We start from the raw sequence: 57,671 nt of genomic DNA, 5'->3' as shown, positions 1-57,671 counted from the left end.
AGTACTCGATGCGGAACTTCTCCGACTCCTCGATGGGGGAGTAGGTCGACACCGCTTCCGCGCCGCGCATGACGTTGATCGCGTTGACGTAGAACTCGCCCGCCACGCGGGCCGTTTGCTTGTCCTTGCCGTAGCTGAACATCCCGACCCCGGGGATCAGCACGATGGCAGGATCCGCGCCGCGCATGGGAGGGGAGTCGGGGGTGGCGTGGTTGTTGTAGTAGGCCGCGTAGTCGGTGCGGTAGGCGGTGTGGAGTTCCCTGAGGCGGGTGATCGTCACGTCGAGGGGGGTGTCGGGCGGGAGGTCCAGGACCAGGGGGCGGACCTTCGTACGGAGGAAGTGGTCCGGGCAGGAGGTGCCGAGGGCCGCCAGACGTGGGTGTTCGGCGCGGGAGACGAAGTCCAGGACGGTGTCGTTGTCCGTGAAGTGGCCCACCTGGGGGCGGTCCGTGGAGGCCAGGCCGCGGATCACGGGCGCCAGGGCGGCCGCGCGGGCGCGGCGCTCGGGGGTGGGAAGGGTGGGGTGGACGACGGGGCCGAACGGGTCCGCCGTGCCGCGTGCGGTGAGGAACTCCTCGGCGGTGCGGATGATGCGGAGCGAGTTGGCCTCGCACGCGGCGGAGGTGTCGCCCCAGGCGGTGATGCCGTGGCCACCGAGGATGCAGCCGATGGCCTGGGGGTTGGCCTTCTTGATGGCGGCGATGTCCAGGCCCAGTTGGAAGCCGGGTCGGCGCCAGGGCACCCACACCACCTGGTTGCCGAAACACTCCTTGGTCAGCGCCTCGCCATCGGCCGCGCAGGCGAGGGCGATGCCGGAGTCGGGGTGGAGGTGGTCGACGTGGGCGGCGTCGACCAGGCCGTGCATGGCGGTATCGATGGACGGCGCGGCCCCGCCCTTGCCGTGCAGGCAGTAGTCGAACGCCGCGACCATCTCGTCCTCGCGCTCCACTCCCGGATAGACCCCGGTGAGCGCACGAAGCCGGTCCAGACGGAGTGCGGCGAGCCCGGAGGAGGTGAGCGTGCCCAGATCGCCACCGGAGCCCTTGACCCACATCAGCTCGACGTCCTGGCCCGTGACCGGGTCGGTCGCGGTGCCCTTGGCGGAGGTGTTTCCGCCCGCGTAGTTGGTGTTGCGAGGGTCGGCACCGAGACGATGCGAGCGCTCCAGAAGCGCGGCCGCCTCGGGGTGGGGTTCTGCGGTCATGGCGTCCTCTTCGTGTGGACCGGGCCGGTCTCGGTGGGTGGGTCTCGGCGACGACGGCGGGAGGGGTGTCCCGCGGGGTGTGATTGGGGGTCAGTGGTGGTCGTGGGGGCGGCGCCAGGGCGCCGGGGCGAAGCCCCGCGTGTGCGGGGCGGCGAGCTGTGGTGTTCGGGCCGAGCCCCGCGGGTTCCGGGCAGCGCCCCGGGGGTGTGGGTCAAGCTCCGGGGCCGAGGTCGGAGCCCCGTGTGTTTGGGGCGGCGAGCTCGGGTGTTCGGGCGGAGCCCCTGGGGTTCGGGGCGGAGGTGGGTCGGGTCTGGGCGTTCGGGCGGAGCCTTGTCGGTTTCGGGTGGAGTCCGGTCGGGTTCGGGTCGGAGCCCCAGGGGTTTGGGGTAGTGCCTCGGGGTTCGGGGCGAAGCCCTGGGGGCTCGGTCCGAGCCCCGCGGGTTCGGGGCGGTTTCCCGGCAAGTTCGGGGGAGCCCCGGCCGGCTCGCTGCAGAGTCCCTGAGGTTCGGGTCGGAGCCCCAGAGGTCTGGGGTAGTGCCCCGGGGTTCGGGGCGGAGCCCCAGGGGGTGCGGGGCGCAGCCCCGCGGATCCGGGTTCCCGGGGGCCCGGGGGCTGGCCCCCGGGTTCGGGAAGGGGCGGGGTGGGGAAGGGCCCGCCGCAGGCGCTACGCGCCCCCGCCCTACGCCCCCCACCCCGCCTGCTGCCCACCCACCCGCTCCGAAACGATCCGCTCAGCCCACCCCGAGCCCCGGTACGCCCCCATCGGGTCGGCATCGATGCCCAGTTCCTCACGGACCTCGGCGAGCAGCGGCCGCACATCCGTGTTGTAGGCGTCCATCAGCACCGCATTCGCACCCAGCACGTCCCCCGTGCGCTGCGCGGCGCCCAGTGCGTCACCGTCGACCAGAAGGGCCTTGGCCGTGGCCTCCTGGACGTTCATGACGGAGCGGATGATCGCCGGGATCTTGGGCTCGATGTTGTGGCACTGGTCGAGCATGAAGGCGACCCCCGAGGTCAGTCCCCCGCCGCGGACCACCTCGTACATGATCCGGAAGAGCTGGAAGGGGTCGGCGGCACCCACCATCAGGTCGTCGTCCGCGTAGAAGCGGGAGTTGAAGTCGAAGGCGCCGAGCTTCTTCTCGCGCAGGAGGAGGGCGACGATGAACTCGATGTTGGTGCCGGGGGCGTGGTGGCCGGTGTCGACGCACACCTGCGCCTTGGGGCCGAGCTTGAGGCAGTGGGCGTAGGCGGTGCCCCAGTCCGGGACGTCCGTGGTGTAGAAGGCGGGCTCGAAGAACTTGTACTCCAGCAGCATGCGCTGGTCCTCGCCGAGACGGTCGTAGACGGCGGCCAGGGCCTCGCCGAGGCGGTCCTGGCGGGCCGCGATGTCGTCCTGGCCGGGATAGTTGGTGCCGTCGGAGAACCAGAGCTTGAGGTCACGGGAGCCCGTGGCGTCCATGATGTCGACGCACTCCAGGAGGTGGTCCAGCGCCTTGCGGCGGACCGCCGGGTCGGGGTGGGTGACCGAGCCCAGCTTGTAGTCGTCGTCCTGGAAGACGTTGGAGTTGATGGCGCCCAGTTTCAGGCCGCGTTCCTCCGCGTATTTGGCGAGCGCTCCGTAGTCCTCGACCCGGTCCCAGGGGATGTGGAGGGCGACGGTGGGCGCCACTCCGGTGAAGGCGTGCACCTGCGCGGCGTCGTCCAGCTTCTCCTGGGGGGAGCGCGGGACACCGGGCTGGGCGAAGACCTTGAACCGGGTTCCGGAGTTGCCGTACGCCCATGACGGCGTCTCGACCGCCTGGCTCTTGAGGGCCGCCTTCACGGCTGGAACGTCAGACATGAATCTCCTTCATGAAACGATTCAAGAAACCTAGCCGCGCGGTCCGCCACGCGTCAAGAAGTGGTGGGTCCCCGAGCCCACGGCGAACACCGCGCAGCCGTCCGCCATGCGCAGCAGGCGTCCGCCGTGACGGGGCACGTCCGAGGCGCGGCGCGCGGGGACCCAGATCTGTGCGGTGGTGTTGACGGGGATGGACACCGTGAGGCTGAAGTCCTCGTCGTTGTCCCCGCCCTGGGACCAGCGGGTGGTGACCGGGCCGTAGAGCGAGTCGTAGCGGCCCTCGGCGGAGCGCACCTCGCCGCCGGGGCGGGGCCGGATGAGGATGTCGCGGAAGCCGGGGGCGGCGGGGGCGATCCCGGTGATGTTCTGGTACATCCACTCGCCGACCGAGCCGTAGGCGTAGTGGTTGAACGAGTTCATCCCCACGTCCTGGAAGCTCCCGTCCGGCTTGATGGAGTCCCAGCGCTCCCACATCGTGGTCGCGCCCCGGTCGATCTGGTACCCCCAGGAGGGGAAGGTGCGCTGGTGGAGCAGGCGGTAGGCGACATCGGTGTGACCGGTCTCGGTGAGGGTCGGCAGCAGCCGGGGGGTGCCGAGGAAACCGGTGGACAGATGCCAGTCGCGGTCCTGGATCAGAGCCACGAGCCGGTCGGCGGCGGGCTTGCGGAGGGCGGCGGGGAGCAGGTCCATGGAGAGCGCCAGGACGTACGCGGTCTGGGTGTCGCCCTTGATCCTGCCGTCGGCGGAGACATAGGCGCGGTTGAAGGCCGCCTTGATACGGGTCAGGAGCTCTTCGTACGGGGCCGGGTCCTCGTCCAGGACGTGTGCGGCGCGGGCGACGAGGTCGGTGGCGTGGGCGAAGTAGGCGGTGGCGATGACGTCCTTGGGGGTGTCCGCCTCGACGCTGAGCCAGTCGCCGTAGCCCTCGGCGGGCCGCAGCAGGCCGGTGCTGTGCTGTTGCAGGTAGCTGATCCAGCGGCGCATGGCCGGCCAGTTGTCGCGCAGCACCTGGGTGTCGCCGTACGCCTGGTAGAGGTTCCAGGGCACGGTCACCCCGGCGTCGCCCCAGCCCGCTACGCCGTCGCCGACGTCGCCGAGGTTGGGTGCCACATTGGGGAAGGAGCCGTCGTCGGTCTGGCCGTCGCGCATGTCCTGGAGCCACTTGGTGAGGAAGCGGGCGGACTCCATGGCGTAGGCGGCGGTGCTGGAGAACACGTTGATGTCACCGGTCCAGCCGAGCCGTTCGTCCCGCGCCGGGGTGTCGGTGGGGATGGACAGGAAGTTGCCGCGCAGCCCCCAGGTGATGTTGGAGTGCAGCTGGTTGAGCATCGCCGAGTCGGTGTGGAAGGACATGGTGAACGGCGCGGCGGTGTGCATGACCCGCCCGGTGACCGCGTCGAGGGAGGGCTTTCCGGGGTAGCCCGTGACCTCGACGTAGCGGAAACCGTGGAAGGTGAAGCGCGGCTCGTAGGTTTCGGGGCCGCCGCCCTTGAGGGTGTACGTGTCGACGGGGCGGGCGGTGCGCAGATTGGCCGTGTAGGCCGTGCCGTCCGGGTTGAGTACCTCGGCGTGGCGGATCCGGACCTTCCGGCCGGCCGGGCCGGAGACCGTGAGGCGGACGCTGCCGACCATGTTCTGGCCCAGGTCGAAGAGGTGGACGCCGGGGGCGGGTTCGGTGACCTCGACGGGCTTGATCTCGCGTTCCACCCGGGTCGGGGCGTCGGTCTGGGCCACGACCTCGGCGGTGATGTCCGCGGCCGTGACGGCGGGCTGCCAGCCGGTGTCGTCGAAGCCCGGTGAGCTCCAGCCCGGGGTCTCCTTACGGGCGTCGTACTCCTCGCCCATCAGCACATCGGCGGTCAGCAGCGGGCCGGTGGCCGCGCGCCACTGCTGGTCGGTGGTGATGCGCTCGGTGCTGCCGTCGGCGTACACGACCTCCAACTGGGCGAGCAGGGCGGGGTGGCCGCCGTACTGGGCCTGGCCGAGCCAGGCGATGTTCCCGGCGTACCAGCCGGGGGCGAGGGTCACACCGAGGGCGTTGGCCCCGGGGCGGAGGGCGTCGGTGACGTCATAGGTCTGGTACGCCACCCGCTTGCGGTAATCCGTCCAGCCGGGCGCCAGTTGGTCGCGGCCGATGCGGACGCCGTTGAGGTGCGCTTCGTAGAGGCCCAGCGCCGTGGAGTGGAGCCGGGCGCGGGCGACGGGCTTGGTGAGCCGGAAGGTGCGGCGCAGCTGGGCGGGGGACTGGAGGGGGAACACCTTGCCCCAGGGCCCGCTGCCCCAGGCGGCCAGCTGCTTGGCGGTGGTCCAGCCGCTGTCGTCGAAGTCCGGGTCCGGCCAGGCGGCGGGGGGTTTCGCGTCGGTCGTGCGCCAGGTGGCGTCCGTGTGGTGGTGGGTGGTGGTGCCGTCGTCGGTGGTGAGCTCCAGGGTGGCCAGCAGCCCCGCCGGGCCCTTCTCGGCGTTGGTGGCCGAGATGGCGAGGGTGGCGGCGTTCCGGTCCAGGAATTCGGTGACGTCGACGGTGACCGGATGGCTCCATGCCTTGAGCACTCCCAGCGCCTCGCGGGCGGCCACCTCCGTGCCGTTCACATAGGCGGTGAAGCCGTCGTCGGCCGCCACCACCAGGCGGGCGCGGCGGACGGTGCCCGTGGCCCGGACCGAGGCGCGGAACCACCGGGTGGCCGCCGGGGCCTCGGTGGCCGGATCCCCTTCGGGGAACCAGATCCAGGAGGCGCCGTCCAGGGCCGGGGGCGCGGTCAGCGCGGCGGGCGCGGTGATCCAGCGCGCCTGCCACTGCCCGTCGCCCAGCAGCCCGGTCTCCCACCAGGCGGGGGCGGACCAGGGGGAGGGGCGGCCGTGGTCGTCCCAGACCCGCACCGACCAGTGGTACCGGGTGCGCGGACGCAGGGCCGGACCGTCGTAGGGCACCAGGACCGATTGGCGTGAGCTCTGCTTGCCGCTGTCCCAGACGTCGGGGTCGCCGAGCCGGTCGGGGGAGGTGGCGACCCGGATGTGGTACGCGCTCTGCAGCTGGTCGCGGGCGTCCGATGCGAGGATCCAGCTCAGCCGGGGGCGGGGGGTGTCGAGGCCGAGCGGATGGGGCGCGTACTCCACCGTCGTGCTCCGGACCCGCAGCCCGGCGGTGGGGCGGTCCTCGGCCGTGGCGGACGGGGTGAGAGCGGGCAGACCCGTGAGGGCCGTACCGGTGGCGGCGGTGGTGGCGAGCAGGTGGCGTCTGCTGATCATGGTCTTCCTCCAGGGATGGCTGGCAGGAACGACTGGCATGAGCCAGGGAATGAAAACGATTCAACCCAAGGCGCCTGGACCGTAGGGCCGGAGCTCGGGGTGCGTCAAGGGGGCTGGATCGATGTGGGTATATCCCGTGCACACCCCCTTGACGGCCGCAAAGTGCGGGGCTAGCTTCCCGGAATCCAGCATTGAAACATTTCATTTTCCGCCCTGGGTATGCGTCAGGAGACTCCGTGAGCCAGCCTGCTTCGACCGGTGTGCCGGTCCTCGCCCTCGAGGGGGTGAACAAATCCTTCGGCGCCGTACGGGCCCTTCGCGAGGTCTCGCTCGAACTCTTCGCCGGTGAGGCCCACGCCCTGGCCGGTGAGAACGGGGCGGGCAAGTCGACGCTGATCAAAGCCCTCGCCGGGGTGCACCGGCCCGACTCCGGCCGGGTGCTGCTGGACGGCGAGCCGGTGGTCTTCCACGGCCCCGCCGACGCGCGCGACGTCGGCATCGCCGTCATCTACCAGGAGCCCACGCTCTTCCCCGATCTGTCCATCGCCGAGAACATCTTCATGGGCCGTCAGCCCCGCCGGGCGCTCGGCCGGATCGACCACAGGGCCGTACGGAACTCCACCGCCGCCCTGATGGCGCGGCTCGGCGTCGAACTCGACCCGGACCGGCCCGCCCGGGGCCTGTCCATCGCCGATCAGCAGATCGTCGAGATCGCCAAGGCGCTCTCCTTCGACGCCCGGGTGCTGATCATGGACGAGCCGACGGCGGCGCTGACCGGAAGCGAGACCGCCCGGCTCTTCTCGGTCGTCGAGACGCTGCGCGCCGAGGGCGCCGCCGTGCTGTTCATCTCCCACCGCCTGGAGGAGATCTTCGAGCTGTGCCAGCGGGTCACCATCCTGCGGGACGGCCGGTGGGTGGCGTCCGAGCCGCTGACGGGGCTGACCCAGGACGATCTGGTCCGCCGCATGGTCGGCCGGGACCTGGCCGAGCTCTACCCCAAGCAGGCCAGCCGGGTGGGCGAAACCGCCCTGTCGGTGCGGCGGCTGACCCGTGAGGGCGTCTTCCGGGACGTCTCCTTCGAGGTCCGGCGCGGTGAGATCGTCGCGCTGGCCGGGCTGGTCGGCGCCGGGCGCACCGAGGTCGCCCAGGCCGTCTTCGGCGTGGACCGGGCGGACGCGGGCGAGGTGAGGGTCGACGGGACGGTGCTGCGGCCCGGTTCGCCGACCGCCGCCATGGACGCCGGGCTCGCGCTCGTCCCCGAGGACCGGCGTCAGCGGGGCCTGGTGATGGAGATGTCCATCGAGCGGAACATCGGGCTGACCGGCCTCGACCGGCTGGGCCGCGCGGGCCTGGTGCGACGGGCGCTGGAGCGCGGCCGGGCGGCCGACTGGGCGGTCCGCCTCCAGCTGAAGTACGGCAGCCTCGCCGACCACGTCGGGGTGCTCTCCGGCGGCAATCAGCAGAAGGTCGTGCTCGCCAAGTGGCTGGCGACCGAGCCCACGGTGCTCATCGTCGACGAGCCCACGCGCGGAATCGACGTCGGCACCAAGGCCGAGGTGCACCGGCTGCTGTCGTCGCTGGCCGCCGAAGGGCTCGCGGTGCTGATGATCTCCTCCGATCTGCCCGAGGTGCTGGGCATGGCCGACCGGGTCCTGGTGATGCACGAGGGCCGGCTGGTCGCCGAGATCCCGCGCGCCGAGGCCACCGAGGAGTCCGTGATGGCCGCCGCGACAGGGCTCACGGGTGGCGCCGAAGGCGCCGGTGTCGCCGGTGAGGCTGCCGCGACCGCAGTCCCCGGCGCCACCGCCGCGATCGGGCCCACCGATGCCCCCGGCGCGAGAGGGCGCACAGGCGCCACCGCCGCGACCGGGCGCACCGACGCCACCGGTGACACGGGCGCGAGCGGGCACCCCCACGCCACCGGGCCCACCGGCGCCGACGGGGCCACCGCAGAAGGGACCCGCACGTGAGCGTGACCGTCGAGAAACCCGGACCGGGGAAGCCCGCCGCCGCGCCCGAGACGACCCGCTCGGCGCGTTCCCTCGTCGACGCCGTCTTCCGCGCGCGGGAGATCAGCATCGCGGGCGCCCTCCTGCTGCTGGTGCTGTTCACCTGGATAGCCGAGCCGCGCTTCCTCAACGACCAGGGCATCAAGGACCTGTTGCTCAACGCCGCGATCCTGGTGCTGCTCGCGGTCGGGCAGTCGGTGGTGGTCATCACCCGCAACATCGATCTGTCGGTCGGCTCCGTGGTGGGCCTGTCCGCCTTCGCCTGCGGGAAGTTCGTCTCCGGCACCGACCACGGGGTGCTGACGGTCCTGCTGCTGGGCCTGCTCGTCGGCGCGGGCTGCGGCATCGTCAGCGGTGCGCTGGTGAGCTTCGGACGGGTGCCCGCGCTGGTGGTGACCCTCGGGATGCTCTACATCATCCAGGGCGTCGACTACTGGTGGGCGCAAGGGCAGCAGATCAACGCGGCCGATGTGCCGCAGCCCGTGCTGGACCTCGGCAGCGGCAGTGTGCTGGGCGTCCCGTATCTCCCGCTGATCGCCTTCGCGGTGCTCGCCGCGACCGCGTACGTCCTGCGCACCTACCGCGGCGGCCGCGAGTTGTACGCCATCGGCTCCAGCCCGGAGGCCGCCCGGCTGGCCGGGGTGCCGATCCGGCGGCGGGTGCTGGGCGCGTATCTGTTCTCCGGCGCCGTCTCGGGCTTCGCGGGCGCGCTGTGGCTGGCCCGCTTCGGCACCGTCGTCGCCGACAACGCCCACGGCTGGGAGCTGACCGTGGTCAGCGCGGTGGTGGTCGGTGGCGTCGCCATCGTCGGCGGCACCGGCACGGTGTGGGGCGCGGCGCTGGGCGCGCTGCTGCTCACCACCATCGGCAGCGCTCTGGCCGTGCTCAAGGTCGACTCCTTCTGGCAGGACGCCATCGCGGGTGCGCTGCTGCTGGCGGCCATCAGCGTGGACCGGATCGTGAGGGTGCGCATGACCCGTGCGCTGAGGAAGAGGAGCGCTCGATGAAGCTCAGGTGGGACACCGCCGTCGGGGTGCTGCTGGTGGCCGTCTTCCTCACCGGCCTCGGCACCACGGACGGCTTCGCGAGCCGCGACAACCTCGCCTTCGCCTTCAACGACATCGCCGAGGTGGCGCTGATGGCGCTGCCGATGACACTGCTGGTGGTGGCCGGGCAGGTGGATCTGTCGGTGGCCTCGATGCTCGGCCTGGGCAGCGCGCTCACCGGCCAACTGTGGGACGCGGGCTGGGCGTTCGAGACCATCGTGCCGGTCGTGCTGCTGGTCGGGGTGATCGGGGGGCTGCTCAACGGCTGGCTGGTCACCCGGGTCGGGCTGCCCTCGCTCGCCGTCACCATCGGCACGCTCGCCCTCTACCGGGGGCTGGCCTCGGTGGTGCTCGGCTCGGGCGCCATCACCGACTTCCCCGAGACGTACGCCAAGTGGGCCGTGGACACCACCACCGTGCCCGGCACCTTCCTCACCTACCCGGTGGTGTTGTTCATCGTGCTGGCCGCCATCGCCGCCGTGGTGCTGCACGCCACGGGCCTGGGCCGGTCGCTGTTCGCCATCGGCGCCCAGGAGGACGCCGCCTACTTCGCGGGCATCCGGGTCAAACGCGTCAAGCTGCTGCTGTTCGTCGTCAGCGGGCTGATCTCGGCCTTCGCGGGGGTCGTGTTCACCCTGCGGTACGGCAGCGCGCGGGCCGACAACGGCCAGGGCTTCGAAATGCTCGTCATCGCCTCCGTCCTGCTGGGCGGCGTCGACTTCGACGGCGGCAAGGGCACGCTGGTCGGCGCCGTCGCCGGGGTGCTGCTCATCGGCGTCCTGAAGAACCTGCTGACCCTCAACGACGTGGCCAACGAGGTCCAGGTGATCGTCACCGGGCTGCTGCTGGTGGCCTCCGTCCTCACCCCCCGCCTGATCACCACCGTGAGCGCCTGGCGTCACCGGCGCGCCGCCGCCTCGACCAGCTGATCCACCCACGCACCGCGAAAGGTCTCCCCATGAAGAGCTCTCCCGCGCGCCGCCGCGCCGCCGCCACCGCCGCCGCGGTCTGTGCCCTGGCCGTGGCCCTGGCCGGCTGCGGCGGCACCACCAAGAAGGACAACGACAACAGCGGCCCCGCCAAGACCGACGCCAAGGCCGACCCCGGCGCACCGCTGAAGAAGGGCCTCAAGCTGGCCTTTCTGCCCAAGCAGATCAACAACCCGTACGAGAAGCTCATCGACCGGGCGGGAATCACGGCCGCCGGGGAGTTCGGTGGCAAGGGCAAGGAGGTCGGCCCGTCCGACGCCAGCGCCTCCTCCCAGGTGTCGTACATCAACACCCTGGTCCAGCAGCGCCAGGACGCCATCCTGATCGCGGCCAACGACCCCAACGCGGTCTGCGGCCCGCTCAAGCAGGCCATGAAGAAGGACATCAAGGTGGTGGCGTACGACTCCGACACCGCCCCGGCCTGCCGTCAGCTCTTCATCAACCAGGCCGGATCCGAGGAGATCGGCCGCAGCCAGGTCCAGCACCTGGCCAAACAACTCGACTACAAGGGCGAGATCGCGATCCTGTCCGCCACCCAGAACGCCACCAACCAGAACACCTGGATCCGCTTCATGAAGGACGAGCTGAGCAAGCCCGCCTACAAGAACATGAAGCTGGTCAAGACGGTGTACGGGGACGACGACGACCAGAAGTCCTTCCAGGAGACCCAGGGCCTGCTCAAGGCGTATCCGGGGCTCAAGGGCATCATCGCGCCCACCACGGTCGGCATCGCCGCGGCCGCCCGCTACATCAGCGGCTCCTCGTACGAGGGCAAGGTCGTGCTGAACGGACTCGGCACGCCCAACCAGATGCGCAAGTACGTCAAGGACGGCACCGTCGAGCAGTTCTCGCTCTGGGACCCCAAGAAGCTCGGCTACCTCGGCTCGTACGCCGCGGCCGCGCTCGCCTCCGGGCAGATCACCGGGGCCGAGGGGGAGAAGTTCAAGGCCGGGAAGCTGGGCGAGTACACGGTCGGCAAGAACGGCGAGATCATCCTCGGCCCGCCCACCGTCTTCGACAAGGCCAACATCGACAAGTTCGACTTCTGAGGGCGGTCCGGCGATGCGGCGGGTGTGTTTTCTGCTGAAGGTCCGCCAGGACCGGATCGGCGAGTACCGCGAGCGGCACGAGGCCGTCTGGCCCGAGATGCGGGCGGCGCTCGAGGAGACCGGCTGGCACAACTACTCGCTCTTCCTGCGCGAGGACGGGCTGCTGGTGGGCTATCTGGAGACCGAGGACTTCGAGGCCGCCCAGGCCGCGATGGCCGCCACCGAGGTCAACGCCCGCTGGCAGGCCGAGATGGCGCCCTTCTTCGAAGAGCTCGACGGCGCGGCGCCGGATGAGGCGATGAAGCCGCTGACGGAGGTCTTCCACCTCGGGTAGGTCCCGGTCCGGGACCCCGTTCCTGCCGGGCGGACGGGCGGGCCTCGGCCGCCGGCCTGGCCGGCCCCGGGGGTGCCCCGGAATTCACGGGGTCCAGGGGCGGAGCCCCTCCACGCGGCGGAGCCGCATATCGATGCCGTGGGAAGGGGCGGGGTGGGGACGGAAGCCCGCTCCGCCGCCCACAAGCGCACCAGGAAAGGAACGGACATGAGACCACTGCCCATCGCCGTCCTGTCGTTCATGCATCAGCGGAGGTCCAGCGGCACCACACCCTCCGCGCTCCGCGTCATCGACTTCACGCTCCCCTCCTGACGGATGGCACCCGGGGTGGGCATCAAAGAGGTGGCGCGCGAGGCCGGGGTCTCGGTCGGCACGGTCTCCAACGTCATCAACCGCCCGGAGTCGGTGTCCGAGGAGACCCGGGCCCGGGTGCTGTCCACGATCGAGCGCCTGGGCTACGTACGCCAGGAGTCCGCGCGCCAGCTGCGGGCCGGTCACAGCCGCATCATCGCGCTGCTGGTGCTGGACATGGCGAACCCGTTCTTCGTGGACGTCGCGCGGGGCGCCGAGCGTGCGGCGCGGGAAGCGGGTCTTGGGGTGATGGTGTGCAACAGCGCCCAGAGCCCCGAGGAGGAGGCCGACTACCTCGGGCTCTTCGCCGAACAGCGGGTGCGCGGGGTGCTGATGACCCCGGCCGATATGACCGGGCGCAACCTCGCCTCCTTCCGGCGGCAGCCCATCCCGTTCGTCCTCGTCGACCGGGTGCTGCCCAGCGCCGAGGGATGTTCGGTGTCGGTCGACGATGTCACCGGCGGCGAACTCGCCGTCCGCCACCTGCTGGGCCTCGGCCATCGCACCCTCGCCTATGTGAGCGGGCCGATGCGGCTGGCCCAGTGCCGCGACCGCCGCGAGGGCGCGCTGCGCGCCCTGCGCGAACAGGGGCTCGGCGAGTCCGCGCTGCGCCATGTCGAGGTGGAGCGGCTGGACGTGACGTCCGGGCGGGACGCGGGGGCGCGGCTGCTGGGCATGTCACCGCGGCCGACGGCGGTGTTCTGCGCCAATGACCTGCTGGCGCTGGGGGTGCTGCAGTCGCTGTACGGGGCGGGGGTGTCGGTGCCGGGGGAGGTGGCGCTGGTGGGGTACGACGACATCGAGTTCGCGGCGGCGGCCGCGGTGCCGCTGACGTCGGTGCGCCAGCCGGCGTTCCGGATGGGGCGGATGGCGGCCGAGCTGCTGATCGAGGAGACGGGGGAGCGGGCGGCGGACCACCGCCACCAGCGGATCGTCCTCCAGCCCGAACTCGTCGTCCGCGGGTCGAGCCTGGTCCGCTCCCGCGGCCGAGCCGGGGGCCCGCGGTAGCCGGGAGCGGTGCCCGAGCGGCCCGTGGCCGCGGCCCGGTCCTGCCCGACCGGTCGAACAGCGCACTACCATGTTCCCGCGACCGCGGTGGGTCGCGGGAAGACGGAGGCTCCGGGTCGTGGGACGCATGGTGGGGATCAAGGACGTCGCGCGGCAGGCGGGAGTGTCCGTCGGCACTGTCTCGAACGTGATCAACCGGCCCGAGATGGTCGCCGAGGCCACACGTGACCGGGTACAGGGCGTCATCGAGCGCCTGGGCTACGTACGCCAGGAGTCCGCGCGCCAGCTGCGGGCGGGGCGCAGCCGCATCATCGCGCTGCTGGTGCTGGACATGGCGAACCCGTTCTTCGTGGACGTGGCGAGCGGTGCGGAGCGCGCGGCGCGGGAGGCGGGTCTTGGGGTGATGGTGTGCAACAGCGCGCAGAGCCCCGAGGAGGAGGCCGACTACCTCGGGCTCTTCGCCGAGCACCGGGTGCGCGGGGTGCTGGTCACCCCGGCCGATGTCACCGGGGCCAACTTGGAGAGCTTCCGGCGCCACGACATCCCGTTCGTCTTCGTGGACCGCGAGGTGCCCAGCGCCGACGGCTGCTCGGTGTCGGTCGACGACATCGAGGGCGGGGCGCTCGCCGGCCGCCACCTCATCGCCCAGGGCCACCGCTCCGTGGTCTACGTCAGCGGTCCGATGCTGCTCCCGCAGTGCCAGGACCGGCGGGCCGGGCTGCTCGGCGCGTTCGCGGAGGAGGGGCTGGCGGCGGAGGCGATGGTGCACATCGAGGCCGAGCGGCTGGACGTGGCCTCGGGCCGGGACGCGGGGGCCCGGCTGCTGGGGATCTCACCGCGCCCGACGGCGGTGTTCTGCGCCAACGACCTGCTGGCGCTCGGAGTGCTGCAGGCCCTTTTCGCGGCCGGGGTGTCGGTGCCGGGGGAGGTGGCGCTGGTGGGGTACGACGACATCGAGTTCGCGGCGGCGGCCGCGGTGCCGCTGACCTCGGTGCGCCAGCCGGCCTTCCGGATGGGGCGGACGGCGGCCGAGCTGCTCATCGAGGAGACCGGTGAGGAGACGGAGGACCATCAGCACCGGCGGATCGTCCTCCAGCCCGAACTGGTGGTCAGGGACTCGACGTTCGCGCCCAGACCGGGGGCGTGACCGCGGGCTCACGGTCTCCTCGGCACCGGGAAGGACCCGGGCACCGGCCGGGGCCCTTCCCGACGCCGAGGAGACGCCGAGGCCCGGTCAGGCCGGTGGTTTGACCGCGACGACGGGGACGGGACTCTCCAGCAGCAGCCGCTGGCTCACGCTGCCCAGCAGGGCCTTGCCCACCGGCGAGCGCCGGCGGATGCCGACGACCAGCCGGTCGACACCGGGCCGCGCCTCGATCTCGTCCAGAACGGCGTCCACGGGGTCGCGGTCACCGGGACCGCTGCGCTCGACGATCGTGATTTTCAGGTCCTCGGGCAGGCCGGAGCGGTCCAGCGCGGACAGGCGCAGGTTGACCAGCACCAGATCGGTGCCCAGCAGACGGGCCTCGGCGATTCCCGCGGTCAGCGCGTGGTCTCCCTCGCGGCCCTCGGCGATGGCGGTCAGGACGGTCACGGTGTGGAGCCCTCCTCTCGAAGCGGGGCGGGTGTGGAGTAGCGGGTGCGGAAGTCGTCCTCCAGCTCTTCCAGTGAGCGGCCCTTGGTCTCGGGCACACAGGTGGCGATGAAGAGGAGGGCCAGCACACCGAAGGCGGCGAACGCGAAGAAGGTGTTCGAGATCCCCAGGGCCTTCACGATGGGCGGGAAGCCGAGGGCGACCAGGGCGTTCGCCATCCACAGCACGAAGATGCTGATGCCGATGGCGAGGCTGCGGATCTTGAGCGGGAACATCTCGGAGAGGATGAGCCAGACCAGCGGACCGATGGTGGCCTGCATGGAGAAGACGAAGAGCACGACGAACACGAGAATGAACCACGCCTTCAGCGTGCCCTCGGGCATCAGCAGCGCGGAGAGCCCGACGAGCAGGTGGAACGTCGTGGTCAGGGCGAACCCGCCGAGCAGCATGGTGCGCCGCTTGAGCCTGTTGATGACCGACACGCCCACCGCGATGCCGATGACGCTGAAGGCGCCGTTGAGGGTGTTCGCGATGATGGCGGAGTCGCCCGAGAACCCGGCGTCGCCGAGCAGTTGTGTGCCGTAGTACATGACGGAGTTGATGCCGGTGAACTGTTGGCAGAAGCCGAGCCCCGCCCCGATCAGGATGAGCACCCGCACCCATCGCACCCCGAGATCCACCCTGCCCGCGGTCTTGGCGACCCGCTCCTCCTCGGCGAGGCGGTGGACCTCCGCCATCTCGGCGCGGGCCCGCTCGGGGGTCCGGACCTGGGACAGGACCGCGAGTGCCTCGTCCTCACGGCCGTGGGCGACCAGCCAGCGCGGGCTCTCCGGCAGCCGCAGCATGCCGAGGAACAGCCCGATCGCCGGAAGGAGGGCGACGAGCAGCATCAGCCGCCAGATGCCATCGGTCTCGCCCCAGAGGTTGAAGATGACCGCGTTGATGACGAACGCGGCGAACTGGCCGGTCACGATCATCACTTCGTTGCGGGTGACGATGGAGCCGCGGCGCTCGGCCGGGGCGATTTCCGCCAGGTAGACCGGGACCGTCGCCGAGGCGCCGCCCACGGCGAGGCCGAGGACGAAGCGGAAGAGGGCGAGCACCTGCCAGCTCGGCGACAGTACGCAGCCCAGGGTGCCGAGCATGAACACCAAGGACAGCAGCAGGATGTTGTGGCGGCGGCCGTGCCGGTCGGACAGCACTCCGCCGATCATGGCGCCGAAGGCGGCGCCGAAGATGAGGTTGCTGACCACGATTCCCTCGGTGAGCGCGGTCAGGCCGAGGTCGTCGGTGAGGGGATCGAGGGCACCGTTGACGACGCCGGTGTCGTAGCCGAAGAGCAGTCCGCCGAAGGTCACGATGACGGCGACCAGGCCGAGCCGTCGTGAGTGGGGGCCCTTGGTGTCCGGCGGCAGTTCGGGGTCCTGGTGCGGGATGCCGGAGCCCTCGGAGTCGAGTCGGGTGTTCATCGGGGTTCTCTTTCGTGGATACCCCCGGCTTCAGCCGGGGGAGGAAACGAAGCTCTTGCGGAGGCAGGGCAGGGAAAGCCGATTCGCCGTCAGGGTGATTCGACGTCCACTGAAATCCGGCCGACACCCGTGACTCACAAGGGAACTGATAGGCTGTGAGGCGTGGTGCGGCAGGTCAAGCGGGCGTCCAGGTACCGCTTTTAGCCCACGGACGAGCAGGCAGCCGAGCTGTCGCGCACGTTCGGCTGTGTCCGCCTCGTGTACAACAAGGCGTTGGATGAGCGCACGCGTGCCTGGTACGGCGAGCAGCGCCGCATCTCCTACGTGCAGACGTCCGCCGCGCTGACGGAGTGGAAGAAGACCGCAGACCTGGCCTTCCTGGCGGAGGTGTCCTCGGTCCCGCTCCAGCAGGCGCTGCGCCATCTTCAGACGGCGTTCGGGAACTTCTTCGCCCAGCGTGCGAAGTACCCGCGCTACAAGTCGCGGAAGAAGTCCCGGGCGTCGGCCGAGTACACCCGCAGTGCCTTCACGCGGGAGTTGTCCCGGAAGGCCAAGGGGTCGGTGAACCGGGAGAAGGCGCGCCGGAAGGTCGCCCGCGTGCACGCGCGGATCACCGACCGGCGCCGCGACTTCCTGCACAAGCTGACCACTCGTCTCGTCCGTGAGAACCAAACGGTCGTGATCGAGGACCTCACCGTCCGTAACCTGCTGAAGAACGGCCGCCTCGCGCGCGCCATCTCGGATGCGGCCTGGACGGATCTGCGCATGATGCTGGAGTACAAGTGCGCCTGGTACGTCCGTGAGTGGACGTGCGACTGCGGCGCTGTGCATGACCGCGACGTGAACGCGGCACGCAACATCCTGGCCGCCGGGCTGGCGGTGTCTGCCTGTGGAGACGGTGTGAGACCTCAACGGGAGTCCTCCCGGACGGGGCGGTCGTCGGTGAAGCAGGAACCCCAGCGGGCGACCGCTGGAATCCCCCGCCTTTAGGCGGGGGGCAAGTCAACGTCGTGTCTCCTCGTGGAGGCAGCGGAGGTCGTGGTGGCGCCTCGGCCGGCTGCGGTGTGTTTCCCGATGTCGACTGAGTGGGCGGCGTACATGGGCCCGGTGCGATGGCGCGGCCATTCCGGCAGGGGTCACCTGCCGTGCGGTCTCTCATGGCCGGCCAGCCGCGATCGCGCGGCTGCGAAGAGCCTTTGTCTTTTTGTCAGTACGACTAGTACGTACAAGTGCTACGTACTATGGGAGTGCGGCGTGATCCATGTCAAGACATAAGCACGGGGAGGTACGGATGGGCGATCCAAGGGGCACCGGCCGGTCCGACGGCCGGGGAACCTCGGCGGCGCGCCCCAAGCGCCCGACCATGTCCGATGTCGCCGCGCGCGTCGGTGTCTCGCAGGCCCTGGTGTCACTGGTGTTCCGCAACCAGCCCGGCGCGAGCGCCGATACGCGCCGACGGGTGTTCCAGGCGGCCGAGGAACTGGGCTACCGTCCCGACACCGCCGCCCAGCTTCTGCGCCGCACACGCAGCAGGCAGTTGGGCGTGCTGTTCACCATGCGCCAGCCACACGACGTGGGCATCGTCGAGGCCCTGTACCCCGCCGCCCGGAAGCACGGCTACACCCTCGTGCTCAACGCCATGGTCGACACCCGCGACGAGCGTCAGGCGATGGACGAGTTGCTAGGACTGCGCTGTGAAGCCATCATCACCATCGGCACGACGTTCGAGCGGCACCACCCGGCCACGGGTGTCGGCGGGCCCTCCATCGTGGAGATCAACCCGCTGACGCGGGCCGCCGGTACGGATGTCGTCCGTACCGCCGAGCGGAACGGGATACGCCAGGCCGTCGACCATCTCGTCGCCCAGGGACACCGCGCCATCGCGCATGTCGACGGCGGCGCCATGCCCGCCGCCGATGAGCGACGACGCGGCTACCGCGCCGCTATGCGCCGCCACGGTCTCGCCGACCACATCCAGGTCCACCCCGGCGACTACACCGAGGAGTCCGGAGCCCGGGCGGCCCGCGACCTGCTCGCGCGGGGCGAGTTGCCCACGGCGGTCATCGCCGGGAACGACCGCTGTGCGCACGGTCTGCTCGGCACATTCCTGCGCGCGGGCGTCCACGTGCCCGAGGACGTGTCCATCGTCGGCTACGACGACAGCCAGCTCGCCCGGCTGTCCTTCATCGACCTCACCTCGGTGCGCCAGGACGCCGCCGAGGCGGCCGAACGCGCCGTCCGGGCCGCCGTCGAACGGCTCGACGAGGGGCGCACCGCCGACCGGGACATCGTGCTCGACCCCACCCTCGTCGTCCGGGGAAGCACCGGCCCGGCCCGCACCCCGTCAGCGCCCGACGGCGACCTTCTCCGCTGACCACTGGCTGCCGTCCGGGGCGCCCAGCAGCTCCTGGATCTCCCGTAAGGCGGCCCGGCCCGCCCGGTTGGCGCCGACCGTGCTGGCCGAGGGCCCGTAGCCGACCAGGTGCACCCGCGGATCCCGGACCGCCCGGGTGCCCTCGACGGTGATCCCGCCGCCCGGCTCGCGCAGCCGCAGCGGGGCGAGGTGGTCGATCGCGGCGCGGAAGCCGGTGGCCCAGAGGATCGTGTCCGCCTCGACATGGCGCCCGTCCGCCCAGGCCACCCCGGACGGGGTGATCCGCTCGAACATCGGCAGCCGCTCCAGCACGCCCCTGGCCCGGGCCCGCTCCATCGCCTCCGTCATGGGCAGCCCGGTCACCGACACCACGCTCTGCGGCGGCAGGCCCCGCCGGACCCGCTCCTCCACCAGCGCGACGGCGGCGCGCCCCTGGTCCTCGCCGAACGGCCCGGTGTGGAACACCGGCGGGCGGCGGGTGACCCAGGTCGTCTCCGCCGCCACCTCGGCGATCTCCAGCAGATGCTGCACCCCGGACGTACCGCCCCCGACGACGATCACCCGCTGCCCGGCGAACGCCCCGGGCCCCGGGTATCGCGCGGTGTGCAGCTGGCGGCCCCGGAAGGTCTCCTGCCCGGGGTAGCGCGGCCAGAAGGGCCGGTCCCAGGTCCCGGTCGCGTTGATCAGCGCCCGCGCGGACCAGGGCCCGGCCGAGGTCTCGACCAGCAGTCGGCCGTCGTCCCCGTCCCGTACGGCGTCGATGTGCACCGGCCGGACGACCCGCAGATCGAAGGCGCGCTCGTAGCGTGCGAAGTAGGCCGGGATCACCTCGGACGAGGGCCGCTCGGGATCGGCGTCGTCGCTGGTCAGCCGCATACCGGGCAGGTCGTACATCCCGTGCACCTTGCCGTACGTCAGCGACGGCCACCGGAACTGCCACGCCCCGCCGGGCGCGGGCGCGTGGTCCAGCACCACGAAGCCGGTACCGGGCTCGTACCCGGCCCGCCGGAGGTGATAGGCACCGGACAACCCGGCCTGCCCGGCACCGATGACCACGACGTCCACGCTGTTGTTCATGTTTCTACTAACTCCGCTCGGGCGCGCTCTCTTCCCCGTCCTCCAGCCGCCGCCCCCGGCTCTCCGCCACCCGCAGCGCGTCATGCAGCGCCTCGGCCAGCCGATGCCCCACGAACCGCAGCTCACAGGCGTCGGCCTTACGGTCCCGGAGCAGCGGCCGCGCATGCCCGAGAAGCTCGGCCCCGGTCCGTAGTTGTACGGCTTCCATCTCGTCGGCCAGTCGCGAGAGGTAGCTGGTGCCGGTGTCGTCGGTGACGAGGAAGCAGGGCTGCCCGTTCAGTCCGGGCCAGGGCAGCAGACGGGGGCGTGATGCAGGCATGAGGGCTCCATGGCGTTCCGAGGTTCGGCTACCGCGAGTGATGAGGCGGTGGCGGAAACAGCTTCGGGTGCGCGGAAGCAGGCGCGCAAGATGACAGCTAATTTCCGCTTCAGATGGCATATGTGACCGAGTGGGCTGATGGCCTGATGCGCCGGGCCGCCCTTGCCAGACTCAGAACTCGTACGGCGGCATGGCAGGCTCGACCCAACGGGAGGCATACTCGTGGCAGCACCAACGGGACCGACGGTCCGTCGCATGCAACTCGGCTGGGAGCTCAAGCGGTTGCGGGACGAGGCCGGATTCACCCTCGCAGAGGCGGTGGACGGGTTGGCGTTCTCCACCACGAAGCTGTTCCGCGTCGAGAATGGCCTCTCGGCCCTGCCCAAGTCCGCTGACTTGAAAGCCCTCTTGGACCGATACGGCGTCGAGGCCGAGGACGACGTGGACTTTCTCATGGAGATCCACCGTGACTCCCTCAACCGGGGCTGGTGGTCCATCTACCGAAGTGTGCTTCCGTCCGGCGTGGGCATGCACATCGGTCTGGAGAACGGAGCCCGTACCAGCCGGACGTGGCAGCCTCACGTCGTCTTCGGCCTGTTGCAAACGGAGCGCTACACGCGGGAGATGTTCCTGGCCGCCAAGCCGGTCGAAGAGACCACCACGGAGTTCGTAGAGCGCCATATCCAGATCCGTGGTGAGCGGAAGCGGGCCCTGACGCGCAGAGACAGCCCATTGGAACTCTGGGTCATCCAGGACGAGGCGTCGCTGAGGCGAATGGTGGGCAGCCCGGAGATCATGCGTGAGCAGTACGAGGAGATCCAGACCCTGGCCCGGCTGGACAACGTGACGGTCCAGATCCTTCCCATGGCCACGGCCACGTACAGGACCGGTGCCAACTTCAATCTGTGGGAGTTCGGCAGTCCACTGCCGACAGTCGTGCAGAGCGATGCGATCGACGGGTCGGACATCAGCGACAAGGAGACGACCATCTGGTCCTTCTCCCGCAGGTTCGAGGCTCTGCGAGCAGGTGCCCGCGCCCCCGGCGAGACACCGGCGTTTCTACAGCAACTAGCACGGGAGATCTGACATGACTTACCGCATAGCGACTGACGTGGCGCCGGAGAGCGCCTGGTTCAAGTCCTCGTACAGCGAGAACAATGGCACCATGTGTGTCGAGATCGCGCACCTGCCGCACACCGCGCAGGTCGGCATCCGCGACTCGAAGAACAAGGTTGGCCCCGCGTTGGTCGTTCCGGTCACGGCCTGGGTGGCGTTCATCGAGCAGATATGGGAGGCGGAGTATGTCATCTGATGTTGCTCCGGAACGCGCATGGTTCAAGTCGTCCTACAGCGAGAACAACGGCACCGCGTGCGTGGAGATCGCCCACCTGCCCCACACCGCCCAGGTCGGCATCCGTGACTCCAAGGACAAGGACGGTCCCGCCCTGGTCGTCCCGGCCGGGGCCTGGGCGGAGTTCGTCGCCGCAGTGCGCATGGTCTGACGGCGCTGGGGACGGGCGACCGGGCGCGGGCATCGTCTCGCGCCTTCGGCGCATGTGAGCAGCGGCGGCGGGGGGCGGGGGCACGGCGCCGTCGCCGTCCGCCGGGCCGGTGGGGCAGCCTCTCCTGGGTACGGGGTACCCCCTCGGAAAATGCTTGATCTGACGCAACTAATGTGTCAAACGTTTTCCAGGGGTACCCCCACCCCCGCCGCAGTCCGGCCCGGTCCTCAACATGGGCCGACGGGGGCCGCCACCGGGCCTCGCCCCCCGCCGGCCCGGTGGTCGGCGGCGGAGCCCGGCCAGGGCACCCCCGGCCCCATGCTCAAAGGCGCCGAAGGCGCGAGCGGCACCGCACCGACGCAACGAAAACCGTTCGCGGAACGCATCCGCCCCCAACTACCGTGCTCCGCCGTGGACATCGATGATCCCAAGGATCTGGTCAGACGCGGGTACGACGCGCTCTCCCGCCACTACGAGCAGTCCTACGCCACCGAAACCAAGTACCGGCCCTGGCTCGGCGCCCTCCAGGAGCGCATTTCGCCCGCCGCCACCGTGCTGGACTTGGGATGCGGCTCCGGCCTACCGGTCGCCCGCGTGCTCAGCGCCGCAGGACACCGGGTGACCGGTGTCGACATCAGCGGGGAGCAGATCCGCCGGGCACGGGAGCTGGTGCCGGAGGCCGAGTTCCGCCGGGCCGACGCCACGGCCGTGGAGTTCCCGGCCGCCTCCTTCGACGCCGTGGTCTCCCTCTACGCCCTGATCCACATCCCGCTGGCCGAGCAGCCTCCCCTCCTCGCCAAGATCGCCACCTGGCTCCGTCCCGGCGGCTGGTTCCTGGGCACCACCGGTCACACCGCCTGGACCGGCACCGACGACAACTGGCTCGGCGGTGGCGCCACGATGTGGTGGAGCCACGCCGATGCCGCGACCTACCGGGACTGGCTCACCCAGGCCGGACTGACCGTCCAGGGCGAGGAGTTCGTCCCCGAAGGCGACAGCGGCCACGCCCTGTTCTGGGCGCGGCGGCCGGTCGCGGGGGAGTGATGGGCGGCGGGGCCCCGGGTCAGCCGACGGGGCTGTCCGCGGCGGGCTTCTGCCAGGCGCAGCTGCCGAGGGTGGCCTGCCCCTTGGCGACCAGCGGGTCGGCGATCCGGGCCGGTGGCATGGAGCTGTGGCCCCGGTAGCAGATCACGGTGCGGTCCGTGTGTCCGGCGAGGTCGACGAGGATCTGGTCCCAGTGCCGGTACTGCACGTCGTGGCCCGAGTCGGCATAGCTGCGCACGGTCGGCTTGCCGGGCAGGTGCTGCTTCCAGGTGTCGATCGTGCTGGGCGGCACGGTCGTGTCCTTCTTGCCGCTGTAGAGGGTGACCGGGGCCGTCAGCTTCGACAGATCCGGGCCGGGCCGCTGACAGTAGAGCTTCTGCTCATGCACCTGAGGCGCGGGGTCGGCCTTCTGGCCGCGCTGGTTGTAGGTGCGGGCACCGTCCTCGAAGGCGGTGTCGGCGAAGCCGGGGATGCGCTTGGTCGGGCTGTCGTCCGGCAGCGCCCACCAGACGCGGGGATCGGCGATCTGCTTCTCCAGGGACTTGCCCAGCTCCTCGTCGGACATCGAGCAGTACGGACGCTGGGCGCCGTACGGCGGCAGAGCGGCGGCCAGGTGCAGGGACAGGACCCGGTCCGGGGCCAGGGACGCCAGCTCGGCGGCGTACGGTCCGCCGCCCGAGATGGCGATCACGCTGACCTTGCGCACCCCGACGCGGTCCAGCACCTGAAGGGCGTCCTTCGCGAAGTCGGCCTTGCCCAGGCCCTTGTCGAACTCCGTGTCCCCGAAGCCGTTGCGCTCGACCGATATCAGCCGCAGCCCGAGGGACTCGCGGGTGCTGCGCAGGAAGTCCGTCATATGGGCCACCCGCGCGCTGGTGCCCGTGCCGCCGATGTAGAGCACCGGCTTGCCGTCCCGGGGGCCGTCGTCGATGTAGTGGGCGGTGCGCCCCGAGTCCAGTGTCATCCCCCGGACCTCGGGGCCGAGCGAGTCGAAGTCGTCCTGGATACGGACCCGATGGACATCGGTGGCATGCGGCTCACGTGGTGCGGTGGCCGTGGCGGTGGCGCTCACGGCTCCGGATCCGGTGAGCAGGACGGTGGCGACGGCGGTGGCGGCGATACCCGTGACGAGGGCTCTGGGCACGTGTGTCTCCTGGTCATAGGGGGAGGTGACGCGGTGGGCGGGACGATCGCCACCTACCCCCTCTGATCGGGAAGACACTAGGCGGGGGCGTTCATGAAGTCCTGTGGCCGCAGGGCTCGTTTCACGATGCGGGTGTCCCCGATCCAGCCGTAGAAGCCCTGGCCGAACTTCTCCTCGAACTGGGTGCCACCGATCACGAAGGGCTTGCCGAGCGTGGCGATTCCGGTCGACGGCTGGGTGGGATTGCGGGCGATCTTCGAGCCGTCGACGTACACCACGGTGTGATGGCCGTCGTTGACGACGGCGACGTGGGTCCACCGGCCCACCGGCAGGGCGTGGCTCCAGGAGGTCGGATCGGCGTCCTGCACATGGGGGTAGACCACGAACTGCAGGAAGCGCTCGGGGGTCACATTGAGGCTGCACGTCGGCTCGTCGGGCGACCAGCCGGTGGTCTTTCCGGCGTCGCCGGAAACGCCCCTCCCAGCTGAGGATGCCCATCCAGGCGTGGTCGCCCTCGAAGGGATCCGGGAGCTTGATGAACGTCTCGATGGTGTAGCCGCGGGTGAACTTCTCGGAGTTCAGCGGCGCCGTGGCGGAGGTGGTCAGGACCGCGCCGCGGTCGGGTCCCTTGCCGCCGTCGAAGCGCAGGCTGGCATGGGCCGGCTGGTCGCCATGGTGCTCGCCGGACCACGTCAGGACCTCGGGCCCGCTGTCGTGCAGACGCGTCACCCGGAGGTCGTTGCCGTGGCCGGACAGGTCCCGGAGCACCGTATCCGTGCCGACCGGCCCGTCCGCGCCCGCGCGGGAGGCGGTTCCCGAGGCGTCGAAGCGCCAGTACGCGAGGGTGCCGCGCGGCATCACCGCGGAGGCCGGGCGCGGCTTGCGCGGTACGACCGGCGCGAAGGAGGAGAAGCGGCGTTCGAAGTCGATGCTCAGGCTGAACCGGTCGACGGGGCCGGTCAGTTCGATGGTCTCCGCCTCCAGAGGTGTTCTCTTCTCCGGGTCGCGGCTGAGGAACCAGGGCGAGAACGTCTCCACGTCGATCACATCGCGGACCAGGTCGAAGGCGTAGAGGCGGATCATTCCGGCGCCGCCGTAGTACCGGTCCTGGTAGTTGGTGATGTGGATGTGGACGTCGTTGCCGGCGTCGTTGGTCAGGACGGTGCGTCCGGGGGGCCAGTAGTGTCCGCCCAGGGCGAGGAAGATCTGGTCGTTGCCGCGGACGAGGCCGTCCCACAGCCGCTTGCCGTTGTCCGAGAGCTGTGCGCTGCCCTCGTCGTCGGCCCAGGCCAGGTCGTGGGTGGTGAGGACGGCGGGCAGGGTGGGGTGGGCGTCGAGCACCTTCTGCGCCCATCGCAGCCCGGAGTCGGAGATCCGCCAGTCGAGCGCGAGGACCAGCCACTCCCGCCCGCCCGCGGGCAGGACGTGGTAGCTGTTGTAGCCGTCGGGCGAGGCGCCGCCGAAGGTGGGCATGGCGGAGAACCGCCGCGGACCGAAGGCGTCGAGATAGGCGCTGTCGCCGCGCTGGTCGTCGGTGCCGGAGTCGATGTCGTGGTTGCCGGCCAGGACGCTGTAGGGGACCTTGCCGTGGAGGGTCCCGAAGACCGTCGCGGCCAGCGTGATTTCCTCCCGCGAGCCGTGTTCCGTGACATCGCCCAGGTGCGCCATGAAGGCGATGTTGGCGTCCTCGCGCTGGGACACCAGGTAGCGGAAGGTCGCCCGGAGCGGCTCCGGGTCGGAGCTGTCGGCGTCGAAGAGGTACTGCGTATCCGGCAGCACCGCGAGGCTGAACCGCGGTGACTCGGGGTCGTACCGGTGGCCGCCGGCCTTCGCGGTGGCCGCGTGACCGGGTGTCGTACCCGATACGACGGCGGCCGTGCCCGCGGCCGGGATCACGGCGGTGGCCCGCAACAGCGTCCGTCTGCCCAGCTGGTCGCGCCCCGCTGCGTCCATTGACACTCCCGCGCATCATGTGAAGAACCGGTGACCCCGGACGGCACTGTGGTCAAGGTCCGTGACCACACAGGGGCGGTCAGATGAACGGCGCCTGATCCGTTGCGGGCGGAACGGCCGTACGATGCGTCCCGCGCTGATCGCGGACATCACGGATATCGCGGACATCGAGAAAAGTCGCCATTTCAACGACTGGGCATGAGTGCCTGTCTCGCCAATTACTACGGATAACCAGTTTGCATATGAGTTCCGATGACTTTCGGACGCTCCGGCGCCGGGATCCGGGACTCCATCCGCGAAATCAAGCCGACTTTACCTTCGCGGGCAACCCTCGTCTGATCGCGAACATGCCAATTCTCGGGGTGCGCCCGCTCGGTGGAGCCGCTTCATGGCGGCACAGGGCTCCTCGGTGGCCGTTGTCGGGGTGCGACCGTGGCCGCGGCCGGGCCGTCGTCGCTATCGGGCGTCGATCGCCATGGCTCTCTCGCTTTGACATTGCTTTAACCGGGCTATATTCGGACTTTATTCACCCGGGTTGAGTTCGATCGCTAGGGAATTCCACGTTTTTATAGCTGGCATGCTGGTCGTGAAAGGTCACTCCAGGGAAAGGTCTGAAGATGCCGCGTTCCTTCCTCGCAGAGTTAGCGGTACCGGGTCGCAAGGTGCCGGTGCGGGCGTGCGCATTGGAGTCCAGCCCGGTGTGGCTGTTCGCTTCGATCGGCGAGTATCCGGTGTACGACGAGGTCGCGTACGAGGTGATGATCAAGGACGAGCGCCGGATGGGCGCGTACAACAAGGCCGTCCGCCGCTATGCCCCCGGCCGGACGGTGCTCGACATCGGCACGGGCCAGGACGCGGTGTGGGCGCTGGCCGCCGCCCGCGCCGGAGCGCGCCACGTATGGGCCGTGGAGGTCATCCCCGAGTCCGCGGAGATCGCCCGGCGGAACATCGAGAAGGCCGGTTTCGCCGACCGGGTCACGGTGGTGGAGGGGCTGTCCACCGAGATCGAGCTGCCCGAGCCCGTCGATATGTGCGTCTCCGAGATCATCGGCACGCTCGCCGGCTCGGAGGGGGCGGGGTCCGTTCTGCGGGACGCGCGGGAGCGCCTGGTGAAGCCCGGCGGGGTGTTCATCCCGCACCGCAGCGCCACCACCGCCGTCGCCCTGGACCTGAAGAGCGCGACGCTCGGCGAACCGCCCGCCTTTCCGTCCCCCGTCCTCCATTACGTGGAGGAGGTGTTCGCCTCGGTGGGCCGCCCCTTCGACCTTCGGGTGGTCATCGAGGGGATCCAGGGCGACCCCAGGGTGCGGGGGCGGTCGTATCTGTCCGGGGCCGCCGAGGTGGAGCCGCTGGAGTTCAACGGCGAGCTGCAGCCGGAGGGTGTCGACGGCGCCGAGCTGACGTTCACCCGGGAGGGCCGCTTCTCCGGGCTCGCGCTCGGCATGCGGCTGTGGGTGGCCGAGGACGACGAGCCGATCGACTCGCTGTTCCAGTCGAGCAGTTGGACCCCGGTCTACGCCCCGCTGTCCGAGGAGGGCCTGCCGGTGCGGCCGGGCGACCGGTTCGAGTTCGAGTTCACCACGACGATCAGCGACGACGGCGTACACCCCGACTACGCGCTCGTCGGCCAGCTGCAGCGGGCCAGTGGCCCGGCGGTGCCCCTGAGCTGGAGCTCCACGCACCACGGGGACGGATTCCGTGAGACGCCCTTCTACCGCTCGCTGTTCCCCGCCCCCTGACACCCCGCCCCCTGACGCTCCGCCGCCGTCAGCGGTCCACCGCCCCGGCGGCCGCGACGGCTTCCAGCACCAGCCGCGCGAACTCCTCCGGCCGCTGTTCGGGAAACGGCACACCGGCTCCGGGCACGGTGTGTCCCGTGGCGGACAGGGCGTTCACCATGGGCTCGAAGCTGGGCATCGAGGGATCGTCGTCCTGCCCGCAGATGACCGTGGCCGGGGCGGTGATCCGCGGCAGCCGCTCGTCCATCGCGAACAGCCGAACGGCGATATGGCCGTCCTCCGCCCGGTCCAGCACCCGTACGGCGTCGGCCATGAACCGGCCCAGCGCGGCCTCCTGCCCCGGCGCGTAGAAGTGCCTCCGCCGGTTCCACAGTTCCATGAGGTGGGAGCCGTCCGGTTTCGGCTGCACCCAGTCGACCGGGCGCTTCCACGCCGCCCGGGCGCGCTTCTCCGGGGTGATGAACGGGGTCGCCGAGAGCACCAGGCTCCGCACCCGGGAGCCCAGGCGCGCCGCCACCTCCACCGCGATCACGCCGCCGGTGTGGTGGCCGACCAGGTGGAACGACTCCAGCCCCAGTCCGGCCACCAGGTCCTCGACCCCGTCGGCGAACATCTCGATGCTCTGATCCTCGGCGGGTTTCGCCGAGGCCCCGTAGCCGACGGTGTCCATCGCGATCGCCCGGTGGGCGGCGCCGACCAGCGGAAGCACGTCGCGGTACTCGGTCCATGACCGCGGGGTCTGGTGGAGCAGCAGCACCGGCTCGCCCTCACCGCATTCGACGTAGTGCAGCTGGCCGAAGCGGCTGGAGGCGTAGTGGGCGGTCAGCATATGCACTCTCCCGATATGGCGGGTTGGCGAGCCCGCGATCCTGGTCGTACTTTGTACGGAAGTCCTCGGGTGGCGTCAAGAGCGGTGCGGCGCAGGCGGGGCCCTCGCCCGGAGCGTTCCGTGAGGCGGTACGCCCTTCCGGCCGGAGAGACATAGGGCAGGTCAGCGCCGCCTCGTCCGACCTCCCCCTACCCGCCGCGTTCCGCGTAACGGAACAAAAGTTGGCTCGTGGCGGCCCGCGCGTCTATACCGGAGGCCACATGGGGAGCGCCGGGGGCCCGGCACCCACGTTCCACCTCAGGAGGTAGCCCGTGCCGAATGTGCCCGACCGCGTCCCGACGGACGCCTTCCCCGGGGCCGTGGTCAAGGCCGCCGACGCACTGGCGGAGGCCGCCCGTGGCGGGACCGCCTGCCCGCCGGTGCGCACGCTCTTGGACGACGGCGACATCGAGGCCGCCTACGCGGTGCAGCGGCTGAACCTGCAGCGCGAGCAGGCCGCCGGCCGCCGGATCGTCGGCCGGAAGATCGGTCTGACGTCCCTGGCCGTGCAGCGCCAACTCGGCGTGGACCAGCCGGACTTCGGCGCCCTCTTCGCGGACATGGCCGTCCCGGAGGGCGGCGAGGTGGCCGCCGGGCGGCTGCTCCAGCCCAAGGTGGAGGCCGAGGTGGCGCTCGTGCTCGGCAGCGACCTGCCGCACGCCCAGTGCACCGTCGTCGACCTGCTGCGCGCCACCGACTTCGCGCTGCCCGCGCTGGAGATCGTCGACAGCCGGGTGCGGGACTGGGACATCTCCATCGTCGACACCGTCGCCGACAACGCCTCCTGCGGGATGTACGTCCTCGGCGCCTTCCCGGTGCCACTGTCCGCGGTCAATCTGCGCTCCGTGCAGATGAGCATGACCCGCAACGGCGAGATGGTCTCCGAAGGGACCGGTGCCGACTGCCTCGGCGGCCCCCTCAACGCGGCCGTCTGGCTGGCCTCGGCCCTCGCCGAGCGGGGCGATCCGCTGCGGGCGGGCGACCTCGTCCTGACCGGGGCCCTGGGACCGATGGTCCCGGCGGCCCCGGGCGATGTGTTCCAGGCCCGTATCTCGAACCTGGGCGCCGTAGGGGTCGGGTTCGCCGCGGAAGGAGACAACCGGTGAGCAGCGAGACGAACACCCGCACCAAGGTGGCGATCATCGGATCCGGCAACATCGGCACCGACCTCCTGATCAAGGTGCTGCGGCTCTCCGACACCCTGGAGATCGCCGCGATGGCCGGCATCGACCCCGACTCCGACGGGCTGGCCCGCGCCCGCCGGCTGAAGGTGGCCACCACCCACGAGGGCGTGGACGGGCTGGTGAAGCTGGACGAGTTCGTGGACGTGGACCTCGTCTTCGACGCGACCTCCGCCGGTGCCCACAAGCGCCACGAAGAGGTGCTGCGCCCCCTCGGCCGTACCCTCGTCGACCTCACCCCGGCGGCCATCGGCCCCTATGTGGTGCCCCCGGTCAACGGCGACGCCCACCTCGGCGCGCCGAACGTCAACATGGTCACCTGCGGCGGCCAGGCCACGATCCCGATCGTCGCCGCGGTGGGCGCGGTCACCCCGGTCCACTACGGGGAGATCGTCGCGTCCATCTCCTCCCGCTCCGCGGGCCCCGGCACCCGGGCGAACATCGACGAGTTCACCGAGACCACCGCCTCCGCCATCGAGCGCGTCGGCGGCGCCGCCCGCGGCAAGGCCATCATCATCCTCAACCCGGCCGAGCCGCCGCTGATCATGCGGGACACCGTGCACTGCCTGGTCTCCGGCTGCGACACCGAGGAGGTCACCGCCTCCGTCGAGGAGATGGTCGGCCGGGTCCAGGCGTATGTGCCCGGATACCGCCTCAAGCAGAAGGTGCAGTTCGACCAGGTGAGCTCCGACGATCCGCTGCGCTCGCTGCTGCCGGCCGAGGCCGCGCACACCGACGCGGTGAAGGTCTCGGTCTTCCTCGAGGTCGAGGGCGCCGCCCACTACCTCCCGGCCTACGCCGGAAACCTCGACATCATGACCTCGGCCGCGCTGCGCACCGCGGAGCGCCTGGCCGCACACCGCTCCGGCGAGGAGGCCGCACGATGACCACGACCGACGCCGGCACCACCGCCCCCACCCCAACGGCCCCGCCCGCCCTGTACATCCAGGACGTGACCCTGCGGGACGGTATGCACGCCGTCCGCCACCGCTACACCGTCGAGCAGGCGAGCACCATCGCCGCCGCCCTGGACGCCGCCGGGGTGGCCGCTATCGAGATCGCCCACGGCGACGGCCTGTCCGGCTCCAGCGTCACCTACGGCATCGGCGCCCACACCGACTGGGACTGGATCGAGGCCGTCGTCGGGGCCGCCGGGCAGGCGATTCCCACCACGCTGCTGCTGCCGGGCATCGGCACCCTGCACGACCTGAAGCGGGCCCACGCCCTCGGGATCCGCTCCGTGCGCGTCGCCACCCACTGCACCGAGGCCGACATCTCCGCCCAGCACATCTCCGCCGCCCGCGAGCTGGGCATGGACGTGGCCGGGTTCCTGATGATGTCGCATATGGCCGAACCGGCCGAACTCGCCCGCCAGGCCAAGCTGATGGAGTCCTACGGCGCCCATTGCGTCTACGTCACCGACTCCGGCGGCCGGCTGACCATGGACGGTGTGCGCGACCGCTTCCGCGCCTACCGCGAGGTGCTCGACCCGGACACCGAACTCGGTATCCACGCCCACCACAACCTCGCCCTCGGGGTGGCCAACACCGTGGTCGCCGTCGAGAACGGCGTCACGCGCGTGGACGCCTCCCTCGCGGGCCAGGGCGCGGGGGCGGGCAACTGCCCGCTGGAGGCGTTCATCGCCGTCGCCGACCTGATGGGCTGGAAGCACGGCTGCGACCTGTTCCCCCTCATGGACGCCGCCGACGATGTCGTCCGGCCCCTGCAGGACCGCGAGGTCCGGGTCGACCGGGAGACCCTCACCCTCGGCTACGCGGGCGTGTACTCCAGCTTCCTGCGCCATGCGGAGGCCGCCGCGGTCCGCCACGGTCTGGACACCCGCGCGATCCTCGTGGAGGTCGGCCGCCGCAAGATGGTCGGCGGCCAGGAGGACATGATCACGGACATCGCCCTCGACCTGGCCGCCCGCGCGAACACCACCCCCTGACCGCCCGATCGGCTCCGGCCACCTCGCCCCGTCCACGTCTCACAGCCCGCCGGACCGTCGGTTCGCCCGAGGGGGAAAATGCCCGGGGGCGGCTGTACGGTATGCGGTACGTCGGCGCCGGGCGCGTCGCCGGTTTCCGGTGGTGTGGGAAGAGGAGAGTCCAGGTGGCGGGTCCGCGGTCGCGTACGAGGGCGCTCACTGCCGAGCGCATCATCGAGGTGGCCACCCGGATCTGCGACGAGGAGGACATCGAGGTGCTGACGATCCGTCGGCTCGCCTCGGACCTCGGCGTGGGCGCCATGACGCTCTACAGCTACTTCCGCAGCAAGGAGGAGATCCTCGACGGGATCGCCGACCACGTCATGGGGAACTTCCGGCTGCCCACCGCCGAGGAGACCTCGCCCGAGGCGGTCGTGCGGGCCCTGGCGCTGGCCTTCCTCGACATGATGCGGGAGCACCCCAGCATCGTGCGGCTCTTCGCCACGCGGGTGAGCACCGCTCCGCAGTCCATGCGGGGCGCGTTCGAGGCGGTCATCGGGAGGCTGCGCGAGGCGGGGTTCGCGGACCGGGACGCGGTGCGGGTCTACGGCCTGATCGTGCAGTACAGCCTGGGATTCGCCAGCTACCAGGCCCCCCGCCCGTGGGGGAAGGCGGACCATCCCGAGGCCGAGGAACTGCGGCGCCGCCGCAGGCACTTCTACGGGACCCTGCCGCGTGCGGACTTCCCCAACATGGTGGAGCTCGCCGAGGACATGACCACACTGCCCAGCGACGAACAGTTCCTGTTCGGGCTCGACTGCCTCATCGAGGGCGTTCTGCGGCAGACCGGCGACTGAGACCCGCTGCCCGGTTTCCCCGGCCCCGGGTCCTTCGGCCCGGGGCCGAGCCGTCTTCTCTCCCTGTCCGTCTGTCCGTCTATAGGTCTGCAGGTCTGTCCGTCATGGACGTCCTGTCCGCCATGGGTGCTGTCAGGATCCTTGACGGCATACACCGCACGGTACATAGTACGACCACTTGCGATCGCTGAGCCGACTTCGATTCGGTCCCAGGCGTCCTGCGGTTTCCCGGGCCCGCTGCATCTGTCAGGGGCGCGCCGCCACCACCTCTTCCCACGCCTCGCCCGTCCCTACGGACAAAGGACCCTCATGACAGCAACCCATGGTCGTGACCCCGGCCGGGATCAGAGCACACGAGCGCTGGTCGCGGGCTGGATCGGCACCACCGTCGAGTACTACGACTTCTCCATCTACGGACTGGCCTCGTCGGTGGTGTTCGCCAAGCTCTTCTTCCCCACCTCGGACCCGGTGGTCGGCACGATGCTCTCGCTGTCGACCTTCGCCATCGGCTTTCTGGCCCGGCCGGTCGGCGCGGTGGTGTTCGGGCACTTCGGCGACCGGCTGGGCCGGAAGTCCACGCTGGTCGCCACGTTGGGTCTGATGGGCGTGGCCACCTTCGCGGTGGGCCTGCTGCCGACCTACGGCCAGGTGGGGATCGCGGCGCCGATCCTGCTGATCGTTGCCAGGCTCGCCCAGGGGTTCTCCGTCGGTGGCGAATACGGCGGGGCGGTCCTGATGACCATCGAACACGCGGAGCACGGGAAACGCGGATTCCGGGGCTCGCTGATCAATACCGGCACCTCGGCCGGGCTCCTCCTGGCCAACCTCGTCTTCCTCGGGGTGCTCCAGCTGCCGGACGGCCAACTCCACTCCTGGGGCTGGCGGATCCCGTTCCTGCTGAGCGCGGTGCTCGTCGGGGTGGGCCTCTTCGTGCGGCTCAGCCTGGCGGAGAGCCCCGAGTTCGAGGCGGTCAAGGCGGAGAACACGGTGGACCGGCTGCCCGTGGTCGAGGTGTTCCGCGAGTGCGGCGGACGGGTCGTGCTGATGGCCGGCGGCATCCTGAGCGCGGGGGTGGCCTTCACCCTGGCGAGCGTCTACAGCCTGGAGTACGCCCGCACCGGCCTGCAACTGGACAAGGACACCATGATCGCCGTCCTGCTGCCGGCCACCCTCGTCATCATCGTATGCGTGCCGCTGGCCGGAAAGCTGGCGGACCGGTTCGGAAACCGCAGGGTCTTCCTCGCCGGAGCGGTCTCGCTGATCGTGCTGCCGTTCGTCTGGCTGGCGCTGCTGGAGACCCGGGAGTACTGGCTGATGCTGCTGGGCTTCACGCTCCTGTTCATCGGCTACTCCGCCAACTACGGGGTGGTGCCGGCGTACTTCTCCCAGGTCTTCCCGGCGCGCCTGAGGTTCACCGGTATGTCGATCGGCTTCACCGTCGGGCTGATCGCCGGAAACGCGGTCTCCCCCGACATCGCCACCTATCTGCTGCACACCACCGGCGGGTGGCTGGGCATCGCGGTGTACATGGCCGCGATGTCGGTCGTCTCGGTGATCGCGGGCCTGTTCCTCCGGGAGGAGGGCGACGCACCGCGGCCGCCACGCCATCCGGTTCCGCACGATCCGGCTCCGCGGGTGGCCGACAGCGGCACCGCACAGATCCATTGACTCTCGTACGACGTACCGTACATAGTACTGGCATCAAGCCGAGCCATCAGGAGGAGACCGTGAGCGGGATACGCGTCGGCGTCCGCATACCGCCGTGCGACCGGGTGGACCGGCTGGCCACAACCGCCCGGCGGGCCGAGGAACTGGGCTTCGACCAGGTGTGGTTCCCCGACTCCCAGCTGCTGTGGCGGGACGTGTTCACGGCCCTGACCGCCGCCGCGCTGGGCACCGAGCGGATCGGCCTGGGCAGCGCGGTCACCAACCTGGCCACCCGGCATCCGGCCGTCGTCGCCTCGGCAGCGCGCAGCGTCGCCGAACTGGCCCCCGGCCGGTTCACCCTCGGCCTCGGCGTGGGCAACAGCTCGGTCGGCCCCATCGGCCTGCGCCAGAGCACCGGGGCGGAGCTGCGCGACGGGCTCGCCACGCTGCGGGCGCTGTTCGCGGGGGAGGAGTGGGACTTCAACGGCGTACGGTCCCGGCTGCGGGACCCGGATCCGCACGTGCCGATCCACATGGCCGCCAGCGGCCCCCGCAATCTGCGGCTCGCCGGGGAGATCGCCGACGGTGTCATCCTGCTCAGCGGCGTCTCGCGGAACACCCTCGCCAGTGCCACCGCCCGGGTGCGGGAGGGCGCCGAGGCCGCGGGCCGCAGCGCGGCGGCCATCCCGCTGACGGTCTCGGCGTTCTGTGCGGTGACCGACGACATCGAGGCCGAAGCCCGGCTGCTCAAGCCGATCTGCGCCTCGATCGCCCAGAACGGCGGAGCGCCCTTCCTCGCCCTGGCCGGGATCGAACTGGACGTCCCCGCACGGGTGGAGGGGGTCTATCCGGACCTCGTCCACGCCGAGGACTGGGACGCGGCCGTCGAGATCTGCTCGGCCTGGGTGAGCGATGCGGCGGTGCTCCGCTTCGCCCAGGAGTTCTGCCTGTTCGGATCCGCGAAGGAGATCGCCGAACGGCTCACCGCACTGCACGCCGACGGGGTGACCGATGTGTTCCTCCAGCACGTCGGCTCCTACGACCCGCCCACCGAGCTGATCGAAAGCGTCGGCTCCGAGGTGCTGCCCGCGCTGCGGCCGGACGCCGGCGGGTGAGCGCAGGGGAGGAACTGGTCCGGCGCGGCCACGACGGCCCGCGCACGGCCGGGCCGGACACCCGGCCCCCGGGCGGCCCCGCACATCCTGGACACGTGGGGCTGCGTGGTGGCCGGCGCCCCCGCCGCGCACCGCACACCGCGGTGGCGAACACGGGGGCGCCGTCGTGCATGAGGTTGCTGCTGTCCGTCGGCTAGGAGGCGGTGCACGAACCGATGGTGGGGGCCGACCAGTCCCCGTTCGCCATGACCGTGAAGCCGAAGCTGGTCGTCGCTCCGGCGCCCAGGTTGCCATTGCCATTGGGCCGCATCGTCATGACCTTGCCGCTACTGTCCCAGCTGGGGCTGCCGTTCCAGGTCGTGGAGACGCTCTGTGCGGAACGCACGGTCACCGTCACCGTCCAGCCGCTGATGGCGGAGTTTCCGGCCCGCACCGTCACCTGACCGTTGAAGCGGTCGCCCCACCGCTGTGTCTCGGCGTACGACACGGTGCACGTCCTGCCGCCGCCACCACCATCGCCGCTGCCGCCCAGCGCGGCGAGCACCGCGCTGTACGCGGGCTTCTTGCCGTAGTTGTCGTCGAACAGCAGCGGGGTGCCGCTGGCGCGCCAGGAGTACTTGTCCGGGATGCCCCATACGGTGATCCCGGTGCAGCGGGACACGGCCAGACACGCCTGTGTGACGCGGCGGTAGTTGTCGGCCTGGGCCGAGCCGGAGCCCTCGATGTCCAGCTCGGTGATCTGCACATCGACGCCGAGGGCGGCGAAGCGCTGGAGGTTCTGCTGGTAGTCACCGGGGACCGGGGACTGGCTGTTGAAGTGCGACTGGAAGCCGACGCAGTCGATCGGCACCCCGCGGGCCTTGAAGTCCTTCACCATGTTGTAGACCGCGTTGCTCTTCGCGTTCTGACCGTCGGTGTTGTAGTCGTTGTAGCAGAGTTTGGCGTTGGGGTCGGCCGCACGTGCGGTGCGGAACGCCTCCTCGATGAAGCCGTCACCGAGCTTGTCCTGGAACGGCGAACTGCGCCGCGCACCGCTGTTGCCGTCCTGGAACGCCTCGTTGACCACGTCCCAGGCGTAGATCTTGCCCTGGTAGTGCTGCATCACCTTGGTGATGTGGTTGTTCATCGCCGAGCGCAGGTCGCTTGCGTTCAAACCGCTCACCCAGCCGGGCAGTTGGGAGTGCCAGACCAGCGTGTGGCCGCGGATCTTCATGCCCTTGCCCTGCGCATGGCCGACGATCTGATCGGCCGAGCCGAAGGTGAACGAGTTCCGGGACCTTTCGACGGCGTCCCACTTCATCTCGTTCTCGGGGGTGACGGCGTTGAACTCGGTGTCCAGCGTGGCGGCGTACGGGGATTCGCCGAGGTGGCCCGCGGCCACGGCGGCACCGAAGTACCGGCCCTTGGCGGCCGCCGCGCCGCCGAGGGTGCTCGCGGCGCTGGCGGGACCGGACAGGGCCAGAACACTGGCCGCGGTGAGGAATCCGACCACGCCGAGGCTGAACGCCCTTCGGACGCGTAACCGAGGACGCCGATCTCTGTCTTCCTGACGGGAATTGATGACCATTGCTGTCCCTTCTTCGAAGGCCGAGCGGGTGGCAGTGGTGTGCCGATGGGCAACGATCGCTGCGGAGTATGCTGCGGGACTGACGCAACGTCAACGCTTCCTTCCGGAACTCTTCCGGTAGAAGTGTCCACCGGTTCCCCTGCCCCTCCGCCCTTGAGCTGCGGACCTTCGGTGTGTACGTACCGCTGTCGGCCGTACAGAGGATCTTTCCGAGCTGGTCTCCGAAAAATTTTCGGAGCCGTGGTGACGTGTTATCGGTCATGTGGCCGTGGCCGGAGAGCAGGTGCAGTCAGGTGACGGATACCGTCCCCGGGCCCCTCCGGCGAGGATTCTGCTGCCAATCGACTTTCTGATACACGAGGCGAATATCCATGCGGCAGATAACGCTGGGCGATGTCACCATCACACGCGTCGAGGAATACTACGGACCGGTCGACCTGACACCCCGGGCATTCTTCCCGGAAAGCCCGGCAGAGGTCTGGGGGGACAACGCCTCCTGGCTGGTCCCGGATTTCTACGACCCCGACACCGACAATGTGCGGTCCGCGATTCAGACCTGGGTCCTGCGCAGTGAGGGCAAGACCATTCTCGTCGACACCGGGGTGGGCAACCACAAGCACCGGCCCTACGCGCCGGTGTGGAGCTATCTGAACACCGACTTCCTGGGGAATCTCGCCAGGGCCGGGGTGCGCCCGGAGGACGTCGACATCGTGATCAACACCCATCTGCACGTCGACCACGTGGGCTGGAACACCCGCCTCGACGGCCGCCAGTGGGTCCCGACGTTTCCGAACGCCACCTATATCCTCCCCGAGCGCGACTTCGAGTTCTGGAATCCGGAGAACGGGCACACGCCGTTGCTCGGCCGGGGCAATCAGAATGTCTTCGAGGATTCCGTCGCCCCCGTCCATCAAGCGGGCAAGGCGCTGCTCTGGGACGGCGGTCTCGACATCGACGCCAATCTCCGACTGGAACTCGCCCCCGGACACACCCCGGGATCGTCCGTGCTCGCTCTCGATTCCCGAGGCGAACGCGCGCTCTTCGTGGGGGACCTGCTGCACAGCCCGGTGCAGATCGCGGACCCCGACACCAACAGCTGCTTCTGCGAGAACCCGGCCGAATCCCGCGCCACCCGCCGCCGGATCCTCGGCCGGGCGGCCGAGGAGAACACCCTGGTCTTCCCCGCCCACCTGGGCGGTCATGGCGCCGCGGAGGTGCGGCGCGACGGCGGCGGGTTCGCCATCAAGGAATGGGCGGCCTTCGCGCGCCTGTGACCCCGGACTGCCTGTGATCCGGACCGCCCGCGCCCCGGACCGCCCGCGCCCCGGACCGGAGCGATACCGAGAAACCGAGAAAGAGACACACCCCGCACATGACCAACACCCTGGCCCCCATCGTGGCCACCTCCCAAGGCGCCGTCCGCGGCCGCCGGGAGGAGCACGCCACCGTCTTCCGGCACATCCCCTATGCCGCCCCGCCACGGGGCGCCGCCCGGTTCGCCCCGCCGGTGCCCCACCCGCCGTGGGACGGTGTCCGGGACGCCACCGCCGCGGGCCCCACGGCACCGCAGCCGAAGCGCGACGCGTTCGGCGACCTCGACATGTCCCCGTACTTCGGGCAGGGCTGGGTCCCGGGCGAGGACTACCTCGCGGTGAACGTCTGGACGCCCGACACCGCACGCGACGACCTGCCCGTGATGGTGTTCGTGCACGGCGGCGGCTTCGTGGCCGGTTCCACCCGGTCGGCGCTCTACGACGGCACCGGCTTCGCCCGTGACGGCGTCGTCCTGGTCACCCTCAACTACCGGCTCGGCGTACCCGGTTTCCTGCACCTCCCCGACGCCCCCGACAACCGGGGTCTGCTGGATGTGATCGCGGCCCTGCGCTGGGTCGAGGAGAACATCGCGGCCTTCGGCGGCGACCGGTCCCGGGTGACGCTCTTCGGGCAGTCGGCGGGCGCCACCATCGTGGGCGCGGTGGTGGCCGACCCGCGGGCCGAAGGTCTCTTCCAGCGGGCGATCATCCAGAGCGGCAACGGCCTGGGAGCGTTCACCGCCGCCCAGGCCGACCGGGTCACCCGGGAACTCGCCCGCGGCCTGGGGACCGCCCCGACCGCGGAGGCGCTGGCGTCGGTCCCCGACGAGCGGTTCGTTACGGCCATGCCCCACCTCGCGGGCATCGATCTCAGGGTCGACGGGCACTTCGACCCGCTGATCGGCCTGAGCCCGTTCAGCCTCGTCCTGGACCAGCAGCCGGCCGAGGCCGTGGCCGCCGGCCGCGGCGCGGGCATCGACCTACTGCTCGGGACCAACGCCGAGGAGGGCAACCTCTATCTGGCCCCGCTCGGCCACCTGGCGACCTCGACCGAGGAGGACGTCCACGCCGTGGCGGCACGCTCCCACCCCGACCCCCGGAAGCTGGTGGAGGTCTACCGCCGCGAGCGGCCCGGGGCGTCCGCCGGGGAGCTGCGGTCCGCCATCATGGCGGACGCCCTGTTCGGCGCGGGCACGCGGCGGCTCGCGGCCGCCCACGCCCGGCACCCCTCGGCGCGGACACACGTCTATGAGTTCGCCTGGCGGTCGCGGGCGCTGGACGGGCGGCTCGGCGCCACGCATGTCATGGAGCTGCCGTTCGTGTTCGACCGCACCGATCTGCCGCGGCTCCATGGCCCCGAGGCGCTTCTCGGCCCCGTCGAGCCGCCCGCCGGTCTCGCGTCTCGCGTCCACGCCACCTGGATCCGGTTCGCGAGGACGGGCGACCCCGGCTGGCCCACGTACGACGGCGTTGGCCGGACGACCATGCGCATCGCGGAGGCGTGGACGCGGGTGGCGGACCCCGGCGCCCCGATACGGCGGGCCTGGGAATAGCGCCCGCGCGGACGGTCGTACCGCCGCCCTCACACGGAGCTCGGCTTCGGCGCCCCACGGGACCTCCCGGTGGGCGCCGTTCCGCTTTTCCGTACGCGCCGTCCCGGTGGCGGTGTTTTTCGGTCCCGGCAAGGGCTTGACCAGAGGCGAAGTGGCTCCTACATTCCTCTCACCCTCGAGGTAGATCGATTAACCACTCGTTAACCGCCTGGTTGGAGACCCCCGCAGTGCACTCACCGCTGACTCGGCGCGGCTTCCTCGCCACCGGTTCCGGCCTGGCCGCCGCGACCGTCCTGCCCGGCCTGTCCGGCTGCTCCGCACTGACCGGAGCGGACTCCGATCCCGATACCCTCGTCGTGCACAGCCAGCTGGGCACCACCGCCCCGGGATCGCCGACCTACCTCGCGGCCCTCGACCGGTTCCGCAAGGAGAATCCGGGACTCAAGGTCAAGAACCTCATCAACGGCGACGACCTCGCGCAGGTCTACGAGACCTCGCGGCTGGCCCGCAAGGAGCCGGACGTCGTCATGGTCAACCTCTACGACAAGACGCTGGCCTGGACCGACGTCGGCGCCACGGTCGACGTCAAGGGTTATCTGGACGACTGGGGGCTGCGGGACCGCGTGCTCCCGCAGGCGCTGGCCGAGTGGACCGACGCCAAGGGCCGGGTGCGGGCCTTCCCCTACTTCGCCACCAACTGGCCGATCGCCTTCAACCGGGCCCTGCTGGACCGGGCGGGCGTCGAGCAGATACCCACCACGGGCGACGAGCTGATCGCCGCGGCCCGCAAGCTGCGCGCCAAGGGCATCGCGCCCGTGACCGTCGGCGGCAACGACTGGACCGGGCAGAAACTGCTCGCCCAGATCATCCAGACCTTCCTCACCGAGGACGAGGCCCGGCACGCCTACACCACGGGGGACTTCGGCAGCAGGGGCGCCCGGGAGGGCATCGAGTACTTCGTGACGCTGCGCGACGCGGGCGTCTTCGCCGACAAGGCGCAGGGCCTCACCTCGGACACGATGACCACGCAGTTCAACACCCAGGCCGCGGCGATCGAGTCGGCGATGTCCTCGGCGCTGGCCAAGGTGCCCGAGAAGGTGGCCCGGCACACCGAGGTCGGCGGCTGGCCGCTGACCGGCGGCGCCGTCCACGACAAGCCCACCATCCTGCGCACCTACACCCTCATCGGCTTCTGGATCAGCCCGAACGGCACCAAGAAGATCGACGCCGTCGAGAAGTTCCTGCGCTTCATGTACCGGCCGGACACCGTCTCCCGGTTCATCAAGGAGAGCGGCCGCGACATGGCGCTGCGCTCCGACACCCTCAGCACGGACTTCCCGCTGGTCGCCGCGGCCCAGCGGCTCGGCTCCACGGTCAGCCAGGCGCTGCTGCCCGATGTGTACGTCCCGCCCGCCGCCGCCCAGCCGCTGATCACCGCGACCAGTACCTCCTTCACCCGCGGCACCAGCGCCGCGAAGGTCCGCGCCGCGCTCGAGACCGCGTACCGCTCCGCGTGAACCGCCCGCCCGCTCACTCCTTTCCCGAGCCCGACTCCACGGGAGCCACCTCATGACGACGTTGACGCCGACCCCGGGCGGGGCCGCGGTCCGCCGGCCCGCACCGCCCGCCACCACGGGCCGTAGCGGCACACCCCGGCAGGGCGGCACGATCCTCGCCGTCCCGGCGCTGGTCTGGTACGCGGTCTTCATGATCGGCCCGGTGATCGCCATCTTCGTGATCGCCGCACTGCACTGGCCGGGGATGCTCCAGCCGGTGTCCTTCGCCGGTCTCGGCAACGTCCGCACGGTCCTCGACGACCCCGTCTTCTGGGACGCGGTGCGCAACACCGCCGTCCAGCTGGCGGTGGCGCTGCCCATCATGATCGTGTGTGCCTACATGCTGGGCTACTACGTGGCGCAGAAGCCGCCCGGGCACCGCGTCATCCGCTATCTGCTGTTCATCCCCGGCCTGATCTCCACCCCGGCCAAGGCGATGGTGTTCTACGCGGCGCTGTCCCCGGACGGGCTGGCCAACGGCGCGTTGCAGTCGGTGGGGCTCGGTTCGCTCACCGACGCCTGGCTCGCCTCGCCCTCGACGGCCCTGGCCTGTCTCATCGCCCTGGACGTGTGGAGCGGGATCGGCTTCACCGCCGTCCTGTTCGCGGCCCGGCTCGACAGCGTCCCGGACGACCTCGGCGAGGCGGCGCAGCTGGACGGGGCCGGGCACTGGCGGACCATGTGGCGCATCCACTTCCCCGTGATCCGCGACTATGCCGGCGTCGTCACCATGCTGCAGTTCCTGTGGACCCTCTTCGGCTCGGCCCAGCACGTGCTGCTGCTCACCCAGGGCGGTCCCGGCAGTTCGTCCACGACGCTGTCCTTCCTCGTCTACCAGAAGGCGTTCATCGCGGCCGACCTGGGCTACAGCCAGACCGTCGGCGTCATCCTCTTCCTGGCCGGGCTCGTCGGGCTGCTCACCATCCGCCGCGCGTTCCGCCAGAACTACTGACCCGAAGGCGTCCACCATGAAACTCGGCAAACGCTGGCTGCCCGCACACCTCCTGGTGTGGACCTACGCGGGGCTGCTGATCGTGCCGCTCTACTACTTCCTCGCCTCCGCGTTCAAGAGCAACGAGGAGATCTTCGCCCACCCCTTCGCGCTGCCCTCGTCCTTCGGCTTCGGCAACTTCCGCACCGCCTACGACAGCGCCGACCTGGGGACGGCCGTCGTCAACTCGGCGCTGGTGACCGTCCTCGCGCTGGCGCTGACCCTGTTGCTGGCGCTGCCCGCGGCGTTCGCGCTCGCCCGCTCGACCAGCCGGCTCGCCTCGGCGATGGAGAAGATCTTCTCGCTGGGCTTCCTCATCCCCACGTTCGCGGCGCTCTTCCCCACCTTCCTGCTCGCCGCCGCCACCGGGCTGTTCCACACCCGGCTGTTCATGGTCTTCTTCCTGCCCGCCACGGCGATGCCGCTGTCGGTGGTGATCCTGGTGCAGTTCATGCGGACCATCCCCAGGGAGATGGAGGAGGCCGCCCGGATGGACGGGGCGTCCACCTACACGGTGCTGCGGCACATCTACATACCGATGTGCCTGCCCGGCATCGCGACCGTGCTCCTGCTGAACTTCCTCACCTTCTGGAACGAGTACCTGTACTCGCTGATCATCATCGGCCCCGACCCCGAACAGCGCACCGTGCAGGTGGCCCTGCCCACCCTGAAGGCCATCACCGGCACCGACTACGGCGTCCTGACCGCCGGCACCGTACTGACCCTGGTCCCCGTCTGGATCGTCTACACCGTGCTCCAGAAGCGCATGCAGCAGGCACTCATCAACGGGGCGGTCAAGGCGTGAGCACACCCGCCGTGAAGCAGGGACGGCGCCCCACCATCAAGCAGGTGGCGGCCGCCGCCGGGGTGTCGACCGCGGCCGTGTCCCAGGCGTTCAACGACAAGGGCCGGCTGTCGGAGGCGACCCGGGCGCGCATCCTGGACACCGCGATGGAGCTCGGCTGGTCGCCGAGCGCGTCCGCCGCCGCCCTGCGCAGCGCCCGCACCCGCACCCTCGCCCTCGTCGTCCGGCGCCCCACCGATGTGCTCGGCGCGGACCCGCACTTCAGCGAGCTGATCACCGGCATCGAGGGCGAACTGGCGCCCCGCGGCTACGGTCTGCTGCTGCACCTGGTCGCGGGCGCCCAGGAGGAGAACGCCCTCTACAAGCGGCTGGCGGCCGAGGGCCGCGTCGACGGGGCCGTCCTGACCGACGCCCGCGCGGATGACCCGCGCCCCGCCCTGCTGACCCGCCTCGGCCTGCCCGCCGTACTGCTCGGTCCCCCCGACCGCGCCGCCGCCGTGCCACGTGTGGGCCTCGGCCACCAGGACGCCGCCGTCGAGGAGGTCGTCCGCCATCTGCTCGGCCTCGGACACCGGCGCATCGCCTATGTGGCGGGCCCCGCCGACCTGCGGCACACCCGGCTGCGCGGCGGTGTCTTCGAGACGGCCCTGGGGCAAGCGGGCCTGCGGCCCTACGCGGTCCTGCACACCGACTTCACCGAAGTGTCCGCCGTCGCCGCCACCCAGGCCCTGCTGGAGCCCGCCGACCGCGCCACGGCCATCGTCTACGCCAACGACTCCATGGCCATGTGCGGCATCGGCGCAGCCCAGCGCGGCGGGCTGCGCGTCCCCGACGATCTGTCCGTCGTCGGCTACGACAACCTGACGCTCGGCCGCTGGCTGCACCCTGGGCTGACCACGGTCGACCAGCAGGTGCGGCGGGTCGGCGCGGCCGCCGCCCGGCTGCTCCTGGCACGCTGCGGCGAGGACGTCGAGGAGACGGTGCTCGACGACCGGCCGCGGCTGGTCGTCCGCGAGTCCACCGGACCCGCCCCCGGCTGACACCCGACCCGGCCCCGCTCAGGGCACCCCCCACCCGCACCACCGACACCCGAGAAGGACCATGCGACGCCACAGCGCCCAGCTCATCCACCACCCCGCCGTCCTGCCCTGGCTCGGCGCCAACTTCTGGTCCCGCACCGGCGGGCCCCTGATGTGGCGCGACTACGACCCGAAGACGGTTCGCGCGGAACTGCGGGTGCTGCACGAGCACGGCCTGACGATGACCCGGTCGTTCTTCTACTGGCCGGACTTCCATCCGCAGCCCGACCGCGTCGACGAGACGCTGTGCGAACGCTTCCGCGACTTCCTCGACGCCCACACCGAGATCGGCATGGGGACGGTGCCCACCTTCATCGTCGGCCACATGTCGGGCGAGAACTGGGACCCCGCCTGGCGCGGCGGCCGCGACCTCTACGAGGACGTGTGGATGGTCGGCCGCCAGGCGTGGTTCGTGTCCCAGATGACCCGCCGCTTCAAGGACCACCCGGCGGTCACCGGCTGGCTCATCACCAATGAGATGCCCGGCTACGGCCGGATCTACCAGGTGGACCCGCCCTCCTCCGATGTGGTGACGGCCTGGGCGCAGGCCATGTGCAACGCCGTACGGGCGGCCGGCGGCACCCAGCCGGTCTCCCTCGGCGACGGCGCGTGGGGCATCGAGGTCACCGGCCGCGACAACGGCTTCTCACTGCGCGAGACCGCCGAGTACGTGGACTTCGTGGGCCCGCATGTCTACCGCTCGGACACCGACCGGCCCCGTCAGCATCTGCGCGCCGCCTTCGAATGCGAACTGGCGTCGGTCACCGGACAGCCCGTCGTCCTGGAGGAGTTCGGCCTCTCCACGGACACCGTCTCCGACCGCAACGCGGCCGTCTACTACCGGCAGACCCTCCACAACTCCCTGCTCGGCGGGGCCACGGGCTGGATCGCCTGGAACAACACCGACTACGACGACCTGTGGGACCGCTCGCCGTACGACCACCACCCCTTCGAAATGCACTTCGGCATCACCGACAGCACCGGCGCCCCCAAGGCGCCACTGCTCGAACTCGCCTCGTTCGCCAAGGTGTTGAAGGGCGTGGACTTCGCACACTGCCGCCGCGCCGACGCGGACGCGGCGCTGGTCGTGCCCGCCTTCCTGGAGCGCGGCTACCCCTACAGCAGGCCCGCCGACCGCCCGCTGATCTTCACCTCCCTGCACCAGAGCTATGTCGCCACCCGCGCCGCCGACCTGCCGGTGGGCTTCATCCGGGAGGCCGACGGACTGCCCGGCGACGCGGCCCTGTATCTGCTGCCGGCCACCCGCCAGCTCACCACCCGCACCCGGCGTGAGCTGGAGCGCCGCGCCCGCGCGGGCGCCACGGTCTACCTCTCGTTCTGCTCCGGCGAACACCCCGGGACCCGCGGCCCGTGGTTCGACGACCTGGACGGGCTGTTCGGCGTCGAACTGCAGCTCTCCTACGGTGTCGCCGAGCCCATCGAGGACGACGTCCTGGAGATGACGTTCACCGAGGACTTCGGCGGGCTGAGCGCCGGGACCTCACTGCGCTTCCCCGTCGCGGGCAACGAGGACAGCCGGGCGTATCTGCCGGTCGTTCCGCGGGACGCCCGGGTGGTGGCCGTCGACGCCCACGGCCGGCCCGCCCTCCTGGTGCACGACACCGGGCGCGGCCGCACCGTCCTGGCCACCTACCCCCTGGAGCACATGGCCGCCCGCACCGCGCGCGCCAACCCCGAGGACACCCACCGGCTGTACGCGGCGCTCGCCGACGTCGCCGGGGCCCGCCGCCCGGTGACGGTCGACAGCCCCCACGTCGGCGCGGACCTCCTCGTCCACGACGACGGGCGCCGCTTCGTGTGGCTGGTCAGCCAGAGCGCCGAGGAGCTCACCGTCCGCCCCGACGCCGACGGCACCCTGTGCGACCTCGCTTCCGGCACACCGGTCGCGGAGGTGCCGCTCGCCCCGTACGGGGTGCGCGTCCTGGAGCTGCGGTGACCGGCCACCGCTACCGCGACCCCGCCGCGCCCGTGGCCGAGCGGGTCCGCGACCTGCTGGGGCGCATGACGCTCACCGAGAAGGTCGGCCAGGTCAACCAGCGCATGTACGGCTGGCACGCCTACGAGCGGCACGGCGACGGCCATCGGCTCACCGATGCCTTCCGCGCCGAGGTCGCCGCGTACGACGGGATGGGCGCCCTGTACGGGCTGCAGCGGGCCGACGTCTGGTCCGGTGTCGGCTTCGCCGACGGCATCACGGCGGCGGACGCGGCGCGGGTCGCCGAAGCGGTGCAGCGGCACGTCGTGGAGAACACCCGGCTGGGCATCCCGGTGCTGTTCGTCGAGGAGGTTCCCCACGGCCACCAGGCCCTGGACGGCACCGTGTTGCCGGTCAACCTCGCCGTCGGTGCCACCTGGGACCCCGGGCTCTACGAGGCGGCGGCGGCCGCGGTCGGCGCGGAGGTGCGGGCGCGGGGCGGCCATGTGGCGCTCGTCTCCGCCCTCGACCTGGTGCGCGACCCGCGCTGGGGCCGCGCGGAGGAGTGCTTCGGCGAGGACCCGTATCTGGCGGCCCGGCTCACCGAGGCGCTGGTGCGGGGCATGCGCACCGCCGACGTGGCCGTCGTGCTCAAACACTTCGCCGGACAGGGGGCCACCGTCGGCGGACGCAACAGCGCGGCCACCGAACTGGGCGCCCGCGAGATGCACGAGATCCATCTCGCGGCGGCCCGGGCCGGGATCCGCGCCGGGGCCGCCGGTGTGATGGCGGCCTACAACGAATTCGACGGTCTGCCCTGTGCCGCCAGCCGCCCGCTGCTGACCGAACTCCTGCGGGAGCGGCTGGAGTTCGACGGCATCGTGATGGCGGACGGCGCCGCCGTCGACCGGCTGGTCCGGCTCACGGGCGACCAGGTGGCCGCGGGCGCCCTGGCCCTGAACGCCGGATGCGATCTGAGCCTCTGGGACGCCTGCTTTCCGCGGCTGGCCGAGGCGGTCGCCCAGGGGCTCGTGACGGAGCGGACCCTGGACGCCGCCGTGGCCCGGGTCCTGGCGCTCAAGTTCCGCCTGGGCCTCTTCGAGCAGCCCTCTACGCGTGCGGCTGAACAGCCCGTTGACGCGCGCGAGTTGAGCGAGCGCGTCGCCCGAGCGTCCATCACCCTGCTCGCCCACGACGGGGGAGTCCTGCCACTGGCGCCCTCCACCCGCCGGATCGCCGTCCTCGGCCCGAACGCCGACTCCATCGCCCAGCAGATCGGCGACTACACCGCCCCACAGCACCCCGGCTCCCACCATGTCACGGTCCTGGACGGCATCCGGTCGGCCGCCCCGCCGGACACCGAGATCGGCTACGCGCCCGGGTGCGATCTGGTCGGCGGGGATCTCTCCGGTGTCCCGGAGGCGGCCGCGCTGGCGGCGGAGGCGGACATCGCGGTCCTCGTCCTGGGCGGGTCCAGCGCGCGCTCGGGCGACACCTCCTTCGACACCAATGGCGCGGCCGTCGTGACCTCCGCCAACCCCGGCGGTATGACGTGTGGCGAGGGCGTCGATCTGGCCGATCTGCGCCTGCCCGACGGGCAGTTGGCGCTCCTGGACGCGGTGGCGGCCACCGGCGTGCCGGTCGTGGTGGTCCTCGTCCAGGGCCGTCCGCACGCCCTGCCCGACCTCTCCGGCACCGCCGGGGCGGTGCTGAGCGCCTGGTACCCGGGGCCGTGGGGCGGCCGGGCCATCGCCGATGTGCTGTTCGGCGCGGCCGGGCCCGAGGGGCGGCTGCCGGTGTCCGTCCCCCGGTCGGCCGCGCAGCTGCCGGTGTTCTACAACGCCAAGGACCACGGCTACCGCGGCTATGTGGACCAGCCCGCCACGGCCCGCTACGCCTTCGGCCACGGCCTGTCGTACACCACGGTCGACTACGCGCCGCCACGGCTCTCCCGCGCCCGGGTGACCCCGGACGATCCCACCCTCATCTGCCGGGTCACCGTGCGCAACACCGGCGAGCGGCCGGTGCGCGAGACGGTCCAGCTCTATCTGCGGCGGCTGTCGGGAGGCTCCTCCTGGCCCCGCGTCCGCGAGCTGCGCGGATTCGCCCGCCTCGACCTGCGGCCGGGGGAGGAGGCCGAGGCCGTGTTCGCGATCGACGCCGACACCCTCGCCTCCGTCACCCGCGACCTCGGCCTCGCCGTCGAGCCCGGAGAGCTGATGCTGGAGACCGGTCCGTCCTCCGCCGAGACCCAGGGGGCGCGGCTGGTGGTCGACGGATCCGGGCCGGAAGCGGGGTTCGGTCCGGGGCGTACTCGACACTTCGAGCGGGCCGTCCTACAGTCACCTGCCCGGCAGGGATCGCCCGGCCGCTGACCAGGGGAAGGCCGCATGCCGACCAGGAGATCACTCAGGTATCTGACGGGACTCGCGGCCACCCTCGCGCTGCTGGCCACGGCGCCGGGGCCGGTCGCCACCGCGCAACAGCCAGCCGCGCGACAGCCAGCCGCGCAACAGCCAGTCGCGCAACAGTCCGCCGAGCCCGCCACCCGCGCCACCGCCCCGGCCGCCACTCCCATCGCCGACACCTGGCAGGCGCCGCTGTCCACCCGTGGCCGCTACATCGTCGACGCCAAGGGCGACCGCTTCCGGCTGAAGTCGGCCAACTGGGACGGTGCGCAGGGGTCGTGGACCGGAAGCGGCAGCGTCGACGACCCGGCCAACCACCACGCCGGCCAGAACTCCCACGGCATCCCCCTCGGCCTGGACCGGGTCCCCCTGCCGACGCTGCTCGCCGACTTCCACCGGCTCGGCATCAACAGCATCCGGCTGCCGTTCTCCAACGAGATGATCCACGCCACCGCGACCGTGCCGGACGGTGCCGTGGCCGCCAACCCGCAACTGCGCGGAAAGACACCGCTGCAGATCTTCGACGCCGTGGTGTCCGCCCTCGGCCGCGACGGGTTCGCCGTCATCCTCAACAACCACACCAACACCACCCGCTGGTGCTGCGGAATCGACGGCAACGAGCGGTGGAACAGCGGCCAGACCACCCAGAAGTGGATCGACGACTGGGTCCTCATGGCCCGCCGTTACGCCGATGAGCCACGCGTCGTGGGCGCCGACCTCTACAACGAGGTGCGCCGCGACATCCTGGACGACCCCAACTGGGGGCTCGGCGACGCGCACGACTGGTACGCCGCCGCGCAACAGGCCGCCGACCGCATCCTCACCGACGGCAACCCCGACCTCCTCATCGTGATCGAGGGCATCAACTGGACGGGGATACCGGTCGACGGACTGCCCCATGAACGGCCCACCCTGGCGCCCGCGCGCACCCTCTCGCACACCCTCGTGAACACCCACAAGCTGGTCTACTCCGCCCACTTCTACGGATACACCGGCCCCCGCCACAGCGGCGCCACCGGCGTCGGCGAGACCCACGACCCGCGGTACCAGGACCTGAGCCGCGACGAACTCCGTAAAGTCCTCACCGACCAGGCGTTCTTCGTCGCCGAGGACACCGGGCGGCACTACACCGCACCCGTGTGGATCAGCGAGTTCGGCATCGGAGCGGCCGAGACGGGCACCCGCCCGCGCGCCTGGTTCACCAACCTCACCGACTACTTCGCCGACCACGACGCCGACTTCGCCTACTGGCCACTGGTGGGCTGGGAGGGCAAGGACGACTGGGCGCTGCTGCACTACGACTCCACGGGCCACCGCACCGGAATCCTCGACCAGGGCGACTGGCGCGCCACGCCCTGGCAGCGGCTGATGACCGCGCCCGGGCACACCGGGCCCGTCGACCCCGTCCCCGCCTGGCGCATGCTCGCCACCGACCACGGCGACCAGGTGCAGTCGCTGATCGAGCGGGCCCACGGCGACTGGGATCCGGGCGCCTACAAGGCCGCTTGCCCCGACGGGCTGCGGCTGATCGGCCTCGGTCACACCGCCGGGCGCGGACTGTGCACCGACACCGGCGCCGACGACCCGCGCGCCCCCGGCACCGCCCATACGGTCGTCACGGACGAGCGGTATGTCCCGGCCGGTGGCGACTGGGCCTCCGGCTACACCAAGTTCCAGTGCCCCTCGGACCAGTTCCTGATCGGCTACAGCCGCCGCGGCGGCCGGGTGTCCGCCGCGCTGTGCGCCCCGGCCCGCGACCCGCTCGGCACCACGGGGCGCACCGTGTGGTTCGACCGGTCCGACAACCGGCCCGCCGACGCCGCCGGGGGCGACTTCGCCCACGGCGCCTACAAGGGGCAGTGCGCGGCCGACGAATACGCCGCCGGGATCGCCTTCACCACGCGCGTGGGCAGCTCCGGGAGCCCGGACGCGCTGCTGTGCCGCCGCCTGACCTGAGCCCGCGAGTCGTTCCGCGACCCTTGCCCGAATCTGACGGTCCGTCATATCGTGAGGTGGTGCGCGCAGCCGTTGTCGCACGACACCCGCCGAACCGGATCAGGAGTTACGGGTGGAGCCGCACACCACACCCGGGACCGCGCCGAAAGTACGTGCCCGCGCGGTGACCCGCACCTTCGGGCACGGAACCCGGCAGGTGCACGCCCTCGGACCACTCGACCTCGACGTCCAGCACGGGGAGTTCTGCTGCATCGTCGGCCCGTCCGGCTGCGGCAAGTCCACGTTCCTGCGCATCGTCGCCGGACTCGTCCGCCCCAGCGGCGGTGAGGTCGAGCTGCGCGCGGGCCGCCGCCATCCGGCCGCGATGATCCCGCAGGACTACGGGATCTACGACTGGAAGACCGTGCTGGCCAACGTCCGCTTCGGCCTCGATGTGCAGCGCGTGCCACGCAGGGCCGCCGACGCGCGGGCCAGGGACTGGCTGCACCGGCTCGGTCTCGCCGACTTCGCCGACGCCTACCCCGCCACCCTGTCGGGCGGGATGCGGCAGCGGGTGGCGATCGCCCGCGCGCTCGCGGTGGAGCCGGAGGTGCTGCTGCTGGACGAGCCGTTCGCCGCGCTCGACGCCCAGTTGCGCACCATCCTCCAGGACGAGCTGCTCGCGGTGTGCCAGGCGACCCGTACCACCGCGCTGTTCGTCACCCACAGCCTGGAGGAGGCGATCGTGCTCGGGGACCGGGTGGTGGTGATGTCGGCCAGGCCCGGCAGGGTGATCGCCGAACGCCGTCCGCCGTTCGACCGCCCGCGCACCGGGGCGATGCGCCGCGCTCCCCGGTTCGCCGCGCTGCGGTCCGAGCTGTGGGAGCTGCTGCGCGACGAGGTCCAGCGGGCCGGGGCCGGTGCCGCCGCTCCCGCTGACCCGGTGTCGGACCCGGTGTCGGACCCGGTGGGGAAGCCCTCATGAAGGGCGAGAGTGCGCCCGCCTCGGCCCGGACCGCCCGGCCCGGTGCGGCGGACGGCGGGCCTGCCGAGACCGTGCTGGTGCGGTGCCCCGGACCGGGGGAGCGCGACCCCGTCCGCGCCCACCGGCGCCGCCGCGGCATCGAGCTGGCCCTCGCCCTGGCCGTGCCCGCCGCGCTGATCCTGCTGTGGCAACTCGCCGCGGATCGGCACTGGATCGACTCGCGTATCTACCCCGCGCCGTCCACCATCGCGGCGGACGGCTGGCAGCGCGCCGCCGACGGCAAGCTGTGGCCGGACGTATGGGCCACGCTCCAGCGGGTGGTCGCCGGGTACGCGCTCGGCACCGCCGCGGGCTATCTCTTCGGGCTGGTGATGGGCGCGCTGCGGATGGTCCGCGCCGCGCTGGAGCCCTTGCTCGACGCCCTGTACGTGGTGCCCAAGCTCGCGCTGCTCCCGGTGTTCCTCAATATGTTCGGCCTCGGTGAGGGCCCTCAGATCGCCCTCGTCGCGACCACCGTCTTCTTCTTCGTCTGGATCTCCACGATGGCCGCCGTGATGGGCGTCGCCGAGGGCTACCGGGAGGCCGGGCAGGTGTTCGGCGCCGGTCCCTGGCAGATGTTCCGCCATGTCCTGCTGCCCGCCTCGCTGCCACAGGTCCTGGTCGGCATGCGGGTCGCGTCCGGAGTGGCGGTGCTGGTCATCGTCGCCTCCGAGCAGATCGCCGCGAACGACGGCCTCGGCCATCTGATCTTCGACTCGCGGACGCTGTTCCAGAACGACGTGATGTTCGTCGGCATCGTCTGCGTGGCCGTGCTCGGCGTGGTCTTCTCCGAACTCGTCCGGTTCATCGGCCGCCGGCTCACCCCCTGGGCGCCACGGGACCGCGGCCGGCCCCGGCCCTGACCCGCACCCCGGCCTTGACCCGCACCCCGGCCTTGACCCGCACCCCGGCCTTGACCCGCACCCCGGCCCTGACCACCCCGGCCCTGACCCGCACCCCGGCCCTGACCACCCCGGCCTTGACCCGCACCCCGGCCCTGACCACCCCGGCCCTGACCCGCACCCCGGCTCCGACTCCAGCCCCGGAAGGCGGCACCCATGGCCCGGAGACCCTCCCTCGCCCGCGCCCTGATCACGGGCCTGACCCTGCTCGGCGTCCTCGGCTCCCTCGCCGCCTGCGATGCGCAGACCTCGGAGTCGGCGCGCTCCGGCACATCGGCCAAGCCCCGCCCGATTGCCCCCGTCGCGGGCTGCGCCAAGGGCTGGACCGACCCCGCCGACGCCTCCGCCGACCGCGCGCCCGCCCGCTGTGCGCCCGGCGCGCCCTTGCCAAAGCCGCTGAAGAAGAAGACGAAGATCGTCGTCTCCGCCAGCACGCTGACCGCCGAGTACCTCGCGCCCCTGCGGATCGCCATGGCCAAGGGCGAGTTCGGCAAGGAGAAGCTCGATGTCGAACTGAAGCTGCTGCCCACCCCGGACGCGCTTCCGCTGCTCGCCAAGGGCGATATCGACGTCCAGTACGCGGCGCCGGAGGCCGCCGTGCTCAACGGCATCCGTCAGGGCTTCGCCATTCGCTGGGTCGCCGGCAACTTCACCCCCGCGCCCGGCTCCAGGAGCGGCTTCTGGGCCCGGCTGAAACCGGGGGAGACGGCGGACGAGGTCAGCCTCAAGGACCGTACGGTCGGCACGCTCATCGGCAAGGGCTCGGTCATCATGTACCCGATGGAGAAGGTGCTCTCCGCGCACAGGGCCGACGTGGACAGCGTCCGCTTCCAGCAGCTGGGCCCGGCCGAGGTCCTCACCTCGCTGAAGAACGGCGGAGTGGACGCGGCATGGCTGCTCGACCCGGTGTGGCGCCAGGTGGACGGCGACGCGGGCTACGCCTTCCTCGGCGGCCAGCCGCGCGGCGAACCGCTCGGCGGGCTGCTGTTCGGCCCCGATCTGCTGACCGGGGACCCGGACGCGGGGGTGGCGTTCCTGCGCGCCTACATCCGCACCGTCAACACCTACTTCGCCGGGGACTACAAGAAGGACGAGGCGTTCCTCGACGACCTCGGCGAGGCGCTCAAGACCGAGCCGGACACCCTGGCCGCCGTCCCGTCGCTGCGCATGGACTGGGAGATCCGCGAGGGCACGGTGGACCGGCTGCAGAAGGCGTACGCCACCGCCGGGGTGGTCGAGGGCGATCCCCTGCCCGAGGACCAGGTCGTGGACCGCTCGTTCTACGCGGAGGCGGTCGGCCACCGGCCCTAGGCTCTCCTTTCCGGCCCGGCGGCGCGGGCGCGCGCCCGCGCGGCGGGAGAGGGAGCGCGAACGGCGACGTGAAAGGCCCTTGCGCCGCGCCGCCGCCCTATAGTCCGCTGGCCCCATGAGGAGCATGAGGGTCATGAGGAAGCGGAGCCTGGCCACGCTGAGCGCCGCCCTGGTCGTGGGTTCGCTCTGTGCGGGTGCGCCGCAACCGCGGGCGGAGGCCGCCGACTCCGGCGGCGGCGCTGGTTCGTCCGCGGGGCTCGGGGTCGATCTCGACACCGTGACGATCCCCGAACTCCAGGCGCGCATGGCGGGCGGCTCGCTGACCTCGTCGGCGCTGACCGGCGCCTATCTGCGGCGGATCAAGGCCATCGACCCCACGATCCACGCGGTGCTGCGCACCGACCCGACCGCCCTGCGGCAGGCGGCCGCCAGCGACATCAGGCACCGGCACGGCGCCACCCGTGGCCCGCTCGACGGCATCCCGGTCCTGCTCAAGGACAATGTGAACACCCGCGGCCTGCCCACGACCGCCGGATCGCTGGCGCTGGCCGGCAGCCCGCCGGACACGGACGCCGCCCTGGTGACGCGGCTGCGCGACGCGGGGGCGGTGATCCTCGGCAAGACCAATCTGTCCGAGTGGGCCAACTTCCGCGCCGCGAAGCCGACATCGGGGTGGTCGGCGGTGGGCGGGCAGACCAACAACCCTTACGTACTGGACCGGAACCCCTGCGGCTCGTCCGCCGGTTCGGGCGCCGCGCTCGCCGCGTCGCTGGCGCAGGTGGCGATCGGTACCGAGACGGACGGCTCCATCGTGTGCCCGGCCGGGATGAACGGGGTGGTCGGCCACAAGCCCAGCCTCGGCCTCGTCAGCCAGGACGGAGTGGTCCCGATCTCCGCCGAGCAGGACACCGCCGGGCCCATGGCGCGCAACGTGATCGACACCGCGCTCACCTTCTCGGTGCTCAGTGGCGGCCGTAGCGAGGCCAAGCCGGCCGGCCTCGGCGGGCTGCGCGGCAAACGGATCGGCCTGTGGCGGCTGCCCTCGCTCGGGCCGGAGGTGGACGCCCTGATGACCCGTACCGCGAAGCGACTGCGCGCGGCGGGGGCCGAGGTCGTCGAGGTGACACCGCCGTATCAGCAGCGGCTGGCCGAGCTCGAATTCCCCGCGCTGCTCAGCGAGTTCCATCGGGACATCGACGCCTACCTCGCCACCCGCGAGGGCCCGCGCAACCTCGCCGAGCTGATCGCGTTCAACCGCACCCACCCGGGGGAGCGGACCTGCTTCGCCGGTCAGGAGCTGTTCGAACAGGCCCTCGCGGCGCCCGCCACCACCGACCCGGAATACCGCGCCATGCGCGCGGAGTTGAAGGACCTCTCCCGGCGTTCCATCGACGAGACCATGGCCACCCACCACCTGGACGCCATCGCCTCGCCGACCAACCCGCCCGCCTGGACGACCGACTGCGCACGGGGCGACAACGATGTGATCCCGTCCTCGACCCCCGCGGCCGTGGCCGGATATCCCTCCCTGTCGGTGCCCGCCGGATTCGTGGACGAGCTGCCCGTGGGACTGCTCCTGATGGCCGGTGACCATGAGGACAGCGAGCTGCTGTCGCTGGGCGCCGGGGTGGAGCGGCGACTTCACGCCTGGCGGGCGCCGCGCTATCTGCCGTCGGTGGGGACCGGCGCCTCCCGCTGAGCGGCCCACATCGTGGCGTCCGGCCCCGTGGCACCGGCCGGACGCCACCGTTCACCAACGAGATCGGGACATCTTCCACCCCACCCGAACGGGCGTCGGAAAGTCTGCCCCAACGGCCACAGATTCTCGCGCTAGTGTGCGCGCGTGAGCCTTCATGTCGTCATAGGATTCGGGCCCGCCGGAGCGGCCACCGCTCGGCTGCTGGCCGAAAAGGGCCATTCGGTACGGGTCATCACCACATCGGGCCGAAGCCCCGAACCGGGCATCGAGCATGTCGCGCTGGACGCGACGGACACCGCACGACTGACCGAGGCCGCGCAGGGCGCGGCCGCCATCTACAGCTGTGCCGCACCGCCCTACCACCGCTGGGCGAGCGACTGGCCACCGCTGGCCTCGTCGCTGTGCGCGGCCGCCGAGGCGACCGGGGCCGTCCTGGTCATCCTGGGCAACCTCTACGGCTACGGCCCGGTGGACGGCCCCATGACCGAGGAGCTGCCGCTCGCGGCGACCGGCACCAAGGGCCGGGTGCGCGCCGCCGTGTGGGAGCAGGCGCGGGACCTCCATGAGCAGGGCCGGATCAAGGCGGTCGAGGTACGGGCGTCGGACTTCTTCGGGCCCGGTGTGACCGACGGCGGGCATCTGGCCGCGCGGGTCATGCCGAAGGTGCTGCGCGGCAAGCCGGTTTCCTCGCTCGGGGACCCGGACACCCCGCACAGCTGGAGCTATATCCCCGACGTGGCCGCCGCCCTGGCCGAGGTCGCGGGCGAGGAGCGGGCCTGGGGCCGGGCCTGGCACGTACCGACGGCGCCCGCGCGATCCACCCGGGAGATGGTCGACCGCCTCGCCGCGCAGGCGCGGACCGGACCGGTCGCGGTGCGCAGGCTGCCGTCCGCCGTGCTGGGTCTGGCGTCGCTGGTCTCCCCGCTGCTGCGTGAACTGAAGGAGGTCCGCTACCAGTTCGACGCTCCCTTCGTGATGGACGCGAGCGCCTACGAAGCCGCGTTCGCGGTGCGTGCCACTCCCGTCGACGAGCAGGTCAAGGCGACGGTCGAGTGGTGGCGCGAGCGACAGTCCACCGCCGGGTGACATCCGTGACAGCGAAGGGTTCCCAAGTGGGTTCAGCTGGTACGCGGCGTGATGACGTCGCGATCGTGGGAATGGCCTGCCGGTTCCCGGGGGCGCGGAACGTCAACCAGTACTGGCGGCTCCTCACCGAGCCGCGGGCACAGTTCACGGCCGTCCCCGACTCGCGGTGGCGCACCGCCACCTTCCTCAGCGACAACTTACGTGACACGTCCTCGGCCTATACGGACACCATGGCCCTGCTGCCGGACGTGGGCCACTTCGACGCGGCGCACTACGGCATCCCGCCCCGGCGGGCCAAATCGATGGATCCGCAGGGCCGGCTGCTGATCGACCTGGCCCGGGAGGCGATCCAGGACGCCGGATGGGAGGCCGAGGGCTTCGACCGCGAGGAGACCTCGGTGATCACGGCGCTCACCGAGAGCGGCTACCGCGAGCTCAGCACCATGCAGATCCGGATGCGCCAGCTCACCGGCGGCGAGTTCGGGGCGCGGGCGAGCGACCCCCGGTGGCCGGAGACGGTCCGCGCGGTGGACGGCCTGCACGGCTCCTCCGTGGCCGGCCTGCTGCTCAACATGGGCCCGAACACGGTCAGTTCGGTCTTCGATCTGCACGGCGAGAGCTATGCGCTGGACTCGGCCTGCTCCGGTGGACTCATGGCCGTGGCCAACGCCGTCTTCGCCCTGCGCGCGGGCCGCTGCCGGATCGCGCTCGCGGGCGGTGCCCAGCTCATCCTGGCCCCGGACCTGCTGGTGGGGCTGTGCCGGATCGGCGCCATTTCGCGCAGCGGCAGATGCCTGCCGTTCGGCGCGGAGGCCGATGGCTTCGTCCTGGGGGAGGGCGCCGGGGTCCTGGCGCTGCGCCCGCTGGCCGACGCGCTGGCCGCCGGTGACCGGGTCTACGCGGTGATCCGGGGCGTGGGCACGGCCAACGACGGGACCGTACAGGGCGGTATGCACCCCCAGGCGGCCGGTCAGCTCAGGGCCCTGCGCCGGGCCTACCGCGACGCGGACCTGGCCCCGGACGCGGTGGGATACCTCGAGGCGCACGGCACCGGGACCACGGTCGGCGATCCGGTCGAGGTGGGCGTCCTGCGGGAGCTGCGGGGCGAGCGGGGGGCACCCGCCTTCCTCGGCGCGGTGAAGGCGGTGGTCGGGCACGCGCTCAACGCCGCGGGGATCGCCGGACTCGTCAAGACCGTGCTGGCCGTGCACCGGGGGGTGATACCGCCGCAGCCGGACTTCGACCTGGCCGACCGCTCCGGACTCGACGCCGCGCGGCTGGCCATCACGACCAAGCCGACCGGCTGGCCCGACCCCGGACAGCCGCGCCGGGCGGGGGTGAGCGCCTTCGGCTTCGGCGGCACCGGTGTCCATCTGGTGGTGGAGGAGTGCGCCACGGCACCGGCCCGCCCCGCACCGGACGGCGGGCCGCAGCTGCTGGTGCTCAGCGCCCGCGACCGGGCCGGACTGGCTCGCTACGCCCGGGAGCTGGCCCACACCCTCGCCGATGACCGCCCGCCGCTGGCCGGGGTGGCGGACACCCTGGCCCGTCGCGCTCCCCTCGCCGAACGGCTCGCCCTGGTGGCGGAGGACGCCGCCGACGCCGCCACCCGGCTGACCG

The 57,671-nt window shown here is 71.3% G+C and carries 44 protein-coding genes and 3 pseudogenes (2 of these 47 cut by a window edge); 35 read left to right on the top strand and 12 right to left on the bottom strand.

The window, feature by feature from the left end:
- The 3 genes from J8403_RS08235 to J8403_RS08225 form a co-directional block, all read right to left on the bottom strand.
- Positions 1 to 1,204: the 5' portion of a bifunctional aldolase/short-chain dehydrogenase gene (locus J8403_RS08235; protein WP_211122593.1), read on the bottom strand. It extends 836 nt beyond the left edge of the window; only the first 1,204 of its 2,040 coding nucleotides appear in the window; the start codon lies at positions 1,202 to 1,204; the stop codon falls past the left edge of the window.
- Positions 1,205 to 1,883: 679 nt separating this feature from the next.
- A complete protein-coding gene (gene rhaI / locus J8403_RS08230; protein ID WP_211122592.1) occupies positions 1,884 to 3,044 on the bottom strand; it encodes an L-rhamnose isomerase in 1,161 nt (386 codons plus the stop codon).
- A gap of 30 nt (positions 3,045 to 3,074) precedes the next feature.
- Entirely contained in the window at positions 3,075 to 6,290 is a 3,216-nt protein-coding gene (locus J8403_RS08225; protein WP_211122591.1) for an alpha-L-rhamnosidase, read from the bottom strand.
- 236 nt (positions 6,291 to 6,526) lie between these two features.
- Between J8403_RS08225 and J8403_RS08220 the strand changes: the two genes are divergently transcribed.
- The 7 genes from J8403_RS08220 to J8403_RS08190 all read left to right on the top strand — a co-directional run bounded on the left by J8403_RS08220 (position 6,527) and on the right by J8403_RS08190 (position 14,223).
- Complete coding sequence (locus J8403_RS08220; protein WP_246585760.1) at positions 6,527 to 8,260, top strand: ATP-binding cassette domain-containing protein; 1,734 nt, start codon at positions 6,527 to 6,529, stop codon at positions 8,258 to 8,260.
- On the top strand, positions 8,257 to 9,306 hold the full coding sequence (locus tag J8403_RS08215) for an ABC transporter permease (RefSeq protein WP_211122590.1): 1,050 nt from the start codon (positions 8,257 to 8,259) through the stop codon (positions 9,304 to 9,306). Before J8403_RS08220 ends, J8403_RS08215 begins: the two co-directional genes overlap by 4 nt.
- The gene (locus J8403_RS08210) at positions 9,303 to 10,274 is read left to right on the top strand and encodes an ABC transporter permease (RefSeq protein WP_211122589.1); all 972 of its coding nucleotides are present in this window, start codon (positions 9,303 to 9,305) and stop codon (positions 10,272 to 10,274) included. Before J8403_RS08215 ends, J8403_RS08210 begins: the two co-directional genes overlap by 4 nt.
- Before the next feature lie 29 nt (positions 10,275 to 10,303).
- A complete protein-coding gene (rhaS, locus tag J8403_RS08205) occupies positions 10,304 to 11,383 on the top strand; it encodes a rhamnose ABC transporter substrate-binding protein (RefSeq protein ID WP_211122588.1) in 1,080 nt (359 codons plus the stop codon).
- Positions 11,384 to 11,396: 13 nt separating this feature from the next.
- Complete coding sequence (locus tag J8403_RS08200) at positions 11,397 to 11,717, top strand: L-rhamnose mutarotase (protein WP_211122587.1); 321 nt, start codon at positions 11,397 to 11,399, stop codon at positions 11,715 to 11,717.
- Between the two features lie 315 nt (positions 11,718 to 12,032).
- On the top strand, positions 12,033 to 13,076 hold the full coding sequence (locus J8403_RS08195; RefSeq protein WP_211122586.1) for a LacI family DNA-binding transcriptional regulator: 1,044 nt from the start codon (positions 12,033 to 12,035) through the stop codon (positions 13,074 to 13,076).
- Positions 13,077 to 13,203: 127 nt separating this feature from the next.
- Positions 13,204 to 14,223, top strand: coding sequence for a LacI family DNA-binding transcriptional regulator (locus tag J8403_RS08190; RefSeq protein WP_211128138.1), 1,020 nt, complete (start codon positions 13,204 to 13,206; stop codon positions 14,221 to 14,223).
- Positions 14,224 to 14,310: 87 nt separating this feature from the next.
- On the opposite strand, the gene J8403_RS08185 is transcribed toward J8403_RS08190, so the two are convergent.
- Complete coding sequence (locus J8403_RS08185) at positions 14,311 to 14,670, bottom strand: universal stress protein (protein ID WP_211122585.1); 360 nt, start codon at positions 14,668 to 14,670, stop codon at positions 14,311 to 14,313.
- Positions 14,667 to 16,139, bottom strand: coding sequence for a sugar porter family MFS transporter (locus J8403_RS08180; protein WP_211122584.1), 1,473 nt, complete (start codon positions 16,137 to 16,139; stop codon positions 14,667 to 14,669). Before J8403_RS08180 ends, J8403_RS08185 begins: the two co-directional genes overlap by 4 nt.
- Before the next feature lie 162 nt (positions 16,140 to 16,301).
- On the opposite strand from J8403_RS08180, the pseudogene J8403_RS08175 reads away from it, so the two are divergent.
- Both J8403_RS08175 and J8403_RS08170 read left to right on the top strand, forming a co-directional pair.
- Positions 16,302 to 17,129 (top strand): annotated as a pseudogene (locus J8403_RS08175) (RNA-guided endonuclease InsQ/TnpB family protein).
- A gap of 301 nt (positions 17,130 to 17,430) precedes the next feature.
- Positions 17,431 to 18,513, top strand: a complete 1,083-nt coding sequence (locus tag J8403_RS08170; protein ID WP_343245268.1) for a LacI family DNA-binding transcriptional regulator — start codon at positions 17,431 to 17,433, stop codon at positions 18,511 to 18,513.
- On the opposite strand, the gene J8403_RS08165 is transcribed toward J8403_RS08170, so the two are convergent.
- Together J8403_RS08165 and J8403_RS08160 are read right to left on the bottom strand one after the other, a co-directional pair.
- Positions 18,484 to 19,590: an NAD(P)-binding domain-containing protein gene (locus tag J8403_RS08165; RefSeq protein ID WP_211122583.1), complete on the bottom strand. Its 1,107-nt coding sequence runs from the start codon at positions 19,588 to 19,590 to the stop codon at positions 18,484 to 18,486. The genes J8403_RS08170 and J8403_RS08165 overlap by 30 nt on opposite strands.
- 7 nt (positions 19,591 to 19,597) lie before the next feature.
- On the bottom strand, positions 19,598 to 19,909 hold the full coding sequence (locus J8403_RS08160; protein ID WP_211122582.1) for a hypothetical protein: 312 nt from the start codon (positions 19,907 to 19,909) through the stop codon (positions 19,598 to 19,600).
- Positions 19,910 to 20,164: 255 nt separating this feature from the next.
- On the opposite strand from J8403_RS08160, the gene J8403_RS08155 reads away from it, so the two are divergent.
- The 4 genes from J8403_RS08155 (at position 20,165) to J8403_RS08140 (ending at position 22,455) form a co-directional block, all read left to right on the top strand.
- A complete protein-coding gene (locus tag J8403_RS08155) occupies positions 20,165 to 20,995 on the top strand; it encodes a helix-turn-helix domain-containing protein (protein WP_246585759.1) in 831 nt (276 codons plus the stop codon).
- Between the two features lies 1 nt (position 20,996).
- A complete protein-coding gene (locus J8403_RS08150) occupies positions 20,997 to 21,221 on the top strand; it encodes a DUF397 domain-containing protein (RefSeq protein ID WP_211122580.1) in 225 nt (74 codons plus the stop codon).
- Entirely contained in the window at positions 21,211 to 21,411 is a 201-nt protein-coding gene (locus tag J8403_RS08145; protein ID WP_211122579.1) for a DUF397 domain-containing protein, read from the top strand. The genes J8403_RS08150 and J8403_RS08145 overlap by 11 nt, the downstream gene beginning before the upstream one ends.
- Positions 21,412 to 21,822: 411 nt before the next feature.
- Positions 21,823 to 22,455, top strand: coding sequence for a class I SAM-dependent methyltransferase (locus tag J8403_RS08140; RefSeq protein WP_211122578.1), 633 nt, complete (start codon positions 21,823 to 21,825; stop codon positions 22,453 to 22,455).
- A 19-nt stretch (positions 22,456 to 22,474) separates the two neighbouring features.
- On the opposite strand, the pseudogene J8403_RS08135 reads toward J8403_RS08140, so the two are convergent.
- Positions 22,475 to 23,290 (bottom strand): annotated as a pseudogene (locus J8403_RS08135) (alpha/beta fold hydrolase); the annotation flags it as partial.
- A 386-nt stretch (positions 23,291 to 23,676) separates the two neighbouring features.
- A pseudogene (locus J8403_RS08130) lies at positions 23,677 to 25,552 on the bottom strand (LamG-like jellyroll fold domain-containing protein).
- Between the two features lie 617 nt (positions 25,553 to 26,169).
- On the opposite strand from J8403_RS08130, the gene J8403_RS08125 reads away from it, so the two are divergent.
- The gene (locus J8403_RS08125; protein WP_211122576.1) at positions 26,170 to 27,291 is read left to right on the top strand and encodes a 50S ribosomal protein L11 methyltransferase; all 1,122 of its coding nucleotides are present in this window, start codon (positions 26,170 to 26,172) and stop codon (positions 27,289 to 27,291) included.
- Positions 27,292 to 27,319: 28 nt separating this feature from the next.
- Here J8403_RS08125 and J8403_RS08120 read toward each other — a convergent pair whose 3' ends face one another.
- Positions 27,320 to 28,120, bottom strand: coding sequence for an alpha/beta fold hydrolase (locus tag J8403_RS08120; protein ID WP_211122575.1), 801 nt, complete (start codon positions 28,118 to 28,120; stop codon positions 27,320 to 27,322).
- Positions 28,121 to 28,431: 311 nt separating this feature from the next.
- On the opposite strand from J8403_RS08120, the gene J8403_RS08115 reads away from it, so the two are divergent.
- From J8403_RS08115 to J8403_RS08090, 6 genes are all read left to right on the top strand, one after another.
- Positions 28,432 to 29,265: a 2-keto-4-pentenoate hydratase gene (locus tag J8403_RS08115; protein WP_211122574.1), complete on the top strand. Its 834-nt coding sequence runs from the start codon at positions 28,432 to 28,434 to the stop codon at positions 29,263 to 29,265.
- Entirely contained in the window at positions 29,262 to 30,227 is a 966-nt protein-coding gene (locus J8403_RS08110) for an acetaldehyde dehydrogenase (acetylating) (protein ID WP_211122573.1), read from the top strand. Before J8403_RS08115 ends, J8403_RS08110 begins: the two co-directional genes overlap by 4 nt.
- Positions 30,224 to 31,288, top strand: a complete 1,065-nt coding sequence (gene dmpG, locus J8403_RS08105) for a 4-hydroxy-2-oxovalerate aldolase (RefSeq protein WP_211122572.1) — start codon at positions 30,224 to 30,226, stop codon at positions 31,286 to 31,288. The genes J8403_RS08110 and dmpG overlap by 4 nt, the downstream gene beginning before the upstream one ends.
- 164 nt (positions 31,289 to 31,452) lie before the next feature.
- The gene (locus J8403_RS08100) at positions 31,453 to 32,124 is read left to right on the top strand and encodes a TetR/AcrR family transcriptional regulator (protein ID WP_246585758.1); all 672 of its coding nucleotides are present in this window, start codon (positions 31,453 to 31,455) and stop codon (positions 32,122 to 32,124) included.
- Between the two features lie 309 nt (positions 32,125 to 32,433).
- Complete coding sequence (locus tag J8403_RS08095) at positions 32,434 to 33,792, top strand: MFS transporter (protein ID WP_211122570.1); 1,359 nt, start codon at positions 32,434 to 32,436, stop codon at positions 33,790 to 33,792.
- Between the two features lie 68 nt (positions 33,793 to 33,860).
- Positions 33,861 to 34,886 (top strand): LLM class flavin-dependent oxidoreductase, encoded by a 1,026-nt coding sequence (locus J8403_RS08090; protein WP_211128136.1) that lies wholly within the window; start codon positions 33,861 to 33,863, stop codon positions 34,884 to 34,886.
- 193 nt (positions 34,887 to 35,079) lie between these two features.
- Here J8403_RS08090 and J8403_RS08085 read toward each other — a convergent pair whose 3' ends face one another.
- Positions 35,080 to 36,453 (bottom strand): glycoside hydrolase family 10 protein, encoded by a 1,374-nt coding sequence (locus J8403_RS08085; protein ID WP_211122569.1) that lies wholly within the window; start codon positions 36,451 to 36,453, stop codon positions 35,080 to 35,082.
- Between the two features lie 371 nt (positions 36,454 to 36,824).
- Here J8403_RS08085 and J8403_RS08080 point away from each other — a divergent pair, with 371 nt between their 5' ends.
- The 11 genes from J8403_RS08080 (at position 36,825) to J8403_RS08030 (ending at position 51,916) form a co-directional block, all read left to right on the top strand.
- Positions 36,825 to 37,727 (top strand): MBL fold metallo-hydrolase, encoded by a 903-nt coding sequence (locus tag J8403_RS08080; RefSeq protein ID WP_211122568.1) that lies wholly within the window; start codon positions 36,825 to 36,827, stop codon positions 37,725 to 37,727.
- A 98-nt stretch (positions 37,728 to 37,825) separates the two neighbouring features.
- Entirely contained in the window at positions 37,826 to 39,319 is a 1,494-nt protein-coding gene (locus tag J8403_RS08075) for a carboxylesterase/lipase family protein (RefSeq protein ID WP_211122567.1), read from the top strand.
- Between the two features lie 227 nt (positions 39,320 to 39,546).
- A complete protein-coding gene (locus J8403_RS08070; RefSeq protein WP_211122566.1) occupies positions 39,547 to 40,836 on the top strand; it encodes an ABC transporter substrate-binding protein in 1,290 nt (429 codons plus the stop codon).
- Positions 40,837 to 40,888: 52 nt separating this feature from the next.
- Complete coding sequence (locus J8403_RS08065) at positions 40,889 to 41,827, top strand: carbohydrate ABC transporter permease (RefSeq protein WP_211122565.1); 939 nt, start codon at positions 40,889 to 40,891, stop codon at positions 41,825 to 41,827.
- A gap of 16 nt (positions 41,828 to 41,843) precedes the next feature.
- Positions 41,844 to 42,671, top strand: a complete 828-nt coding sequence (locus J8403_RS08060) for a carbohydrate ABC transporter permease (RefSeq protein WP_211122564.1) — start codon at positions 41,844 to 41,846, stop codon at positions 42,669 to 42,671.
- Positions 42,668 to 43,711 (top strand): LacI family DNA-binding transcriptional regulator, encoded by a 1,044-nt coding sequence (locus tag J8403_RS08055; protein ID WP_211122563.1) that lies wholly within the window; start codon positions 42,668 to 42,670, stop codon positions 43,709 to 43,711. Before J8403_RS08060 ends, J8403_RS08055 begins: the two co-directional genes overlap by 4 nt.
- Positions 43,712 to 43,772: 61 nt before the next feature.
- Positions 43,773 to 45,707: a glycoside hydrolase 5 family protein gene (locus J8403_RS08050; protein ID WP_211122562.1), complete on the top strand. Its 1,935-nt coding sequence runs from the start codon at positions 43,773 to 43,775 to the stop codon at positions 45,705 to 45,707.
- On the top strand, positions 45,704 to 48,061 hold the full coding sequence (locus J8403_RS08045; RefSeq protein ID WP_246585757.1) for a glycoside hydrolase family 3 N-terminal domain-containing protein: 2,358 nt from the start codon (positions 45,704 to 45,706) through the stop codon (positions 48,059 to 48,061). Before J8403_RS08050 ends, J8403_RS08045 begins: the two co-directional genes overlap by 4 nt.
- Positions 48,062 to 48,076: 15 nt before the next feature.
- Positions 48,077 to 50,050 carry a glycoside hydrolase family 5 protein gene (locus J8403_RS08040; protein ID WP_211122561.1) on the top strand — a complete coding sequence of 658 codons (1,974 nt, stop codon included), beginning with the start codon at positions 48,077 to 48,079 and terminating at the stop codon, positions 50,048 to 50,050.
- Between the two features lie 112 nt (positions 50,051 to 50,162).
- The gene (locus tag J8403_RS08035) at positions 50,163 to 51,014 is read left to right on the top strand and encodes an ABC transporter ATP-binding protein (protein WP_211122560.1); all 852 of its coding nucleotides are present in this window, start codon (positions 50,163 to 50,165) and stop codon (positions 51,012 to 51,014) included.
- The gene (locus tag J8403_RS08030) at positions 51,011 to 51,916 is read left to right on the top strand and encodes an ABC transporter permease (protein WP_246585756.1); all 906 of its coding nucleotides are present in this window, start codon (positions 51,011 to 51,013) and stop codon (positions 51,914 to 51,916) included. Before J8403_RS08035 ends, J8403_RS08030 begins: the two co-directional genes overlap by 4 nt.
- Here the strand turns inward: J8403_RS08030 and J8403_RS08025 are convergent.
- Positions 51,873 to 52,076 carry a hypothetical protein gene (locus J8403_RS08025; protein ID WP_211122559.1) on the bottom strand — a complete coding sequence of 68 codons (204 nt, stop codon included), beginning with the start codon at positions 52,074 to 52,076 and terminating at the stop codon, positions 51,873 to 51,875. The genes J8403_RS08030 and J8403_RS08025 overlap by 44 nt on opposite strands.
- 35 nt (positions 52,077 to 52,111) lie before the next feature.
- Here J8403_RS08025 and J8403_RS08020 point away from each other — a divergent pair, with 35 nt between their 5' ends.
- The 4 genes from J8403_RS08020 to J8403_RS08005 all read left to right on the top strand — a co-directional run.
- Positions 52,112 to 53,266: an ABC transporter substrate-binding protein gene (locus J8403_RS08020; RefSeq protein WP_211122558.1), complete on the top strand. Its 1,155-nt coding sequence runs from the start codon at positions 52,112 to 52,114 to the stop codon at positions 53,264 to 53,266.
- Positions 53,267 to 53,399: 133 nt separating this feature from the next.
- Positions 53,400 to 54,965: an amidase family protein gene (locus tag J8403_RS08015; protein WP_211122557.1), complete on the top strand. Its 1,566-nt coding sequence runs from the start codon at positions 53,400 to 53,402 to the stop codon at positions 54,963 to 54,965.
- Positions 54,966 to 55,109: 144 nt separating this feature from the next.
- Positions 55,110 to 56,051, top strand: coding sequence for an NAD-dependent epimerase/dehydratase family protein (locus J8403_RS08010; RefSeq protein WP_211122556.1), 942 nt, complete (start codon positions 55,110 to 55,112; stop codon positions 56,049 to 56,051).
- 26 nt (positions 56,052 to 56,077) lie between these two features.
- A protein-coding gene (locus tag J8403_RS08005) for an aminotransferase class I/II-fold pyridoxal phosphate-dependent enzyme (RefSeq protein ID WP_281427909.1) crosses the window boundary here: on the top strand, positions 56,078 to 57,671 show its start. It continues 1,856 nt past the right edge of the window; only the first 1,594 of its 3,450 coding nucleotides appear in the window; the start codon lies at positions 56,078 to 56,080; its stop codon lies off the right edge, out of view.

This window comes from Streptomyces yatensis (assembly GCF_018069625.1).
In the GTDB taxonomy this organism is placed as follows: Bacteria; Actinomycetota; Actinomycetes; order Streptomycetales; family Streptomycetaceae; genus Streptomyces; species Streptomyces yatensis.
The sequence above is the reverse complement of the archived record's forward strand: the minus strand, read 5'-3'. Positions and strand labels throughout refer to the sequence as shown.

Excerpts from the sequence above, each read along its gene's own strand:
- rhaI (WP_211122592.1), bottom strand. The coding sequence starts at position 3,044 with ATGTCTGACGTTCCAGCCGTGAAGGCGGCCCTCAAGAGCCAGGCGGTC.
- J8403_RS08225 (WP_211122591.1), bottom strand. The coding sequence starts at position 6,290 with ATGATCAGCAGACGCCACCTGCTCGCCACCACCGCCGCCACCGGTACG.
- J8403_RS08210 (WP_211122589.1), top strand. The coding sequence starts at position 9,303 with ATGAAGCTCAGGTGGGACACCGCCGTCGGGGTGCTGCTGGTGGCCGTC.
- rhaS (WP_211122588.1), top strand. The coding sequence starts at position 10,304 with ATGAAGAGCTCTCCCGCGCGCCGCCGCGCCGCCGCCACCGCCGCCGCG.
- J8403_RS08200 (WP_211122587.1), top strand. The coding sequence starts at position 11,397 with ATGCGGCGGGTGTGTTTTCTGCTGAAGGTCCGCCAGGACCGGATCGGC.
- J8403_RS08195 (WP_211122586.1), top strand. The coding sequence starts at position 12,033 with ATGGCACCCGGGGTGGGCATCAAAGAGGTGGCGCGCGAGGCCGGGGTC.
- J8403_RS08190 (WP_211128138.1), top strand. The coding sequence starts at position 13,204 with ATGGTGGGGATCAAGGACGTCGCGCGGCAGGCGGGAGTGTCCGTCGGC.
- J8403_RS08180 (WP_211122584.1), bottom strand. The coding sequence starts at position 16,139 with ATGAACACCCGACTCGACTCCGAGGGCTCCGGCATCCCGCACCAGGAC.
- J8403_RS08170 (WP_343245268.1), top strand. The coding sequence starts at position 17,431 with ATGGGCGATCCAAGGGGCACCGGCCGGTCCGACGGCCGGGGAACCTCG.
- J8403_RS08165 (WP_211122583.1), bottom strand. The coding sequence starts at position 19,590 with ATGAACAACAGCGTGGACGTCGTGGTCATCGGTGCCGGGCAGGCCGGG.
- J8403_RS08160 (WP_211122582.1), bottom strand. The coding sequence starts at position 19,909 with ATGCCTGCATCACGCCCCCGTCTGCTGCCCTGGCCCGGACTGAACGGG.
- J8403_RS08155 (WP_246585759.1), top strand. The coding sequence starts at position 20,165 with ATGCAACTCGGCTGGGAGCTCAAGCGGTTGCGGGACGAGGCCGGATTC.
- J8403_RS08150 (WP_211122580.1), top strand. The coding sequence starts at position 20,997 with ATGACTTACCGCATAGCGACTGACGTGGCGCCGGAGAGCGCCTGGTTC.
- J8403_RS08145 (WP_211122579.1), top strand. The coding sequence starts at position 21,211 with ATGTCATCTGATGTTGCTCCGGAACGCGCATGGTTCAAGTCGTCCTAC.
- J8403_RS08125 (WP_211122576.1), top strand. The coding sequence starts at position 26,170 with ATGCCGCGTTCCTTCCTCGCAGAGTTAGCGGTACCGGGTCGCAAGGTG.
- J8403_RS08120 (WP_211122575.1), bottom strand. The coding sequence starts at position 28,120 with ATGCTGACCGCCCACTACGCCTCCAGCCGCTTCGGCCAGCTGCACTAC.
- dmpG (WP_211122572.1), top strand. The coding sequence starts at position 30,224 with ATGACCACGACCGACGCCGGCACCACCGCCCCCACCCCAACGGCCCCG.
- J8403_RS08095 (WP_211122570.1), top strand. The coding sequence starts at position 32,434 with ATGACAGCAACCCATGGTCGTGACCCCGGCCGGGATCAGAGCACACGA.
- J8403_RS08085 (WP_211122569.1), bottom strand. The coding sequence starts at position 36,453 with ATGGTCATCAATTCCCGTCAGGAAGACAGAGATCGGCGTCCTCGGTTA.
- J8403_RS08080 (WP_211122568.1), top strand. The coding sequence starts at position 36,825 with ATGCGGCAGATAACGCTGGGCGATGTCACCATCACACGCGTCGAGGAA.
- J8403_RS08075 (WP_211122567.1), top strand. The coding sequence starts at position 37,826 with ATGACCAACACCCTGGCCCCCATCGTGGCCACCTCCCAAGGCGCCGTC.
- J8403_RS08065 (WP_211122565.1), top strand. The coding sequence starts at position 40,889 with ATGACGACGTTGACGCCGACCCCGGGCGGGGCCGCGGTCCGCCGGCCC.
- J8403_RS08060 (WP_211122564.1), top strand. The coding sequence starts at position 41,844 with ATGAAACTCGGCAAACGCTGGCTGCCCGCACACCTCCTGGTGTGGACC.
- J8403_RS08050 (WP_211122562.1), top strand. The coding sequence starts at position 43,773 with ATGCGACGCCACAGCGCCCAGCTCATCCACCACCCCGCCGTCCTGCCC.
- J8403_RS08040 (WP_211122561.1), top strand. The coding sequence starts at position 48,077 with ATGCCGACCAGGAGATCACTCAGGTATCTGACGGGACTCGCGGCCACC.
- J8403_RS08030 (WP_246585756.1), top strand. The coding sequence starts at position 51,011 with ATGAAGGGCGAGAGTGCGCCCGCCTCGGCCCGGACCGCCCGGCCCGGT.
- J8403_RS08020 (WP_211122558.1), top strand. The coding sequence starts at position 52,112 with ATGGCCCGGAGACCCTCCCTCGCCCGCGCCCTGATCACGGGCCTGACC.
- J8403_RS08015 (WP_211122557.1), top strand. The coding sequence starts at position 53,400 with ATGAGGAAGCGGAGCCTGGCCACGCTGAGCGCCGCCCTGGTCGTGGGT.